The organism is Sulfuricurvum sp. (genome assembly GCF_049277495.1).
Classification (GTDB): Bacteria; Campylobacterota; Campylobacteria; order Campylobacterales; family Sulfurimonadaceae; genus Sulfuricurvum.
This window is the reverse complement of sequence record NZ_JBASYM010000072.1, coordinates 1-51,398: the sequence shown is the minus strand read 5'-3', so window position 1 is coordinate 51,398 and position 51,398 is coordinate 1. Positions and strand designations below refer to the sequence as shown.

Below are 51,398 nucleotides of genomic sequence, written 5' to 3'. Positions count from 1 at the left end.
AAACACGACTCGATCGTCTCATATCCGAGGGTATCTGTACCGCGCAGCAATGCTTCCACGCCAAAAGTGACGCCGGAATGGATATCGACTATCGGCTGAAATGCAACATCCAAGATTTCGAGAAAATGGTGATAAAGGGGGTGTAGAGGTTCCATACCCAGGAGTATAGAACGCTCTCGTCACAAAAAGGTTACAAGACGATTTTTCGCAATGCCAAGGAACACATCGCCAGCCCGAATGCGCCCGTCACGGCGACGAAGCTCCCTTTCTCTTTGATAATCGGGTGTTCGGAACTGCAAATACAGCTAAAATCGCCCTTGAATTTACGTTTGCGCAATTCATTGCGAAGTTTGGAAGCGAAGGGATCTCCTTCGGTTTTCCAAAAGGAGCGCACTTCGACTTTGGTAGGATCAAGGCGTTTGGCAGAACCCACCGCAGAGATAAGCTTGGGGTAGCATTTCTGGATAAGAGCCAGTTTTGCACGCGTATCGTCGATCGCATCGAGCACCAAATCGTACGGTTCAAAATCAAAGGTATCGACCCATTCGGGGGTAATTTTTTCCGCCATAGCAATCACTTCGGGATAGTGGGTCTTGAGCGCTTCGACTTTCAGTTCCCCCTCGTGAAGCTCAGAGTGCATTTGGCGATTCTGGTTGGTGACATCGTAGCGGTCAAAATCGACGATCGTAATATCACGGACACCGGATCGGTAGAGGCAGTCCAGACAAAAACTCCCGACACCCCCTACGCCAAGAAGGAGAATCTTGGCATTTTGGAGTCTCGCATGCGCTTCTTCTCCGAATACCAGACGGGTACGGGTATGTCTCACAGCCACTCCTGCAGTTTTTTCATCGATTGGTAGGCACTCATGTCCAGATGAACCGGAGTGATGGAAACCATCCCCTGTTCAATCGCTTCAAAATCGCACAATCCTCTCCCATGTTCTCTTGCTTTGAATTCCAGGGGGTGAAGGCCGAGCCAATAATATTCCATCCCTCTCGGATTGCGATGCAGATGGGCATCATTGGCGTAATAGCGGTATCCGGCATAGGTGACGCACCATTGTAATTCTTCCACTCCGTAAGGGATATTGACATTTAAAAATTCCCGATGGTTGAGGGGAAATTTTCCCTCCAATATCTTCGTTACCAGCGTACGAATCGCATTTTTAGCCAAAGCAAAATCGCCCATCGGTTCGGTAAAATCCATCACTTGGGATATCGCGATCGAAGGAACGCCTTGCAATACCCCTTCCATAGCCGCCGCTGCCGTACCCGAATAGGTGATATCCTCACCCATGTTTGAGCCTTTGTTGATTCCGCTGATGACGAGGTCTGGTTTTTGATCCTCAAAAAGCGAATGGAGCGCGAGATAGATACAATCGCTCGGGGTGCCGTCATCGAGTTTGTAAAAGTCATCCCCTACACTGATAAAACTCAGCGGTCGTGTCAGCGTCAGCGAATGGCCGCATGCCGATTTTTCGGTCGAGGGGGCAACGACGGTAATATGGGCGAGCCCTTGCAAGGCTTCGATCAAGGCCAGCAAACCGGGGGATTCGTATCCATCGTCGTTGCTGATGAGGATCTTTTTCATTTATGGTTCCTTTTGGAGGGTTTTACGGGGACAAAAATAAAACAGTTTCGATCATCCCGGCGTTCATAGGCCAGGACATAACCATGTTCTTTTAAGATCGCGTCAACGATGTAAAGACCTAATCCGAAGCTGTCTTTGGTGGGGTGATCTTTGGTAAAGGGTTCGATGTAATAGCTAAGCGGTTTTTTGAGCGGTTCGCCGGAATTGAGAAAAAGAATTTCTCCCCCCTCGACAGTGATCTCCATCTTCTTATCCGGAGAGTATTTGATGGCATTATCGATCAAGTTTTTCACGGCCGTTACAAAAAGACGGTAATCAACTTCCAGTTTGATCGAGGTATCAATATCGCAGATCACCGATTCATAATCGACCATTGCCAAATCTACGGCTCCATCGATAATATCCACCAGACGGTACTCTTTTTTCTCTAAATACTGATTTCCGGAACTGATCTCTTCAATCAGGGCAAATTCTCCGATGAGCGACTCCAGCCGTTCAAAAATCCCCTCAAATCGGGCTTTTTGTTTTTCATCGCTGATCATCGTCGAGACAATCCGTCCCTTTGCGATCGGGGTCTTCAGTTCGTGCATGATATTCCGTAAAAAGAGGGTTCGTGATTCGATCAGGGAGCGGATTTTATTTTGGGTCGTATCCAGTTCATTGGCGATCAATGCGATCTCATCCGATCCTTTGATATGAAAGCGAACCCCCATATCCCCTTCTCCGAAGCGGGCGATTTGACGACGGAGGCGGCGCAGCGGGGTCAGCCGATAAATGATAAGGGTGAACGAAATAATCAAAATAGTCATGATCGTCCCATACGCCGAGAGGAGATTAACCGCACTATATGCTTGAATACTGCGGTCTTCCAACAATACCGTGTGACGCGATGATTCAACCCAAAAATACATTTTTCCCCGATGCTCGATCATAGAGGTAATGATCGGATGGGAGTCTAAAGGGATAAGGGGGAATTCCGAAAAAGTGGAGGCTTCACTCCGAGGATCGGTCGTTCCGTCCGTTTTAAGGATTTTCCCGTCACGGATGATCTTCTCATACTCTTCTTTCTTCGTAATTTCATTCAAATCATACAATGCCAAATTGGCTTCAAACATCGGTGGAGAGATTTGTTTAATCAAATAGGTGTGGTAGATTTGACTGATAAGGGAGTGTTTGGAAAAAACGCTGTCGATATGCTTGGCACGATTGGTTTGATAGAGCTGATAAAATGTATAGCTAATACTCGTGACCGTCACGATCAGCGCGAATAAGACGGTCGCAATAACGGCGTTGTTTTTAACCATTATTTGAGAAGTTTATAACCGATACCGCGAATCGATTCGATAAGAGCTTTGTCTCCGAGTTTGTTACGGATACGTCCCATCATCACATCGATGCTTTTGTTCGACGAGTCTTCATTAATCGCCGCAACATTATGGATCAAATCCTCGCGTGATACGACCATCCCATGTTTTTTAATCATATGGGCCAATATCCCGTATTCGGCATTCGTCAGTTCAAGCGGCCGCCCTTTATAACTGATCTGCATTGCCGACTCGTTCAGTTTGAAATCAGAGACATTTTCAGAAGCCAGTTCCGAAGCCGCATCATAACGGCGCAGCACCGAGTGGATACGCGCTTCAAGCTCTCTCGGATCATACGGTTTGGGGAGGTAATCGTCCGCACCCAGTTCGAGCGCATTGATTTTATCGGTCACATCCGAACGGGCTGAAGAGATAATAATCGGGATATTCTGGCGCGCACGAATCGCTTCGCACACTTCCAACCCGTCCATCCCCGGCAATGTCAGATCCAAAATGACCGCATCAAATTTTTCGAGCTTGAGAATGCTCAATGCTTTGAACGGATCATCTTCCGTCGTTACCTGAAAATCGTATTGTTCTAAAAATTCGGTCAGAATCTCGGCAAGCTCGAGATCGTCTTCTATCATTAATATTTTACTCATGGACGAATTGTAACCCACTAACAGTTAATAGTTTCCTAACTCAGCCACAATGTTAAATGATAGGCAATGAACGCCAGAGAATAGGCCACAATGGTTGTGAAAAGAAACAAATAGCCGAAATATTTAATCCCTCCCGCTTCACGGGTAAAGACGACCGATGCCGCCAAACACGGCAGATAGGTCATGATCACCACGATAAACGCCACGGCTGAAGCCAATGGTATATGGGAACTGATCGCATGCATCAGAGAGTTATCCGCTTCGGTAGCATCACTGCCGAGGGAATATAAAACGCCCAGCGTCGATACGACGACCTCTTTTGCGGCCAATCCTGTCTGCAACGCCACCGCCATTTTCCAATCAAAGCCAAGAGGGGCGAATACAGGCTCGATCGTATGACCGATAGTCCCTAAAAAGCTTTGTTCCAACTGTGCTTCGGCAAGCTGATTTTCTAAACTCTTGACCTCTTCTTCCGATGTTGCTACTTCGATTTTTGCAGCATAGACGGTATTTAGAGAACTGTCTTTGGGATAGGTGCTTAAAAACCATACCAACAGCGATGCGGCGGCAATAAAGGTTCCCGCTTTTTTGAGGTACATCATCGTTTTGGTCACCACGGTATGCCAGATCAATTTGACCGACGGAAGCCGATATTTCGGCATCTCCATAACAAACGGCTCATCTATCCCTTTAAACGCGGTCATTTTTAGCAGTTTTGCGGCCACAAGACCGATCATCGCTCCAAGGATGTAAATACCGAAAAGTACATTACCTGCCATTTGCGGACCGAAAAATGCCCCCGTAAAAAGGACATAAACCGGCAAGCGGGCACCGCAGCTCATAAATCCGATGACAAACAGGGTCAATAACCGGTCCCGATCGTTTTTTAGAATCCGTGCCGACATGTAGGCCGGAATAGAACATCCGAACCCTGTGACAAGGGGAATAAATGACTGTCCGTGCAATCCGAATTTATGGAAAAAACCGTCCAATAAAAAAGCAACCCGAGACATATATCCCGTCGCTTCGAGCAAGGCTATCCCGACAAATAAAATCACAATATTAGGGACAAAAAGAACCACTGCCCCGACCCCGGAGATCACTCCGTCGACAACCAGCGAACGGATTTCATCATTGCCGATCGTCGCACCGACCACATTTCCGAACCAACCGAAAAAGGCATCGATCCAATCCATCGGAATAGACCCGAGTTCAAACGTAAGCTGAAACAGTCCCCACATGAAAAAAAGAAAAATCGGTATTCCGAGTATCGGATGGATCAATATGGCATCAATCTTTTCCGTTGCACTTTTTTTCTCTTCCGCTTTAGCCTTTACTTTGACTGCTTCGGCGATTATCCCCCGGTTATAGGCAAAATATTCTTCAGCAAAAATTTCTTTGATATCATCACTGTCATGATGAAGGGCGATATGGTGATCCGCTTCGATCAGCATCGGCTGAAGCTCCATCCATATAGGGTTGTCATGGAGTGTCCGATAGGTTTTTTTTTCTTTTTGAAGCAAATTGATCGCTATATTGCGATTTGAAATAGACGCCTTGAACTTATGACGGTTCAGATAGTCCGTAATCAGGGTAATTTCCCCTTCAACCGCTTCGCTGAAAATCAGTTTTTGCTCTTGAAATGCAGTTTCATAGACTTCGATCACCGCTTTCATCAACTCATCCAGCCCTGTTTTGGCCGCAGCGGATACACGTATACACGGGATCCCCAGTAACTGAGTAAGATAAGGAGCATTGATCTCCAACCCCTCTTTTTCCGCTTCGTCACTCATATTCAGAGCAATGACCATTTTTTTGCTCATGGTCATCAGTTCCGCGGTTAGCTGAAGATTTTTTTCCATATTGGTCGAGTCAAGGACATTGATGATCAGATCATATTTTTCGTTTGTCAAAAAATCGTGCGTTACCCTCTCTTCGATCGAATAATCGGTAAATGCGTACGTTCCGGGGAGGTCGACGACATTAAAGTGATACCCGTTATATTCAAATACCACTTCGGTTTTTTCAACCGTTACCCCTGTAAAGTTCCCGACCTGAAGACGTGCGTTGCTGATCGAATTGATCAGCATACTTTTACCGACATTAGGCTGCCCGACCAGGGCAACTTTGATTTGTTTATCGTACATTACACACCTCGATCAGCTCGGCTTCTTCGCGTCGAAGCGCTAAAGAGACATTCCCCACTTTGATTTCAAACGTACTCTTGGTAATTCCGCATTCAAGCATTTTGACTTCGGACCCTTTCATCAGTCCGAAAGAGATCAAACGCTGTTTTAAAGGGCCGGTTGCTTTAATTCTCACGACGGTCGCCATACCTCCCTTGCTGCAGGCACTCAACAGTGTCATGGTTGGCTCATTCATCTCAATATCCCTTTAAAAGTTATAGTTGATACGTGCCAGGAAACGGCTGTAACCTGCATCGTTCCCCGCATCAAAGTTGTTCTTTCGATCATCGACTTGAGCATAGCTCACGTCGCACGAAACGGTTTCACTGATATCATAGGCCGCAACCATATCCCATTCTCTCACATCCGCATCCATCAAAGAGCTTTTAAAAATGCCCTCCATAACACCGATACTTAGTCCCTCTGCTCCGAGGGAAGCTAAATCCAAGGTTGCACCCCCAGCATAAGCGACGGCATCACTCATTCCATCGATGGTCATTTCTTCCATCGACGTATAGTACGGACCTCCGCCAAGTCCGTTGGTGATAAATTTTCCATTCGTATTCGACGTATGGTTATAGGCTGCATTCAACGTCACCATCCCCATATTGACATTGATTCCGGCACCGTAGACCTGTCCGTCAATCCCCGTATTATTTCCTTGGTTATCTTTATCCTCGTCGAAATAGGCATATTGTCCGCATAGCTCCGTTGATGCCGTTTCACTCAAGTTTATCGTATACACAGCATCGGCATAGGCTATGTCGGAATATTGATCGATCACATAAATCCATCCCTGTACTGCCAGATTTTCCAAACTCTCATTGGTCGCACCGAGCAGATACAGCCCGTTACTGTCATGATGTTCACCGAATTTTTTAAACTCGTTCAAACTGTCATTATGTCCGGTCGGAGAATCATATCCCGCCCAGCGTCTGGCATATCCGGCGACAACGGTCGTATTCTCGAAACCGCGGTAAGTGGCAATCGCTGCTTCAAAACTGTTCGGAAGCATCCGAACGTCATCCGTTTCCATAAACGGAGTCTCAATTTGTTGACGGCCGATACGCAATGTTATGTCATCGGCAGTGTAATCCATATACGCCTCGCCCAAATAGACGAAGGATTTCCCGTCTGTGTCGAAAAAATCGGGGTTCAATCGATCTCCGCTTCCGCTGGCGAACGGTAGTTTTCCGCTGACATAAGCCGCAACACCCAGTTTGAGATTATTCCAGCTCCCGGTTTCGTATTTCAGCTGCCCTCCGAGAGAGGTTGCATAGGTATCAGTACCTGCATCATTGTTTTGATCTATATATGCCAAACGCAACTGCCCGCTTACATTGCCTGCGGCAATAACATCAGCAATATTGGACGCATTGACTCCGGCGGTTAATGCTAAACCCAGTGCTATAACTTTTTTCATCTCAATCCTTTTAGTTATTTCCCTAAAGTAGCCATTTGGAAATGATAATGACTATCGACTTATATACAGCTTAATAATGATAACCTTTTTCAATTAGGTCTATTTTGCCTACTTTAGCTATAATTCTCGTGAAATAATACACCAATAGGACTTTCATGCAATTTTTATGGCGCTCAACGAGTCATTTCAATCTCGCCAATTTGGTAACAATGGCAAATATTACCTGCGGTCTTCTCGCAACCTACTTCATTACCCAAAACCATTTTATATTAGCTGTCATCCTTGCATGGATGGGCGGAGCCTTTGATATCATTGACGGAAAAATCGCCCGTAAATTCGGTCTTTCGAATGAATTCGGCATTCAGCTTGATTCGTTCGCCGATTTTCTGAGCTTCGTTTTGGTTCCGACCTTTTTTATCTTCCAGTCCGTCTATACCCATCTTTCCGGGCTTCCGCTCATCATCACTTCCATCGCTTCGATCTATTATGTCATCAGCGGTCTGCGCCGTCTGATCCAGTTTAATATCAATGCCGATGCGGGAGAAGTAGCCAAACATTTTACGGGTGTTCCGACACCGCTGGGAGCGATTTTACTGTGGTTGGTATGGCTAGGCTCGGGATTTATCGGATGGATTGGGGTACTCGCGCTGATGATACTCATCGGAGCGCTTCTCAATTCGAAGGTTAAAATTCCTCATCCGTAATAGACTCAATCAGCGACTCGGGAAGACCTTTTTTCGGTTTTAGTCCGAGTTTTCGCATCACCTCAGCACGGCGGATCAAATTTCCCCGTCCGGTTGAGAGCTTGTTCATCGCCCCTTCATAGCTTTTTTGCGTTTTATTCAGCTGCTCTCCGATCTTTTCCATATCCTCTACAAACGCCACCAGTTTTTCATACAGCGCTTCGGCAGATTCGGCAATCGCTTTGGCATTGCGCTCTTGATACTCGCTTCGCCAGATATGCTCGATAGTACGAAGCGTCACCAGTAAGGTAGAGGGAGAGACAACGACGATATTTTGTTCATACGCTGTTTTGAAAAAGGTATTATCCTGCTCCAATGCAAGTAAAAAGGCCCCCTCGATCGGCATGAACAACAAAACAAAGTCCAATGTCCGAACACCGTTAAGCTGTTCGTAACGTTTGCCGCTGAGACCTTTGATATGGGCATGAATCGACAAAAGATGCTGTTTCAGCGCATGCGAACGTTCCTCATCATTTTCGGCACGTATAAAAGCATCATAGGCGACGAGAGAGACTTTCGAGTCGATAATAATGTCTTTATTCTGAGGCAGATGGACAATCACGTCGGGACGGAATTTTTTCCCCTCTTCATCGCTTAACGTCGTTTGAATATCGTATTCATGCCCTTCGCGGAGGCCGGATTCTTTCAATACCCGTTCCAATACGATCTCACCCCAATTACCCTGGGTTTTGTTCTCGCCCTTGAGAGCCTGCGTCAGATTGATGGCATCCTGGCTGAGCCGTTCATTCAATGTTTTGAGGCGGAGGATTTCATCTTTAATGCTTTGACGCTCTTTGGCATCATGGATAAACTGCTCCTTGCTCTGAGCCGCAAAATTGGTGATCTGCTCACGGAACGGTTTGAGCAGAAGATCGATCCCTTTCGTATGGGCCTCATCGAATGTTTTGGATTTTTGCTCGAATATCTGTGCGGCAAGCTGCTCAAACTGCGTTTTCATCTGCAGTTTGGCTTCGTCGAGAAGGCGTATTTTTTCCTCAAAAGCACGTGCCGATTCCTCATGACGAGTATGAAGGACGGCATAGTCGCGTTCGAGTGTATAATAGTCGTTTTGACGCTGTTCCAGTTTGCTTTGGGTTTCGAGCCGTAAGGTGTGTTCTTGCGCGGCGATAGCCTGAATCTGTTCTGCTTGGGAATGGAGAAGGGAGAGTTCCTGACGTGAACGTATCCATCCCCATCCCAAAATTCCGATGGTTACGAGAGCAATAAGGGTTACTATTTGGTACATCATAGAGCGATTATAGCCAATCTGCTCTAAGAGCTAAAAATGATGGCAATCTGCCCTATTTTTTCTCCCCCAAGGCTGTCCCCAAATACCCCAATGATCCTACGGCACCGGCAAGACTTTGCTGCCAATCCGCCGGCATGAAGACGACTTTGGAGTTTGCCGATTCACTCAGGTTTTTAACGCTGTCGATATAGCGCTGAGCCAATAAATAATGAGGTGACGCTTCTCCCCCTGCAAACCCTTGCGCTACAACAATCATGGACTTGCGATCCCCTTCGGCCAGTTCCACTTTTGCCTGCGCTTCGAGTCTTGCCGCTTCGAGTCTCCCCTCCGCCTGCAGAATCACCGACTGTTTTTGCCCTTCAGCCTGTGCGATGGCAGCCCGTTTCTGCCCGTCCGCGATCAAGATTGCCGCTTCGCGTTCACGATCCGCCGCCGCTTGGCGCTCCATCGCTTCTTGGAGGTTTTGGCTCGGACGAATATCCTGTACTTCCAAATTACCCAGAGTCAGTCCCCATCCGCTGAGTGAATCGCGGATCTTTCCGGCCACTTCCGCTTTGATCACATCGCGCTGCGACAGAGACTCGTTAAGCGTCATCCCCCCGATCACCGCACGCAAGGTTGTTGTCGTCATATTGGCAACCGCACTCTCGAAATTGCTGATCGAATACGACGCTTTCCCCGGGTCCGTTACGCGGTAAAAAACAACGGCACTGATGATCACGACGGCATTGTCTTTCGTAATGACCTCCTGCTCACGGGTTTGCTGGATCAGCTCTTTCGTCACGATTTTATACGCAACGATATCCACGATGGGAATGAGCAGATGCAATCCCGGCAAAAGCGTCGTATGATATTTTCCCAATCTCTCTACGACCCACTCTTCCCCTTGCGGTACGATACGCACCATTTGAGAAAGGGTATAGACTACCGCGACAACTAATACTAATGAAAAAAGAAGACCTGCATCCATAAAAAATCCTTTTTAAACTTTTTCGACGATCAGCGTATTGCCATCAAGCTTGACGATCCGAACTTCTCGATTGAGGTCGATTGTCCCTTCAAGACTAACCGCCGGCCAATGACGCTCTCCGACTATCGGCTGATACAATTCGACCTCCCCCTCTTCGTGAGGTGAAACTATGGTTAAAGTGACGCCCCGGATTCCGACAAACTCGTTGTGGGTTCCGACCGCATCGCGCGGATCATCACCGATCCCCCGTTTTTTAAATATGATTGCCCCGATGACCATAAATAACGATGCGATGACCAACTGGATAACAAGTGATTCAGGCACGAAAAAAGCGGCTGCCGCGGCACATAAAAATCCGATTCCCGCAAACAGCGCAAAAAAAGTCGGCATCATCATTTCAATAACCAATGCGAGAACGCCCAATATCAACCAGATATAGTACGACATATCATCCCTTTTTTTGATTTCAACAAGAGTACATTTTTAACCCTTATTTCATCCTTATTAACATTTCTAAGGGGGATTGACGTATGATTAGGCTTATGAAACTATCCCAAAATGCACCCTGCCCCTGCCACAGCGGCGAAAAATACAAAAAATGCTGTCTTCCCTATCACCGGGGCATACTCCCCGCTACGGCACTTAAACTGATGCGTTCGCGCTACAGCGCTTTTGCCCTTGGATTGAGTGACTATATAATGGATACGACCCATCCGGACAATTCCGATTACACGACAGACAGAGAACAATGGAAAGAGAGTATTCTCCGGTTTTCGCAGAGCACCCGATTTGTAGGATTAACGATTCATGAATTTATCGACGGAGAGAGTGAAGCTTTTGTTACCTTTGAAGCGCTCTTCGACAAAGGCTCTCTGAAAGAGAAAAGCCGCTTTTTCAAAGTAGACGGAAAATGGCTTTACGAGAGCGGAGAATTTATTTAAGCGTGGTTTACTACGCGTGGGCTTTCCGCCGAGGACATTGTGCCCCTTGCGGGTAAAACTCAGCGTTAGCGTAGTTTCGGGGATTTCATTCCCGAAACGTTTGTAAATATTATTTAAGCGGATCACCGTTGATGACGAGACGGAATCCGATATCGTTTGCCGTTAAATCGGGGCGGGAATAGCCTCTAAACGCACTGCGTAAACATAAGTAGCCCGTTTTATAGCTTCCCCCGCGGCGGACTTTAAACGATTCCCCCTCCGCTCCGCCGATACGCGGACTTCCATCGCTCGGGGCATTGTTATAGTTGGCAAAGAAATCATCTTCGCACCATTCCCATACATTCCCCAGCAGTCCATAGATCCCCAGCCGGTTAGGGGTTTTGGAATCTACCACCGCCGTTCTTCCGTTGGAGCTGTACTCATAAATCGCGTAATCATCGAGCATCGCTTCCGAATCGCCGAACGTAAATCGGGTATTTCCCCCCGCTTTGACAGCATATTCCCACTGTGATTCGGTAGGGAGCGCATAAAAACGGGTTTTCCCCTCATATCGGTTGAGCAGCTCGACAAATGCTTTCGCGTCAAACCAGCTCACCTGTTCCACCGGATGGCGGCGCGAGCTCTCCTCTTCAACCTTGTCATTTTTAAAATACGACGGATTGACGCGGGTCAGTTTAAAATACTGTTCTTGGGTTACAGGGTATTTTGAAATCCAAAATCCGCTCAATTTGACACTGTGTGCCGGAGACTCGACATCTCCCCCCTCGTTATACTGCGGATTACGACCCATCGTAAACTCTCCGCCGTCAATATAGAGAAACTCCATTCCGATCGAATTGGTAAAATCTCGTGGAGTTTCTACCGCCGTCTCGGACAGAGGAGTTTCTTCGGTTTTCTTTTTGAAAAAATCGAGCAAGCTGAACCTTTAAAATATGTTTATTCATACGATTAAAGCTACATAGCAAAAACCGTTCACAACTTCATCAATGGAAAGTCTTTTCCTGTTTTTTAAGATAAAATCATTGTATGAAATCCATTTTTTATCTCTTAGTGCTCTTCTCAACGCTTGCAGGAAAAGAGGTTGATCTCTACGCAACGCTCGGGATAGTGTCCCACCACTTCAGCACCAAAGAAGACGGAACCGATTTTAATGGCAGACATGATGCCTTCGGTGCGGAGATGGTATTCGACGGACGCTATACTCTGGCTTATCTGCATTTTATCAACTCACGGGACAGAACGACCGATATCTACGCCGGAGGATATCGCTACGACCTTTACGGCAATTTCGGCATTTACGGAGTCATCGGTTATCAGCACGGATACTGTTTCGACGGAATACGGTCGGTTGAGTGCACGGAGGGACGAGACAACTCGGGATTTGCATTTTTACCGATGCTCTACTATCGCCATCCTTATTTTATCATTGACCTGATCCCGCAGGGAAACATGATAGCCCTGAAACTCAATCTTAAACTTTTTTAATACAATGTTACGTCTCAAATTACTTTTCTTGACAAGCTGCTCAGTGATAGTTTATAATGTCGGAACAAAACAATGACCTGTCCATGACATCTCACCTAAAACTCGCCGATTAAATCCACACACTTTAAGGCATTCCACGCATGAGCGATACCGCAAAAACTCCTCGAAACAACAACTCGAAAAATCGTACTCACATCCCTGTTGACGGGTTTACGATCGAAGCACTCCGTACTAAAAAGCTTGAAGACCTCTTAGAGATCGCTACGTCATTAAGCATCGAAGACCCTAACGAACTCAAACGTCAAGATTTGATTTTTGAAATCCTTAAAACCCAAGTACAGCAAGGGGGATTCATCCTCTTTACCGGTATTCTGGAAATTATGCAGGACGGTTACGGCTTTTTACGTGCAGTGGATCAAGGGTTCAGCGATTCGCTTCATGACGCCTATGTATCCAGCACCCAAATCCGCCGTTTCGCTCTTCGTAACGGGGATATCGTTACGGGTCAGGTTCGTGCGCCGAAAGACCAGGAGCGCTATTATGCCCTTCTCAAAGTCGAAGCGATCAACTACCTTCCTCCCGAAGAGTCTAAAAAACGACCTCTCTTTGAAAACCTGACTCCGCTTTATGCATTAGAGCAGATCAAACTCGAATACCAGCCGACCAAACTCACCGGCCGTATGATGGATCTGTTTTCTCCGATCGGTAAAGGTCAGCGCGGATTGATCGTCGCTCCTCCGCGTTCGGGAAAAACCGAGCTCATGAAAGAGATCGCCCACGGTATCACGAGCAACCATCCAGAAATTGAGCTGATGGTTCTTCTTGTCGACGAACGTCCCGAAGAGGTCACCGATATGGAACGCTCCGTCAAAGGGGAAGTTTACAGTTCAACCTTTGACGAACCGGCGAAAAACCACGTCAAAGTGGCTGAAATGGTCATCGAACGTGCCAAACGCCGCGTCGAGCTCGGCAAAGACGTCGTTATTTTGCTCGACTCGATCACCCGTCTTGCACGCGCCTACAATACCGTTACTCCGAGTTCGGGAAAAGTCCTCTCGGGCGGGGTGGATGCGAACGCATTGCACAAACCGAAACGTTTCTTCGGTGCGGCACGTAACATCGAAAACGGCGGAAGCTTGACGATCATCGCAACGGCTCTTGTCGATACGGGTAGCCGTATGGACGAAGTCATTTTCGAAGAGTTCAAAGGGACCGGAAACTCGGAGATCGTACTCAGCCGTAAAATCTCTGATCGCCGTATCTTCCCGGCCATCGATATTCTCAAATCGGGAACCCGTAAAGAAGAACTCCTCCTCGGAGCCGACGTACTGCAAAAAGTATTTGTTCTCCGTTCGATGCTTCATAAACAAGAAGATGAAGTCGAAGCGCTCCGCTTCCTCTACAGTACGATGCTCAAAAGCAAGTCCAATACCGAATTCCTCGACAGTATGAACGAGTCGACCAAATAAGATGAGAGTCGGAGTCTTTGATAGCGGTGTCGGGGGCTTGAGTGTTGTCAAGTCCCTATTAGAACACAAACTTTTTGAAGAGATCATCTACTTCGGCGATACCGCCCGCGTCCCCTACGGGGTCAAAGATCAAAACACCATCATCCGCTACTCCCTCGAAGCCCTCGAATTTTTCAAAAACTTTGAAATCGACCTGCTCATCACCGCCTGTAACACCGTAAGCGCCTATGCGCTGGATGAGATGAGAGAACACAGCGATTATGACGTTATCGGGGTTGTCGATCCGGGAGTGTTAGCCCTTAAAAATGCCATTCCGCATACCGGGTCCAATATCCTGATTCTCGGAACCAAAGCAACCGTCAAATCGGGGGCCTATGAAAAAAAACTCCATGAACTGGGATACACAAACCTCAGTGCGATCGCGACCTCGCTTCTGGTTCCGATTGTGGAAGAGGGTCTGTATGAGGGGGAAGTACTCCAAAGCGCCTTGCATCACTATTTTGCCACCCTTAGCGAAAAACCTGATGCGATCATCCTCGGATGCACGCACTTTCCCTTGGTGGCAGGGGCGATTGACAGCTATTTTGACGGAAAAAGCACCCTTATCCATTCAGGGGAAGCCATCGTCGAATATCTGGAAAGCCATTACGATTTCACCAAACGGTTTGAACATACCTCACTGAAGTTTTTTGCCTCTGAAAATCCGGAAGGGCTTCGACGCGTCGCCAAAGAGTGGTTGAATTTAGCTTAACCGTGCTAAACTCTTAGCACTTAATTTGAAGGGAATCCATGAGCACACCATCTGAAGTCTTAGCGTTAAAATATCGTCCCCGACGCTTCGAAGAGCTCATCGGACAAGAGAGTATTTCGCAAACTCTCTCGCTCGCATTGGATTCCAAACGCCTTTCCCATGCCTATCTTTTCTCAGGACTTCGCGGTTCGGGGAAAACCTCTACCGCACGGATTTTTGCCAAATCGCTGATTTGTGAAAACGGCCCTACTTCCAGCCCCTGCGATGTCTGTTCCCACTGTGTCATGGCCAACGAAGGGCGCCATATCGACATTATCGAGATGGATGCGGCGTCAAGCCGGAAAATCGATGATATCCGGGACCTGATCGAACACACCAAATACCGACCGGCCAGCGGCAAAGTCAAAATCTTCATCATCGATGAAGTACACATGCTCACCAAAGAGGCGCATAACGCCCTTCTTAAAACCCTCGAAGAACCGCCGGAGTATGTTAAGTTTATCCTCGCGACGACCGATCCGCTGAAACTTCCTCCGACAATTTTGAGCCGTACCCAGCATTTTCGTTTTAAACGGATCAGCCACCCCAATATCGTCCACCATCTCAGTCATATTCTCCATCTCGAAAAAATCGACTACCAGCCCGAGGCACTCGATATTTTGGCCCGCAGCGGATCGGGGAGTCTTCGAGACACTCTGACCCTGATGGATCAGGCGATCATCTACTCCAAAGGGTTCGTGGACGTTAAAACGGTCGCTGATATGCTGGGTCTGCTCGATCCTGATTATATCAGCCGCCTTTTTGACGCCATTTTTGCCAAAGACCGGGGGAGCCTTATCTCTATGCTCCAAGAGCTCGAAGCGTATGAATCGGAGATGGTTGTCGACGAACTGATCGCGTATCTCAAAGAACGCCTTTATGAGGGAGATCACCGTTTCAGCCCGCTGGTGATCGAACGCTTTTTCCGAATCCTCAGCGACGCTAAGACCCTTTTTGCGATCAATGCCGACGGCGGATTCGTCGTCAGCCTCGTCCTCTTTAAAATGATCGAAGCGCTGAAGATCAAAGAGATCGATGAGATGATCGAGTCCCTCGAATCACGGGTCTCTCATGCTCCGACAAAAGCCCCTGCAGCCGTGGTTGAAAACCCGACGATCCATGTCACCCCCGTTGCAGCGCCGCAAAAATCCCCGTTTGAACAACTGTGTGAGCGGATCAGCGACCGCAGCGTAGAGCTGGGATCATGTTTTAAAAACAACGTCACGTTTCTCTCGTATGAAAACAATACCCTGACCTGGGAGAGCTGTGCGGAAGACGGGGATAAAGAACTCCTCAAAAACAGCTTCGGCATTATCCGCCAGTTTGTCCGGGAGATTTACGGTATCGAGACCCAGATAAAATCCCAGGGATGTACCAAAACTCCCGAAGAAATCACCCCTCCTTCGGTGAGTGAACCGGAGGAACCTGCAGCAGCCGAACCGGAAACCTTGAGTGAGCCCTCCTCCATGGTCGAAGAGGCGGAAATCGGTGTCGGAAGCTGTGTGAGTGAATGCGATGAAAGCAGTGTGAAAGAGTTTGACGGCTCCGATGTCCTGAAAGAACCGATGATCGCAAAAGCCGCCGAGCTGTTTGAAGCGACTAAAATAACGGTGCAATCAAAAGTCTAGAAATTATCGCTGTTTCCGTTTCCAAACGGACATCTGTGAAAGTGTGTATTGATATTTTCGCGGAGTCTCACGGATGACGAACGGAACATCTTCGACCTCTACCAAATCAAAATACTCGTTTAAAATTGCTTTGAGCCCCTCTAGCGTGCTCACTTCATTCCCTTTGGCATCGTAATAGCCCCCTATCCAAAACTCTTTTGCCGTATACTCTTCCATCCAGGTATAAGGCGAGGTCAAGACCAGATACCCCTCATCCTTGATACGGGTATGGATATTGTTGACAAAAAGCTGCGGTTCGTACAAACGGTCGATGAGATTGGTGGCCATAACCAGATCATACTCGCCGATGTCCGGCATCAGATTGCAGGCATCTCCCTGAACGAACTCGATCTTCTCCTCTAAGCCGCTAAGTCCAAGCGATTCCAGACAGACCTCTTTACGCTGCTTAATGGCACCCTCACCGTTTTGGGTATAGGCTATGCACCCGTCCCGTTGGATCTTCTGCGCGACGTCTATAAATGCTTGCGAATAATCAATCCCGGTAACGTGCTCAAACACTTTGGCCAGTTCAAACGAAGCCCGTCCCGTTGCACACCCCAGATCTAGAGCGCGTCGTTGCGGCGTCATTGCTGAATAAGCACTCGCTTTTCGGGCACAGACTTTTGCAAAATTTTCAATACCTAAATATTCATTGCCGTATTGAAACTCACAATATTGGGAAACCAATGCATCCGTTTCATAGATATTTTCTTTACTGTTTTCCATATAGGCTCCTTGGTTGCGGTTATTTAACTTTTGAGTAACGGAAGTTTATTGAGCAGGTTTTCGCAATATTCCCACTGATCGAGGGTCTCTTTCCACTCACGGGGAATCGCATCCACCCCTTTATACGCACCGAGCACCATTCCGATCGCAATACTCCGTGAAGCATTATCGCCGCCGACCATCGCATTCGCCTGCAGCGCCTTTTTCAGCCCCTCTTCCTGATCGGCATATTTTAAAATAAAATAGACCGCTCCCGGAAGCGTCCCCTCCGTCGGGCTGGCTTTGCCTACTTTGATCGGTTCGGAGCGTCCGATATCCCATAACCGGGCCATACTCGTCAATGCCAGATCATCGGCAAACGGCTCTTTCGAAAGTGCGCTATCCGGATCCGTCGCTTCGCGGAACTTTGCGATGGCCTGAGCGACTTTCGTCTCAAAGAAGCCCCCCATTTGTACCGCTACCGCTTCGATGGCATCGGCAGGCTTGGCCCCTTGGATCACGCGGTGGGTCACCCGGGCAAAAAACTCCCCTCCGCCGAGGGCATGGAGATCTTTATGGGTGAACATCGCTTTGCGCGCAACATCGGAGAGTTCCTCTTCGCTTTCGTAATACCCATGCGCGGCAACATGACGAATCGCCATCGCATTGGAGATACCGCCGAGCTGTTCGACACTCATCCCCCGTCTCACTTGCCCATAGGTCTCTTTGGTCATGGTGCATATCCATGAGCCCCATCCGTTTTCGAGCCGATTCATCCAATGGGGAATCATCGCCGCTACGTCAAACGCTCTCGGTGGGGAGGAGATCGCCGCCAGATGCTCCAGTACCAGAATATTATAATCGCCGTAATCCGTGGTTCCTCCGGCGCTCTTGCCGGGATGATAGTTGCGTTCACCCCACCCGATTCCGTGAGTCTGTCCCCCCATCATCTCGCCGGGAGACATATACTTTTCGATCGGTTTTTTGCCGTAGGCTTCATATATTTTATGAGCATCATACTCGTAATGGCTTCCGAGGCACAGTGCATCCCCGACGATGGCACCGAAAAATGCCCCTTTAATCGCTTCTTGTTTGGATATCGTATTCATAATTTACAGCCTAATTTTTGATTGATTGTAGCCACCAAAATTTTAATTTCGCCTAGTTTTTTTGCATCTGTTTTTCTTCTTTGACTTCTTTAAGGCTAAAATGAAGAGAATGAGCCCCCTATTTGACGTACTATGCTGGAAACTATGTGATTTCCTTGTTTTATTTATACTTTTCAGCTATACTTCAGGTATTGAAAGATGATTTAGAGTTTCATCTTTGGTTTGTTTTTTATTGAAGACCTTTTAGTTAACAGTACGATCTACCTTAGAATACTCCACTTTATATTTTCGACCACTTCGGCAACGGAGTGTATTTTTAAAACAAAGGGTTTATTATGGCAGAAGTACTAAACGGAACTGTAAAATGGTTCAACAGCGAAAAAGGTTTTGGATTTATCCAACAAGATAACGGCGGGAAAGATGTATTCGTACACTTCCGTCAAATCAACAGCACTGGTTATGGCCGTGTTTCTCTTGACGAAGGTCAAAAAGTGACTTACACAGTAGGTCAAGGTGACAAAGGTCCACAAGCAGAAAACGTTACAGCACTGTAACTCTCCCTTCGGGCAGATTCTTCTGCCCATCCTCCAAATCATTTTACTAAGACACTGTCAGGTGTTTTTCCGAGCCGATTTAAAAGGACCACTATGGAAAGCAAAGAAGCTGTTTTAGAAGCACTCAAAGAAGGTAAGAAACTTACCAGCAATGTAACGGGTTTACAATATACCCTTATCGGCGGTCAATTACACGCCCGAAGCGGTGAAAAAACCGACTGGCACGAAAGCGAACTCAGTTTCGACAATCCTCCGTCATGGTTAAATCTTCGCGCATAAGCGCGAAGATTTCCGATGCCCGCCATACGATTCCGCTACCAAACCTTCGAATTTCCAGACTCCGACATCCATGTTCGAACACTCCGTGATACGCAGCAATATTATGATACTGACAATATGGCAGAAAAACTGGGGATATCCTCCGCTTCATGGCCCATGTTTGGGGTTATCTGGGATTCTAGCAAGATTCTCGCCCATCTCATGAGCGATTTTGATATTGCAGGCAAACGGATTTTAGAGGTAGGATGCGGGATAGGACTGGCAAGTCTCGTCCTCAATCACCGATCCGCCGATATCACCGCTACTGATTACCATCCTGAAGCGGAACGTTTCATGAATGAAAATGTCCGAATCAACAATGATCAACTCATCCCTTTTACTCGTGCAGGATGGGGGGACTTAGACGACACTCTGGGTGAATTCGATCTTATCATCGGAAGCGACCTTTTGTATGAGAGAGACCATGTAGAGCTTTTAGCGGGATTTATCGATCGCCATACGTCTAAATCTTCTGAAGTGATTATTGTCGATCCGGGCCGAGGCAACCACTCTACCTTCAGCAAAAAAATGGTGAGTCTCAATTTTTCCCATACTCAAAGCAAACCGATCCATACCGATTATCTCTCCCTCCCCTTTAAAGGACAGCTTTTATACTATAGACGTTAAAAAAATTTAACGCCTGTAAAACGTTTCTGTGCTACCCTTTCGTCATTAACACTTTATGAGGTAACCATGTTCCTGCACAAACAACTTGACACGATCGAAGCCGCTCCCCAAAAAGCCGGAAAAGGGGTGAGCATGAAGATGCTCCTCTCCCCGGATGAGTCCCCCAACTTTGCAATGCGCAATTTCACCATCGATGCCGGCGGACACATGCCGCTGCATACCAATACGGTAGAGCATGAACAATACGTTCTCGGCGGCCGTGCAAAAGTCATTATCGGAGATCAAACGATAGAGGCGAAAGCGGGAGATATTTTGCTGATCCCTGCAGGGGTACCGCATAGCTATGAGACCCTCGGAGAGGAAGCATACAGCTTTCTCTGCCTCGTCCCTAAAGGTGAAGATTGTATCGAAGTATTGGCGTGCTAAACGCCAATCAGTAGTTAGTTGTTCGTTCCGCGGATGACGCGTGTCACTCCGTCGGTAGCATCATTCACACCACTGTTAAACTCTTTGGCGGTACACCCGCCCAACATTAAAACTGCCAAGATAGCGATCACTGCAAAACGGATCATTTATTCCCCTGAAATGTAAAATTATAAATGAAATTATAACCTTTTCACCATTCACATTCCGTTGCCAAAACAGAATTTATCGATTAACTTTTCCGGAATCCGAACAACTCCAGTGAACTTTTCGTCGCACGGGCGATAATACTTTGTTCCGGACGGAACATCGCATCCGAAATCACTTTGACCGCATCCGTCATCTCTTCAAAACCGCGGCTCGGATAACTGCTTTGGAGTACGATCCGATCCATACTCAGCGTACTGAGCGTCTTTGTATCGAACGCTCCGATGTTCTCCGCACCCAATGCGAGGTGAAAACGCTCCAATGCCTCGTGTTCCTGTGTCGCATTGAGGATGATTCCCCGACATCCGCCCAAAGCCGATACCAGTGCCTCATCCAAATACGATTCATCAATCACGATCGGTTTGCCCGATACGGGAAGAAGATTACGGTCTTGTTCATCTTTGATCGAAAACGCGACACAATTTTCATCCGCTTCGTTATGCAGATGCAAAGGGAGAGAGTAAAAAACACTCCCATTCTCCCCCGCAACCGTTTTGGCATGGGCGAGTTCACTCTCCGTCGATGGATGGAGAATAAACATCTGTACCATCGTATCTTCCATAATCTCATCCAGATTATCAAAAAAGTCCTCATTTGTCTGATGCAGGTTGACGTCAATCGTCATAGTTCCCCTTTTGCGGTTATATGATGAAAGATATGCAAATGCAGTTCTATCGTCTATTTCGATATGATTGCACTTTAATAATGCAAGGAACAGAGTATGGATGGCAAAGAGCGAAAAAATATCATGTCGGGCAAACGTGTCACGATCGTTTTAAAAGAGGACCAATCGACCGGAAAACTGACCGACGGCATCGTCCGTGACATCCTCACCAAATCCCCCAATCACCCGCATGGAATCAAAGTGCGTCTGATGAGCGGAGAAGTGGGACGGGTCAAAGAGGTCTTTTAACCCTATGAAAAAACAGATTTTATTTGACAACGACGGCGTCCTCGTCGAAACCGAGCACTGGTACTATACCGCCAGCGCCGAAGTGCTCGATTCGATGGGGTTCACCCTCACCCTGGAGCGCTACCGAGATATCATGATCCACGGGCAAAGCGCCTTTCTCATCGCCGAAGAAGCGGGGGTGCCGATCTCTGAGACCGATAAATGGCGCTCACGCCGCAACGAACTCTATCAGCACTACCTCCGCACCGAGGATATCGCTATCCCCGGAGTACGGGAGGTACTAGAGCAACTTTCACAACGTTACCGCATGGGGATCGTCACCTCGGCTCTGCGATGCGATTTCGACCTCATCCATGCTTCTCGCGGGATTACCGACTATATGGATTTCGTCCTCTGCAGCGGCGAATATCCCCGCGCCAAACCCTACCCCGATCCGTATCTGATGGGATTGGAACGTCTGGGCGGAGAAAAACATGAGACGATCATCGTCGAGGACTCCGAGAGGGGATTACGCTCTGCCGTAGCGGCGGGAATCGACTGCGTCATCGTCTATAACGATTTTACGACAACGCATGATTTTTCGAAGGCGACGCATCGAATTGATACGCTGGGGGAATTGGAGAAGTTGTTGAGATAAAAGTGCGGTTGATAAGCGAGAAAGAGGTATTTAAAACAATCATCTATGTGAATAAATATAAAACATTATTGCATAGAACAACAAAGTCGCGCAAAAAATTAAAAATATAAACAATGCCATTTTCGGTAAGACACAGCTAATACATTTGTCTCGTGTTTTAAGAATAAAACATTTTTTAGATAGCATCGCAATAATATAAATCTGAAAAAATATTCCAAACGCTAATCCAAATAGATAAATATTTCCACTCCCAAATAAATAAACAAATCCCTTACTTACAATCCAAGCACCTGGTAAAAATGGAAAAGTAACCAGATTTCCGATTGTGGCGATCATACCACCAACTAAATAGGTCACAGGAAATAAAAAAGAATAAACTAATGCCAACAAAACTATTTTTTTAGGCAATTCTATCCACTTAATGTTGTCTTGTATGAACATCTTCAACTCTTTCTGAACTATCCAAATGAATTATAAGACTATTATAATCAGCCATACTACAGAACCCCAAAGAATAATCCATCTCATATTTCATATCTTTTTGACCGATTCGTTCTGGCTCACCCAAAAGATTGATTACTTCTTGTTTCGTCATATCTTGAGTAATCAAACGATTACTCAAATCATTTGCCAATGCACCTCTATAACAGGTAGAATCTAGATCATTCGTTACATTTACAAACCAAATATCAGGATCAAACCGCTCTATCCCTTGATATCCAATAATCATAAAATGATTCAATATCGAAAGAAAAAAAATCAAAACTACATAACCAAACTTCAAATCAAAGCCTAAAAATATTATTTGACAAATAATAGCATTTTTTACTAATCATATAGATAATTGTGCAATGTTTACCGCTTTCCCCTTACTATTCCCCTTCACATACTCCACAATCATCCCATGAAATCGTGCAAACGCGGCTGGAAGCTGAACGGTGTCGAAATAGCCTCGGATTCCCGCTTCGCACCACTCCTGAAGCTCGTCATAACTCTCAAACTCGTATCCGAACGCGTTTAACAGCCGCGCGGTATAAGCATCGACGACCATAGCGGGACGGGCGCAGGCGTAGCAGAGGATGGAGTCGGCTGTTTCGGGGCCGATCCCTTTTTGGGCTAACAGCCAGTCACGGTCTACGCTAAGAGAGAACTCCTCGAAACTGCCGTAATCTGCGAGGATTGCCTGAGACAAACGGATGAGGGTTGAGGCTTTGGCTTTGAACAGTCCGCTGGGACGGATCAATTCCATCAAATCCTCTGCATCGCAATGGGCCAGCGTGTGAAGGGATAGTAGTTCGTTGATACGGAGATTTTCGAGGGAGATCTCGACGCGTGTCCATTGGGTATTTTGAGTGAGGATGGCACCGACGACGACCTCAAAAGTCCCATACGACGGCCACCATAACGGCGGAGAGTTTTCGAGAAGGCGGAGTCGCTCTAATGCGCTGAAAAGGTCAAAAGAGTCTTGAAGCTCCACTTATTCCTCGATCCACGCATCGGTGCGAATCACTCTGCCGTCATCGAAGATCTTGAGTTTGAACGCTTCGGTACATTTCCCCTCTTCGAGGGTCATAATGGCGATTTGGAGAATCTTTCGGCATTTTTCGGGGACTTCGAACCGTCCCGCCATTCCGGTGAGAAACCGCTCCAGCGGAACATTCGGATCCATCCCGATGACGTTGTCGCGACAGCCGCTGAGACCGATATCGGTGAGATACGCCGTCCCCTGAGAAATCTGGAGATCATCGCTTCCGACATGGGTGTGGGTTCCGATGATGCCGCTGACCTGCCCTTGCAGTAGCATCAGCATCGCACGCTTTTCGCTGGAGGCTTCGGCATGAAAATCGAGGAAGATATGGTCAATCCCCTCATTTCTGAGGTGTGCGACGGTATCACGGGCGCATCGGAAGGCATTGTCGACATAGGGCATTCCGTAGTGCCCCATGATGTTCAAAACGGCAATTTTCTCTCCCCCAACCTCGAGTATACGGCATCCGCTCCCCGGTACCCCTTCGGGATAGTTGTGCGGGCGCAGGAGGGGAAGTGAATCGAGCAGAGGGAGGATGTCTTTTTTGTCCCACGTATGGTTCCCTCCGGTCATGACATCGATTCCCGAATCCAGAAGTTCCTGGGCATTTTTGAGGGTGAGCCCGAAGCCGTGGGAGGCATTCTCATAGTTGGCGATGACGAGATCAATGCCGTACTCTCGGCGGAGTCTCTTTAGATGTTCTTTGATCATTACCCGTCCCGGGCGGCCGACGATATCTCCGATAAACGCTATTTTCACTCTTTTTCCTCTCTGAGATCCTCTCGGAGTTCTGCAATTCTCTGACGATAGTTGTCACTGTCTCCGTAATCGAAGAATTTTTTATAATTGTTATGCATAAATTTGACCCGCGTGGCGTGGCGTATCGGGCACCAGTATTGTTCGGTGCGGCCGGCGATCTCGGTGATGTACCCCATCAGACCGTTAAAATAGCTGCAATAAAGGCAGTTGAGCTTTTCGATAATATTGAGGTATTCCAAGCGGTGACGGTCAATAATGAGGTAGTCGCTCCGTTTGACCTTGGTGACCTTATAAATCGGAAAACAGATCCACTGATAAAAGCTCACAAAAGCGTCCAAAATCAACGCGGGGATCAGAACCGACCAGATAATCGGGGAACTCAGCAGATGCAAAATCGGAGCGCTCACCAGATACCGCAATGCTCCCTGACGCTCTTTCTGATAGGAGGCGAGGATCTCTTCGCGTTTTTTCGTAATTTCGCAGGTGAACCGCTCATACTCCTGATGAAGTTCGACTTCCAGTTCCGATTCGAGTGCTTTGATCTTGGCGACGAGTTCGTCGATCTTTTGGTGGTCCATCCCTCGTTACCTTTAGACGATAATTTTCTGCTTTGCAAAAGCAAGCTTCAGTGCCATCTCGGCAGCTGCAGGCGAAAGGATTTTATTCCTGAGCCGTTTGATTATATGAAACTATACTATAATTTCAAATGCACACCCTTAAATACCTAGCCCATTACCCCCAAGAGATCCGCAATCAGGTACAAAACCTCATCGAGGCACAGAGTCTGGGAGAACATCTTTTAAGCAAATATCCCGATACCCACCTCTGCTCGACAGACAAAACCCTCTATGACTATGTGATGGAACTCAAAAATGCCCATTTGCGCAGTTCGGCACCGATTTCGAAAGTGCTTTATGATACCAAGATCCGTGATCTGCAATCCGCTCTCGGAACCCACACCTTTATTTCACGGGTGCAGGGGGGGAAACTCAAGGCCAAAAATGAGATCCGCATTTCGCATCTATTCAAAAAAGTCCCGGAACCGTTCTTGCGGATGATCGTCACCCACGAGCTCGCCCATCTCAAAGAGAAAGAGCACAACAAGGCGTTTTATAAACTCTGTACCCACATCGAGCCCTCCTACCATCAGCTCGAATTTGACGTGCGGCTGTATCTCACCTATTTAGACGCCTTCGGCAAGCTCTATACGGCTGAATATTAATTCTACTGCCCTATAATCCAACTGACACTAAAACCTCGGATTGCTGTCGCAGTACGAACCATTTCCAATCTCTATAATGTATATAATCGCCAACTTAAGGATTAGCCCTGAAAAGAGCTCTTCCTAAATCTTTCTCAAAAAAACCAGTACTTCATAATGTTCCGTATGGGGAAACATATCAAACAGCTGTACTTTTGTACACTCATACGAACTCAGACGCTCCATATCTTTGGCTAATGTCACCGCATTGCAGCTCGAATAGATGATGTTCTCGGGAGATACTCTTTCCAGCCATTTGCACAGCTGTTCACCCAGCCCCCGACGCGGAGGATTGACGATGACGACATCCGGTTTTGCTCCCGAACTTGCCCCGAAGCTTGCCGCATCGAGAGATTCAAAGCGGATATTCTTCATCTCCAGCTGTGCAGCGGAATCACGCGCACAGGCAATCGCCTCGGGTTCGATCTCGATCCCTATAATCTCCCGTTCAGGAGTGGCGCAATGCAGCGCAAATCCCCCTGCTCCGCAGAACAGATCCCATAATCGTGCCGGTTTCGCCTCGTTGACCCACTCGGCAGCCGTACGATAGAGCTTTTCCGCCACTTCGGCATTGGTTTGAAAAAAACTTTTCGGACGGATATAGAGGGGAATGCCGTTTAACCGCTCTTCCAATCGCGTCTGTTCGGTCAAAAAGATCTCTTCGTCCCCTTCTAAAATCGCCATGTGTACCGGCTGGATATTGACCGTCACTACTTTGAGCTCCGGTGCGCGCAGAAGCAAATCGCTCAGACCCTTCTCCAACCGTCCGAGTATTCCGTGCGAACGGAGGATGAAACGGAGCATCATCGAGCCGTTGGAGGTGCTCCGGGTCAGGAGAACGTATTTCAGTTCCCCTTTTTTCTTTTTAACATCATACCCTTTGACCCCTAACTCACGGAGCCACTGCTGTACGGTATGCAGCACTTTTTGCATACTGACATCATACAGGGGGCACTCGATCAGGCTCACCTCTTCGGAAAGCCCTAACACTACCCCATCAGCGGCAGGCGTTGCAACCATTTTGGCCTTGTTTCGGAACCCTTTTATAGGCGAAGTAGCGGGCTTCAGCCACTCCTGCGGCTCAAACGGCTTCAAAAGCGTATGCAAACGATCTGTTTTGAGTTTCAGCTGTTCGGCATAATGGTAATCGATCCAACTGCATGAACGGCATTGATAGGTATCGTAATAGGAACAAAAACTCATTAAATACTCTTTGGCTTCGCCGTGCGAAGGTAGTGCAATACGGTGGCGATCAGATCGTCATCGTCTTTGCTTTTACTCTGCAGCGTCTCTTTGACACCGCTTTGATATTCGATCGTGATGTTTTGGGCATAGTTACTGACCATTTTGATCTTCTTTTCGATACAGAGCAGTTTGATCACCATGATTTCGAAAAACTGTTTGGTCGGATTGTCCGGCTTGCCGAAACGGTCACCGACCTCCTCTTCGATCTCATAAATCTCACTCGGAGTTTCACAATGGCTGAGGCGGCGGTAGAGTTCGAGACGTAGGCGGTCTTCGCTGACGACCTCGTCGCTGATAAACGCGCTGACGGTCAGTTTGATATCCACCTTTGCCCGCACTGCGGTCGTTTGGTTGGTGAGAATTTTGATCGCGTCTTCGAGCATCCGCAAATAAAGGGCATATCCGATATTTTTGATATGGCCGCTTTGGGCATCGCCGACGAGATTTCCTCCGCCGCGAATTTCGAGGTCATGATAGGCCAGCATCGATCCGCTTCCGAGGAATGAGTTCGATTCGAGGGCGACAAGCCGTTTTTTCGCCTCTTCGGTGAGATGGTCTTTATCATCAACGATGAAATAGGCATACCCCTCGGTATGCCCCCGTCCGACCCGTCCGCGCAGCTGGTGCAGATCGGCCATCCCGAAACGGTCCGCTCCGTCGATGATCATCGTATTGACCGTCGGCATATGGATACCCGATTCGATGATCGAGGTGGCGAGAAGTACGTCGTATTGGCGGTCTGCGAACTTGGCAAGCTCGTCTTCGGTTTGGGTCGCACTGATCTGCGAATGGAGGATCAGGATACGCAAATCGGGAAGGATCGCTTTGAGCTCACCCGATTTGATCACCATCGAGTCGATCGAGTTGTGGACGTAGAACACCTGACCGCCGCGGCGGAGTTCGCGCAATATCACCTCTTTGATCAGTTTCTCATCATAGTTTTTGACAAAGGTACGTACCCCTAAACGCTCGCTCGGCGGGGTGAGCAGTTCGGACATGGTCTTGATCGAGCTCATGGCCTGATTCAAACTGCGGGGGATCGGTGTCGCACTCATACTGAGGAGGTGAACGTTTTCATAAAGGGATTTGAGCTTCTCTTTTTGTTTTACCCCGAATTTGTGTTCTTCATCGATAATAACGATTCCGAGTTTGTCACATCGGACACCGAAAAGGGCATGGGTTCCGACGACACAATCGAGCTCTCCCGCCTCTAACGCGCGAAGCGTTGCATTTTTCTCTTTGGTGCTGACAAAGCGGTCAAGTTTCGCGACCCGAAGCCCAAACGGGGCCAAACGGGCTTTGAGCGACTGAAAGTGCTGAGAACTGAGCAATGTCGTCGGAACGACCAAAAGGGATTGGTACCCCCCTCGTGCCGCGGCGAAGATGGCATTCATCGCCACCTCGGTCTTCCCGAATCCGACATCTCCGCTGAGGAGCCGATCCATGATCTGTCCCGAAGAGAGATCCCGTATGATCGAAGCGATCGCACTCGCTTGATCCGGTGTATAGTCAAATCCGGCAGCGGCTTGGAAACGGCGCAGTTCTCCGGCATCGACATTGATGACCGAGGCCTTGATCAGCGCACGGCTTGCGGCGATTCCCACAATTTCCGAGGCGATTTCGAACAATCGGGCTTTGACAGACTCTTTGAGTTTGCCGAAGCTTCCTTTGCCCAGACGATCCAGCACAGGCAGGGATCCCGAAGCGATATAGCGGTCGATCGTGTCGAGGTTCTCGACCGGGAGGAGAAGTTTGTCATCCCCCATATATTTGATGACGACGAGATCTTTGATCCCCCCGAGAATCTCCGCCTGCTCAATCCCGACGAATATCCCTACCCCATACTCTTCATGGACGACGTAATCGCCCACTTTCAGATCATCGAGGAGAATGGAGGTTCGGCGGCGGCGTCGTTTTTTCTCATGTCGGTTGAGAGAGAATATCACCTCATCCGGGCCGATCAGATTGAGGACGATCCCCGATGTTTTAACACTGATTCCTTTGAGTTCAAAAATACCCGCCGCTTTGAGCTGCGTATCGCTTGCGGCGATCAGGGTGAATTTTTTGTTTTTATGGACGCTTCGAAGGGTCTCGAAATTACCACCGCCCAGAGGGGTGTAGCGTTCCGATTCGGGAAGGATATCGACCTCTAGCCGCTCGCGCGGCAATACAGGCTGATTCAGACCGTATGCTTCATCCAAAGCGGACTTCATCTCCCGAATACGGAGAACTTTTTTCCCCTCGCACAAATCGACACCCTCGCTGCCCAGAACCCAAAATCCGAGGGAAGCAATGTCTTTGACAAAACTGTCGCTTGGTGCGGAGGCAATCGCTTTTTCAAAATGCTTATACTGAACCGCATCGAGGGAGAAAAAAGCACTGGTCACTTCGATAGAGGCAAGCTCCTCTTTATCGGTGCGCTGGGTTTCGACATCGAACGCTTTGATCTCTTCAACTTCATCGTCAAAAAGACTGATCCGATAAGGATTGCTCTGGTTGGGGACATAGATGTCGAGGATATCACCCCGATGGGAGACTTCCCCCTCCATTTCGACCATGTCTACAAAGGTGTAGCCCCAATGGAGCAGTTTCTCTTTGAATACTCCCAAATCGATACGGGAGGCAAACTCGATCGTTTCGCTTTGAAGCAGTGAAGCATTCGGCAGGGGAAATAACAAGGTTTTTACCGGCGAAATCACCAGCGGTTTTTTCGAAGCGCTGTAGTAGGTACGCAAAGCGGCAAACAGGGCGAAAAGCTCTTCGGAAAACGGGCGGAGATCGTCCATGTAAATGGCACGAAAATCGGGTAAAACGATATGCGGTATCTCCAAAAAGGTCGAAACATCGCTCAGTTCGGAGGCCTCTTTCGCATCTTCGCAGAGAAGGATATCGGGACGATTCTTCGGGTTGTTCTTACAATATTCATACCATCGTGCTTGTGACATATTTGTTAATTATCCTCTTCTAATAGCGCACCGGTGCGCGGGCTCTCTGCCGAAGAGAACCCAGTGTTAACGTAGCGTATTGGGACTCGTTCCAATCGCGTGTAAAATTTAATGAACGTCTCGGCTACGCTGAACGAGCCGAAGACTAAATATTCTTGGTTGCTGTTAATTTTTTCAAATGATTGATAGACAATATCCAAATCGTTCAATGCATTTTCCAATGCACTGCGTTCTACGATCCGTCCCTCATGAACATCAATAATTTCCACCGACTCGATAACAGGTTTTAAAAGGGTCAAAATTTCACGATACTCTTTATCCGCATACGTATTGTAGATTAGGGTCACCTTTCGTCCGGCATAGGCTTTGGCGATAGACTCCGCGGCCAAAGCGTTATGCCCTACGTCAAGGGTTACATTCGAAGAAACTTTGCTTAATCGGCCGAACAGGGCATCTTGGTCAAACAGCGACTCGGTCGGTTCAAATCCCAATAATGCGAATGCAGCCATCGCCAATATGAGATTATCGCGTAAATAATCGCTGAGGCCGTTTTTCCGGGCAAGATGCAATGCGATCTCTTCCATCTGCGGGGTGAGGCACTCGGACAAGATGTAGAGTTTTGTGTTTCGCTCCCGGGCAATCATTCTCGCAATACGTTCCACCTCTGAATGTTTTTGCTTTCCCAAAAGGGCGATGTGCTGCATGCTGCGCAGTTTCGTCGCGGCAATAGAATCGATGGTCGTCCCCAAAAAAGCCGCATGGTCAAAATCGATCGGGGTAAAGATGCTCAACTCTTTCTCAAATACGTTCGTAGCATCAAACTCACCGCCGAGCCCCGCTTCGCATACGACATATTCGCAATGCTCGTAGACAACCATTGCCAGCAGAGTCGTATACTCAAAATAGCTGAGCGCCTCCGCAACGCTCAAAGGTAAAAGAGCAAGGAGCTTTTGATGGGCCTCTTCGAGAGTATCATCGCTTATTTCAGAACCGTTCATCCATATCCGCTCATTAAATCGGAGGATGTGGGGAGAGGTGTAGTGCCCCACTTTTTTTCCGGCACGATGCAGGGCCGTGGCTAAAAAGCGTCCAGTCGAGCCTTTGCCGTTTGTCCCGACAAGATGGATGATTTTCGGTTTAGGGAGAAGATGTTCAATGGTTTTAAACGCTTTAGGGAAGCGTTCAATATCGATCACATCGTAAAAAAGTGGTTTTTGGGCTAAAAAAGGCTCTAATGTCATGCAGGCTCGACGCGGTTTCGTCCTTTGCGTTTGGCGTCATACAACCGCTCATCCGCACCGTTCACCGTCCCTTTGAGCGAAGGATAATCACTTCTCTGTCCAATGCCGACACTGACACTGACATTGATCCTCTCACCCTGATACATGAAATGGGCAGCTTCGACATGAGCCCGTACCTTTTCACAGAATACTTTGGCTCCCGCTAAATCCGTATCCCCCAAAATGGCTAAAAATTCCTCTCCGCCGTAACGTCCGATAATATCGCTCGTCCGTGCTTCCTCTTTGAGTATTTTTGAAAATGCGAGGAGAACGGCATCTCCGGCATCATGGCCGTAGGTGTCATTCACCGCTTTAAAATGGTCCAAATCAAGCATTGCGACACAAAAATTCCGCTCATGACGCACAAACTCCGCCTCTTTGATACTGAGATACTCTTCGATCGCCCGTTTGTTAAAAAGCTTGGTCAAAAAATCTTCCCGAGAAGCTTGATTAGCTTGCGCCAGTTCTGATTCCAGCGAAGCGATCTTTTTCCCCATCTGTGTCACTTTTTCATTGTGTACTTTCAAATCTTTGCTGAGCACTTCGACTTTCTCTTCCAAAGTACTCGCAATCGCATAAAGACGTTTGTGCGCCGTTTTAAAATCGGTCGGTTTGTTGCTTTCAAGCGCTTCAAGGTCACGTTTGACTTCTCGGATCTCTGTCGTTGAGTTTTCACTCCGTTCTATCAATTCGATCAATTGTGCCGATAGTTTTTCGAGGAGAGTATCGAGGGATCTCACCATATCTTCAACGCTTTGTTTATCTAAAGATACACGCATGGCAATCGCTAACTTTAGCTCTTTTTCACACTCATCCGAAGCAACATAAGCCGGATTGTCCCGCAGTTTTTGAGAAAGCTGAATGGTTCCATCATCCATTGTCGGAGCGATGGAGGGGACGAGCGAAGAGACCAGAAGACGGACGATTTTAGGATAATCTGTCCCTCCTTTGGAATCTGCTTCAAAATTCAATCCCTCAATTGTTTTGCGCAGATTGGTTGTGTCTACTGTCCCGAATTGGGCTAATTTCATCAAAAACGAGTCATCGTAGAGGGAGAGAAAATTCGTCCATGCCTGCTTCAGTAAATCGATCTGGGTCGATCCACCCTGAGTTTCCAAAATCGCAATCGTTTTTTTAGCGAGGGCGGATGCTTCGTGATTATGGAGCACATCCATACATTGCGCCATTTTTTTGGCCAGAGAGCTTAAAAGTTCCACCAGTACGGAGGCTTCACTCGGATTGAGCCGGCTCATTTTGGAGATTAGAAACCGGATCAGTTCCGCCGTTGTCCGGACACGGTACTGCTTGATTTCCTCTGCCGTTTTTTTATCCAAAAGGGTAACAAAACGCTCAATTCCGGTGCAATCCTCGACCGCGAAGCCCGCTTTTTTGGCTTCGCTGCAAAAGATTTCCGCATAGGTATCGGGAGTCCACACTTTCCCTTCGGCTTTAAGACGATCGACAGTATTTCGGACGATTTGGTTGATGGTCATCTTGGCCCCTTATTGCGAGTTCGCACCCTGCGCCGCTACTTGCGCGATAAATGCGTCGATCCCTTTTTGTGCCCCTTGGCTGATTGCTACAAATCGTGCCTGATCGGTAATAATCGCATTCGGCTCAATCGCAAAGTCATACATCCCCTGCGTTGTATACCCTTTCGTTTTCTCGCCAAAAATACGGTCGATGTGCATAACGACCGTGGTTCGATATGTAATGATATACCCGTTTGTATCATAGCGCAATGGGGTAAAAGAAACCGATAAAATCGCGATTTTCAAATGCGTCTTCGCACTGTTTTTGGGAAGCAATGCCGTTCTGAATTTGGTAATGACCGCCGTATCCACGGCATCTTTGATGATCACCGTATTTTGAGGATCTTCCATAGAAATAATGACTTCGGTACTGACACTATCGCCTAAAACGTTCTTAGCATAATAGCTTGCAGGCTGATAGCCGCATCCGGAGAAAAGGGCCAGGGCGATAAGGTTCAGCATCCAATATTTCATAAGTTTATCCCTTGATGACGAGATTGACGAGTTTGCCCGGAATGAGGATCTCTTTAATGATCTCTTTCCCTTCAATCCATTTTTCAACTGCGGCTTTGGCTGTTTCAATGATCGTTTCTTGGCTCTCGTTCACCCCGACTTCGATCGTGGCACGGTTTTTGCCGTTGATAGAAACACCGAGAGTCAATGCTTCGACTTCAAATACCTCTTCGCAAACCACCTGAATACCGAAGTTTTTCAGACCAAAAAGCTCATTGGAGAGTTCCCAGCATAGATGCGGAGCGATCGGTTCGAGGATAGAGGTCAAAATCCAATACCCTTCCGTCCACACTTCCGTATTATTCTGCTCATTCAGGGCATTCATCGCTTCCATGACACCGGCAATCATCGTATTAAAGGTATGTCGCTCTCCATAAACCTCTTGGGCACGTTTGAGCGCTTCATAAACTTTTTTCCGGGCCGCTTTTTCCTCTTTGGTGAGGGACGCCGGATCAATCGCCGGTATCGTTTTTGTTTTGCGGACGTACTGGGATCGATCGGCAAACCGTTTTAAAAACCGGAATGCCCCTTCGACCGCACTGTCATTCCACTCCAGCTCTTGCGTCGGCGGGGCGGCAAAAAGGATAAAAAGACGCGCCGTATCCGCGCCGTATTTCTCCACCAAAGCGCCCGGATCGACCGTGTTGCCTTTGGATTTCGACATTTTGGCACCGTCTTTAAGAACCATCCCCTGCGTCAGGAGATGTTCAAACGGCTCATCGCTGTTTACATAGCCCAAATCGCGGAGCATTTTGGTAAAGAAACGGGCATACAGCAAATGCAAGATCGCGTGTTCGATTCCACCGATATAGTGATCGACACCCATCCAGTAATCCAAAGCTTTCGGATCAAAGGCCTCTTTGAAATCATTCTTGACCGTATAGCGCAGGAAATACCACGACGACTGAATAAAGGTGTCCATCGTATCGGTCTCGCGCGTTGCAGGTTTGCCGCATTTCGGGCACGGACAATGTTTCCATGTCGGATGGTGTTCGAGAGGATTGCCCTCCCCGTTGATGATGACGTCTTCAGGCAACGCGACCGGAAGCTTGGATTTCTCTTCGGGAACGATTCCGCAGCTCTCACAGTGGATGAACGGAATCGGAGCTCCCCAGTAGCGCTGACGGCTGATGCCCCAGTCTTTAAGACGGAAATTAATCACTTTTTTACCGATTTTTTCGGATTCAAAATGATCCATCACCGCTTCTTTGGCCGCTGTATTGTCCATTCCGCTAAAACTTCCGCTCTCTTTCAAGATGCCGCTGTCCGTGAAGGCAGAGCCGCTTGGAAGGTCTCCCTCACTCGGGAAAATGACCGCTTTGATCGGAAGTGCGTATTTGGTGGCAAACTCATAGTCACGGTCATCATGCGCCGGAACGGCCATCACCGCACCCGAGCCGTAATCGGTAAGGACGAAATTCGCAACCCATACCGGAACTTTTTCTCCCGTGAGAGGATGGATGACGTTGATTCCCAGTGCCACCCCCTCTTTCGGACTGGTTGCGCGGTCACGGGCGCTGACACGCTGCATCGCTTTGATCGCATCGGCCGTTGCCTCATCCAGCAGACCGAATGAGAGCATATGACGGACAATCTCATGTTCTGGGGCCAATGCCGCGTAGCTTACCCCGTAAATCGTATCCGGTCGAGTGGTAAATACATCGAAGCTTTGATAGACGGCTCCAAGTTTTGCCTCACTCTCCTCATCCAGTTTAAACGGAAATTCCAAACCGTACGATTTTCCGATCCAGTTTTCCTGCATCGTCAAAACCTGCTTCGGCCATTTCCCCTCCAGCGTTTTCAGCGATTCGAGAAGTTCCTCGGCATAATCGCTGATTTTAAGATAATACTGGAACATCTCTTTTTGTTCGATCGGCGTTCCGCATCTCCAGCATCCGCCGTCAACCACTTGTTCGTTCGCCAAAACCGTCAAATCATGCGGACACCAGTTCAAAAACCCCTGTTTACGATACAAGAGTCCTTTGTTGAACATATCGATGATAAAACCCTGTTCGAACGCCGTGTATTCAGGATTCGATGTTGCGAATTCTCTCTCTTCGGAAAAAGAAAGACCTAATCCTGCCAGTTCTCCGCGCATCGTTGCGATGTTCTCATAGGTCCATTTTTTCGGATGGACACCGTGTTTGATTGCCGCATTCTCCGCCGGCATACCGAAACTGTCCCATCCGATCGGATGCAGGACGTTAAATCCCTGCTGACGGTAATATCTGGCAAATGCATCCCCGATGGTATAGTTACGGACATGTCCCATATGGATACGTCCGGAAGGATAAGGGAACATGCTCAACACATATTTTTTAGGTTTGGAAAAATCCGATGAGGGCTCATACGCCTTCGTTGCACTCCAAGTATTTTGCCACTTGGCCTCAATCGATGCGGGGGTATAATTCAAACAAAACTCCTAAATGATAGTAAACGCTTTCTCTGCGAAGCAGCAGACTTCGGTGAGGGAAGCCTACTCGTAATTCTCTTTGGCTTTAGCACTTTCGATAAACACCATGATGATGGAAAAGACATTCGCGATCAATGCACCGATCGCCAATGCTGTCGCCCACACTACATGCCCGATCACTTCCATGTAAATGAATGCGGGAATCAGGTGCAAATCCGCAACCAATGATCCGGCCAGCAGCTCTGCCGCCAAAAGATTACGGACACCCAATTTTAAAATTGTCGATATAAGGTTTAAACTTGCCGCTACAAATAGCATCACGGAAGTATGATCGAACAGAAATGCCGCTGTCGAGGTTAAACTCATCAGCGTAAAAAAAACATAAACTACCTTACCCCAATCCATTCTTTGCTCCTTACACTATACCTTGTTCAAACTGTGCGCGAAGACGTTCTTTTTCCGCTTCGCGTGCTGCCTTTTGAGAGAGTTTAGCACGATATCCCTTTACATTAAAACCAAACCATTTTAATATCGGAGATGCTACGAAAATCGAACTGTAGGTACCGACACCGATACCTACCAGCAGTGTGAACGCAAACGCATGGATAATTTCTCCGCCGAAGAGGAAAAGAACGACAACAACCAACAATGTCGTCAAAGATGTCAATGTCGTTCGAGAAAGCGTTTTCGTAATTGCCTCATCGATAATGGCACTCAAACTCCCCTCTTTCGACTCGGTAATCCCTTCACGGATACGGTCAAATACGATAATCGTATCATTAATCGAATATCCTAAAACCGTCAGCAATGCAGCCAAAACATCCAAATTGACATCCAGCCCGACCAAAGATATGGCCCCCATTGCAATGGAGACGTCATGCACAAGCGCGATGATCGATGCAACAGCAAAACGCCATTCAAAGCGGAAAGAGACATAAATCAGAATACCGATGATCGCCAAAGTAAGGGACATGATCCCTTTTTCACGAAGTTCATTTCCTACTTTTGCACCGACAATATCAACACGGCGAATTTCAAAATTTCCGGTTCCCGCTAATTTTTCACGGACAACGTCGCCGATATCTTTGGTAACGCTGTCAGAACTGTTTTTGAGACGAATAACCACTTCATCCGGCGAACCGAATTCATTGATGGAGGAGCCCTCAAACAGTGCATTGCCCGTAAGACGCTGACGCATCTCATCGATCGGTGCCGTTGTGTCGTATTTGACTTGCACGATCGTACCGCCGACGAAATCGATTCCGAAATTCATCCCTTTGGTAAAGAGAAGCGCGTAAGATCCCAATACCATCATGATCGAGATAATAATTGCCAGCTTCGATTTCCCCATAAACGGAACCGAGCGGGTAGCTTTAAAAAGTTCCATCGTTTACCCCTTGATCCCGAAATATTTAAACGGATTTTTCGATTTGGACATACGCTCTTCCAATAACTGATAAATACCGTGGGTTCCCAAGATTGCTGTCAGCATCGACGCTAAAATACCGATACTGATCGTAATAGCAAACCCTTTGATCGCTCCGGTTCCATAAACATAGAGGACAACCGCCGCGATTAAAGTCGTAATGTTGGCATCCAAAATGGCGCGCATCGCATTATCGTATCCCGATTCTATCGCTTTTCGAACCGATAGCCCCTGGCGTAAAAGCTCACGTATCCGTTCGGTGATAATGACGTTGGCATCTACCGCCATACCGACGGTGAGGACGATCCCCGCCATCCCCGGCAATGTCAGCGTAGCACCGAAAAGTGCCATGACCGCGAGAATAAGGAGTAGATTGACGATGAGAGCGACATTTGCGACAACCCCTGCTACCCCATAATAGACGATCATAAACAACGATACGAGGACAAACCCGCCGATGAGAGCGATCATACTCGCTTTAATACTGTCTGCCCCAAGACTTGGCCCGACGGAACGTTTTTCCATCATATAAATCGGTGCCAGCAATGCCCCTGAACGCAGTGCTATCGCCAAATCATTGGCTTCAGCAACACTGTAGTTACCGCTGATCTGTCCGCTTCCGCCGCCGATACGTTCATTGATCACCGGTGCGGAATAAACTTTTCCGTCCAGCACGATCGCGAGCCGTTTACCGACACTTTTACCGGTAAAATCACCGAAAATCTGCGCTCCGGCAGAGTTAAGGGAAAAATTAATGACCGGACGGTTGTTCTGATCGTATCCGACTTGCGCATTGGTCAGCATCGTCCCATCCAAAATAGGGATCTCGTTGACCAAGTGTTTCAGGTTCGGCTGAAGCGCGTCTTCGAGAATAATGTCTCCATAGCTCGAAGCTTCTGCGCCGCTAAGGTCATTAACACGCATAGAACGCTCTTCGTCCACTGCCATCAATTCCAACTTCGCCGCACGTGAAATAAGCTCACGCGCACGTTGTTCTTCTTGCGGGGTTTTGATCCCCGGAAGCTCAACCAAAATTTTATCAATTCCCTGTTTGGCAACCGTCGGTTCGGCAAGACCGAACTGATCAAGACGGTTTCGGATCGTCTCGATCGCCTGATCGACCGATTGAACTTTCAACTTTTCAACAGCGTCAGGCGTAATCGAAACAGCGTATTTGTTCTCCGATGCGTGGACCACGGTCCCTTCGATCGTTTTAAGCTGTTCATCCATTACGGTTGCATCATCGCCATCTAAAAGCTCGAACACAACCTTATCGTCTTGAACACCGAGCCCTTCGATCAAAATATCATTATGCTCGGCAAAATGTTTGATCCCTGAAGCAATCGATTTGATTTGAGAGTTGACAGCTTCATCGGTTTTAACCCCTAAAAGCATATGCAATCCGCCTTGCAAATCAAGTCCTAAGGTAATCTTTTTCCCTTCACTGCTTTGTGTGAATGAAGGGATCGAGAATACCAGACCGAATACGGTGGCAATAATCAGTAAAACGACGCGGTAATTAAGCTTCATCCCCATACTTTCTGGCTACTGCATCTTTAACGAGCTGCCCTTCAGTGTCATTGTTCATTTTAATCACGAAAAATTGATCTTCGACTTTTTTAATCTCAACAATCAAACCGCCGGTGGTGATAATTTTATCCCCTTTGGTAAGAGCTTCAATCATCTCTTTGTGTTTTTTAGCTTGCTGATTTTGGGGACGAATGATCACAAAATACATAATAGCGATCAAAAATACGAACGGGAGGATTTGGGTAAGAATTTCCATGGGTTTCCTTGGCATGTGTAAAGTTGGGGCATTATACTGAAATGTGGCTAACAACGGTATAATTCCCCCATGAAATATCGATTCAACCCCATTATTGAGCTCCTTCTTCTGCCGTTGGTTATTGCCTTTTTTTTCTCAGCCTTCATCTATTGGGAACATTTCGGTCTTACCTCTGCCGCTCTTAACACCCTTTCGGCTTTAATCGCACTGTACGGACTTTTGCATGCTCCGAAAAAGACCGTCCTCATCAGCGGATTCTGGATCGGATTGCTCTGGTGTTATTGGATCGGATTCAGTTTTCAGTACTATGGCCTCGGGTGGGCCGTCGGGCTTGTAGCGCTGGGATTCGGGATCGTCTATAGCCTCTATTACGGAACGATGGCTCTCTCATCAAACCCGTTTGTACGTGCCGTTATCCTCTTCGGGCTCACCTTTTTTTGGCCGATGGACTTCAACTGGATGCAGCCGGAACTTATCTTTGTCGAGAGTTATCTGGGCTTTGCCAAATGGCAGTTTGCCCTCATCCTCTTTGCCCTTGCGGCAACCGCTTCGTTTAGCGGATTCAAAAAAGGGCTTCCCTTGCTGCTGCTTTTCGGTGCCGTGCAAACGCTCCCTCCCGCACCTCCGCTGCCGGATGTGAAAATCAAACTGATCTCCACGGATATCTCGCAGGATTTTAAATGGCAAGGGGAACGGTTAGGCCAAACGATCCAAGAAAATTTCAATGCCATTGATGATGCAATTGCCCAAGGATATGACCTCGTTGTCCTCCCTGAAGCGGCATTTCCGCTCTATATGAACCATCATGACAATATTGCCGAAGCACTTACGGAACGTTCCCGGTACATCACGATTCTCACCGGAACGCTTCATGAAGAAAACGGCTTGAACTACAATGTTTCGTATCTCTTCCAAGAGGGAAAAATCACCGTCGCCAAGAAAACAATTCTTGTCCCTTTCGGAGAGTATATCCCTCTGCCAAAGTTTTTACGCGGATGGGTGAATCGTGCAATTTTCGGGGGGGGAAGCGATTTTGTGACCGCCGAAAATCCGACCGATTTTAGGATAGACGGCGTTAAATTTCGTAATGCCATCTGTTATGAAGGGACGCGAAAAGAGCTTTACACGCCGGAGGTACGCTATATGATCGCGATCAGCAATAACGGCTGGTTTAAACCCTCGATCGAGCCAACATTGCAAAAATTGCTGATCCGCTTTTACGCACGGCAAAATAATACGGTTGTTTTTCATGCGGCAAACGGAGGGGGAAGCGGAGTCATCTATTAATTTGAAAAGTACAAGGAAACAAAATTCCTCGTACTCTGATTAAGGCTATAACACTGAAACCTGCCCTGGGGCAGCAGTTTTTAACTTAGTGGCGAACCGTTAGGTTATGCGCATTGATCGCTTTGATAATTCCCTCGATCTCTTTCATTTTAGCCTCTTCGTCATCCATATTATGGATCGCGTCAAGATTAAATGTACTGAGCTTGGTATCCAGATATCCCGTATCAAGTTTTCCGTCGATAAAGTCCTGATCCCGGACGATTTGGCGATGAAGCGGAATATTGGTCGGCACACCTTCGATGAGAAATTCATCCAAAGCCCGCTGCGCTTTACGCACCGCACCTTCCCAATCCAGTGCCCATACGATCAGTTTCCCGATCATCGAATCGTAGTTGGCAGGGATTTTGTAGTTGGTATAGGCACAGCTGTCCATACGTACTCCCGGACCGCCGGGTGCCATATAGTTGGTGATCAGACCCGGTGAGGGTGCGAAGTTTAGTTTCGGGTTTTCTGCATTGATACGAAACTCGATGGCGTATCCGCGCAGCTTGATCTCCTCTTGCATGAATTTAAGAGAATCCCCCTCCGCGATCTCGATCATCCGCTGGATAATGTCAATCCCGGAAATGATCTCCGTAACCGGGTGTTCCACTTGAACACGGGTGTTCATCTCGATAAAGTAGAAGTTGTCGTCCTGATCGACCAGATACTCGATCGTACCGACACTTTCGTAGCCGAGCTTGAACATCGCTTTGGTCGATACACGGTAGAGTTCACGGCGCACGGCTTCGTTCAACAACGGAGAAGGGGCGATCTCGATCACTTTTTGGTGACGGCGCTGAATCGAGCAGTCACGGTCTCCGAGGTGGACGACATTGCCGTATTTGTCCGCAACGATTTGGATTTCGATATGGCGCGGATTTTTAAGATATTTTTCGATGAAGACCTCGCCGCGCCCGAAGAACCGGATCGATTCATTGGTCGCCGATTCGTACATCTCTTTGAAATCTTTCGCCTTTTCCACGATACGCATACCGCGTCCGCCGCCCCCGAATGCCGCTTTGATAATGATCGGGAACCCGATCCCCTCGGCGATCTTCTCCGCATCATTAATATTATCGATTGGTTCATCGGTCCCCGGAAGCATCGGGACACCCACTTCGCGCATCGCGACCTTGGAAGCCATTTTATCCCCGAAGAGGGCTACGTGTTCCGGCTTCGGCCCGATGAAAATAATCCCGTTATCGATACATGCCTGAGCAAACTCGGCACTCTCGGATAAAAACCCGTATCCCGGATGGATCGCATCACAATCGGCTTTTTTAGCCAATGAAATAATACGCTCATAGTCCAGATACGCGGCAATCGGATCGCCCATAATCGGGTAACACTCATCCGCTTTACGGACCCATACCCCATTAACGTCCACTTCAGAAAAAACGACGACACTTTTGATACCCAGCTCTTTACAGGCTCGGATAATACGAAGTGCGATTTCACCGCGGTTAGCAATCAGGATTTTATTGATTTTATGAGTTTTCACGGGTTCCCTTTTTAAAGAATGTGAAATGGTAGGACAATTGGAATCAAAATGGCATCAAAAAAATTGTTCCCTCTCCATCTTTGGCTCTATTTCACACGATCTCGTATACAATTCTTTTATGCAAAAGTTTTATCCCTATCGGCATTACATCATCACTTTAATCCTTTTTGGTGCCGTAACCATTGTCGCACAAGCATTCAAACACCATTTGGAAATGACTAATATTATTTTGATCCACCTTCTCCCCGTTATTGTGATTGCCTTGCGCGGAAATTTTCTCGCAACGACGGTTGTCACGACACTGTCCATCGGAGTTCTCGCCCTCATCTATATTCCGCCGACGCTCAGTTTTATCGTTCATGAAGTGGTCTACATCTGGAGTTTTATTATTTTCTTCATTGTCGGATACACGATTACCCTTCAGGCCAAAAAAATCCATGCCGGCGGTATCAAAGAGACCCTTCTTAATACCCTCTCCCACGATCTTAAAACCCCTCTTGCTTCGATTATGGGAAATGCATCTTTTCTGGTTGAGACCTACCCTCTGGATTTGGCACTGCGGTATAAAGCTCTCTTGCAGATCATTGAGTCCAGCCGGCAAATGAACCGTCTGATCAGTACCCTGCTCGACAGCGCCCGGCTTCAAAATTCTCAAACGCCCCTGAAAAAAGAGTGGTGCGACATGGAAGACCTCATCAGCATCGCGCTGCGGGAATTTCGCAGTGACGTTCTGCATGAGAGGGTTGAATGCCGTTTTAGCAGAGATCTTCCGCTGTTTTACGGTGATTGCACCCTGCTAACGCGCCTTTTTGTCAATCTGATCGATAATGCGCTCAAATATTCCATAGATGAAAAACCTGTGGAAATTGATATTAAGACATCCTCCTCGCAGTGGATCATCACCTTCTCAAACCAATGCCCGACCCTTACTTCTTCGGAGCTGAAGAACCTTTTTGAAAAGTTTTACCGTATCGACAATACGGCAGATATCTCCGGCAGCGGGATCGGACTATCGATTTGCAAAGAGATCGCGCAAGCCCACAACGGCAGTATACGAGCCTACAATCATGATAACGGTATCCGTGTCGAAGTGACCCTCCCGATTCTAAAGCACCCCGTATCTTTGCCAATGGAGGATGAATGAAACCTCATCAACAGATTTTGATCGTCGAAGACGATGAAGCAATCAGTCAGCTTCTGCAGCTTACCTTCAAGCAGCTCGGGCACAAAGTCCTTCTGGCAAAAGATCGCCAAAGCGCGCTAAGAGAACTCCAGACCCGCAGTCCGGATATCATTTTACTCGACCTTGGGCTACCCGATGGGGACGGGAAAGAGTTGATCAAAACGATCCGTTCGATGGTACAAACCCCGATCATTGTCGTCTCCGCCCGCCACGAAGAAAAAGAGATCATTGCCTCGCTTGATTTGGGAGCCGATGATTACGTCACCAAACCTTTTTCCACCCATGAGCTTTTGGCCCGTGTCCGTTCCGCCCAAAGACGTTTTTTGGGACCCCAAACGACCAGTACTGTTATCACCTGTAACGACCTTAAAATCGATATTGAACAATTCACGGTTTTCAAAGGGGACGAGAGCCTTAAACTCACCCCGACCGAATTCAACCTGCTCAAATATTTTATGCTCCATCGCAACGAAGTACTCACCCATGTCAAAATTTTAAAAGAGGTATGGGGGATCGGCTATCAGCATGAAATGCAATATCTGCGCACCTATATCAACGCTTTGCGAAAAAAAATCGAAACCAGTACCACATCTCCCCAATACATCCAAACCGAGCTGGGAATCGGCTACCGCTTTGTCTGCATCAGCCACGATAAAATCGTCAATTAATCCTTAGCAAACTGGTTGTAATTATTTGCTTTTACCCATTATGGTATTATAATGGCTAAAAAACAGGGGCATCAACATGAACATTGCAGCCAATATCACCGAACTTATCGGCAATACTCCTTTGGTACGGCTCAATGCCGTTTCCAACGCAAGCGGAGCTACGATTTTAGGAAAATGTGAGTTTATGAACCCTACCAGTTCGGTCAAAGACCGGATCGGATTCAATATGATCAAAACGGCGATGGATGAGGGCCGGATTAATTCGGATACGCTGATTATCGAACCTACCAGCGGCAATACCGGTATCGCTCTCGCTTCTATCTGCGCCGCATTAGGATTAAAACTCACCCTCACGATGCCCGAATCCATGTCCATTGAACGACGCAATCTTCTCAAAGCTCTCGGTGCCAATCTTGTCCTGACACCTGCCGCCTCGGGAATGAAAGGGGCGATCGATGAGGCCGATGCACTCGTCGCAGCTACCGACAACGCTATCGTACTGCAGCAATTTGCCAATCCCGCAAATCCGGCCATCCATCGCATTACTACCGCACAAGAGATTCTCAAAGACACCGATGGCACCGTCGATATCTTTATTGCCGCTGTCGGAACAGGGGGAACACTCACCGGAACCGGTGAAGCGTTGAGAGCCGCTATACCGAATGTGCAGATCATCGCCGTGGAGCCCAAAGATTCTCCTGTTCTCTCTGGAGGGAAGCCGGGGCCTCATAAAATTCAGGGAATCGGAGCCGGTTTTGTCCCCGATATCCTCAATACTTCCCTCTATCATGAAGTTATTACGGTCAGTAACGAAGATGCTATCGCCGCATCCAAAGCACTCGCATTGTCCGAAGGACTGCTGGTCGGAATCTCTGCAGGGGCTAATGTTCATGCGGCGGCACTGGTCGCTTCGCGCCCCGAGAACAAAGGAAAAACCATTGTGACCATCTTGTGTGATACGGCAGAGCGCTATCTCAGCACCCCTCTTTTTGAAGCGTAAATGCTCTTAGAGACACTCCGCTGCGAAAACGCTCGCCTCTTGCATTGCTCTTATCATCAAGAGCGCTTGGAAAAATCCCTTCAATCCCTCTCTATTAAAACGCATTACGATTTGCAGTCTCTGATCATCCCTCCCAGCAGCGGAATATACCGGTGCCGCTTTCTCTACGATGCGGATGGATATACGGTCGAATTTATCCCCTATATCCCAAAAACCATTGCTTCTCTCAAACTCGTTAGGGCCGATACCCTTGAATATCCCTTGAAAGACTCTAATCGAGAAGCGCTGGATGCTTTGTTTGATCAGCGTGAGGGCTGCGATGACGTAGTGATTGTTAAAAACGGCCTTCTTACCGATACTACCATCGCCAATATTGCCTTGCAGATACAGGGACAATGGCTTACGCCGGATACTCCACTGCTGAGGGGGACTACCCGAGCACGTTTAATCGAGGAGGGTTTTCTGACACCGCATCCTCTTACGATAGAGGATATAGCCAAAGCGTCCAAGATTGCTGTCATGAATGCGATGGTTGGCTTCATTGAAGTCGAAAATGGTATAATTACTTAAAAAAACAGGTCCGGCGTTATGTTATTTGATATTATTAAAAGCTCGTCATTCGCTCGATTGATGGAGAACCATGTTCGTGACATGCTCATTTATCTGTTTGAAAATGATCAGAATTTCGGCATTTTATGCAAAATTGAACATGTTACGTTTGATCCTCCCCTCCCCCAGCATTTAAATGAAGAGTTTCGGGCAATGACCCTCTTTTTTCTGGCGGGCTATACTTTTGAGAGTGCCCGGATCGATAATGATGTTTTGATTTTTGAAGCGGGATTCGGACAAGAGAATGTCGGCAGTTTCGTTTCGGTACCGCTGCTTTCGATTGTGCAGATCATCATCGACGATACTCCGGCATTCGTAAACTTGGCACTTCCGCAGGAAAAACACCCTGCCGCCGCTATTGAAAAACAAGAAGGGGTTCAAAACTCCATGAGTGCCCTGCTCGCAAATCCTGAAAATCAAAAGTTTTTGAAGAAAAAATAGTACGCAGGAAATGCACTCCCTTTTCAGGGGAATGCTGTGAGGTCTTAGAGTTTCAACCCTAAGAGGTAAGTGACAACGTTATCGATGAATGCATCGTGTTTGCGTTCTTTGCTGTAAACGATATAAAACTTACGTTTGATTTTATAATTTTTAATCCGCGCTTCAAACAATTTTCCCTCTTCCACTTCATCACTGATAACATGACGAGAGATAACGGAAACCACTGGACGGGCGGCATCTTTCGGCGAACGCATCAAGGTCTCTTTAATCGCGGTAGAACTTGCTACGACACCGATAACGCTAAAGCCTGAACACTCAACGCCGATCTCTTCAAATACTTCAGAGGTGAGTTTGCGCGTATGCGAATTTTCATCACGGCAGATCCAGTCAAACTTATACATATCTTCTTTGCGAAGCTGCTTCGGAATCGGCTGATTAGAGAAAATGACCAATTCGTCTTCTTCCCATTCGCGGTAAATCAGCCCTTCTTTCATGACCGGTGATTCGATCAGGGCGATATCGATTTTTTTATCGATTAACTGATCGATGATCTCTTCGGAAAATGCCACACGGATGTGTACTTCGTTATTGATCTTCTCTTTGAGCTGCCCGATGTACGAAGGGAGAACATAGTTTCCGATCGCATACGAAGCGCCGACGATAAAGGTGAACTCTTTATTGATGATTTTTAAAAGCTCTTTTTCGCTCGATTGAATCGCTTTTTCCAGTTTCGTTGCGATGCGGAAAAGGTCCTCTCCCTCTTTGGTCAGTTTGATCCCGTTTTTTTTGCGTTCAACGACTCGGGTATCGAGATAATCCTCGATGAATTTGATCTGCTGGGTTACCGCAGGCTGAGAAATTCCGAGTTTTGCCGATGCTTTGGAAAAACTTTTCTCTCTGACGACCGTCAGAAATGTCATGAGTTTGGCAAAATCTTTTAACATAATAATTCCTATAAGCTTAATGAATAGCAGTATTATAACTCACAATTATAACTAATGCAAGTATTTAGCCTGAAATTTTATACGCATTTAGCAAAGGAATTTAAAAAATAGAAAACTTGGGCTATAATAAATTAACTATTAACATGTGCAAGGCAATAACAGTATGGACAAAATTCTCTCCGATCTTAATGAGGCTCAGCGCAGTGCAGTCGAACGGATTGACGGCCCTTTGCTCATTTTAGCAGGGGCTGGAAGCGGAAAAACCAAAACGATAACGACTCGGCTCGCCTATCTCCTTGATCAAGTGGGAATACCGGCAGGGAATACATTGACCCTTACCTTTACCAATAAAGCGGCGAAAGAGATGCGCGAACGGGCGATGGGGCTTATTTCACAAAATTCCTATCCCCCGCTACTGTGTACCTTTCATAAATTCGGACTGCTGTTTTTAAAATTTCATATCCATTTGCTCGGACGTGCCAATAATTTCGTCGTTATTGATACCGATGATAAAAAAAAGATCATCAAAAAAATCAACGCCGACCTTCCGACAGCCCTTATCGCCAGTGAAATTTCCCGCTACAAGAATTCTCTGATTGACCCGAGTGAAGCATATGCCCAGGCCGAGCTTACCAACTATAAACATATCGCCAAAATCTATGAAGAATACGAAGCCTACCTTCTCAAAAACAACCTCGTCGATTTTGACGATCTGCTCTGCCTCACTTATAAACTCCTTGATGAAAATCCGGAGCTGTGCACCCAAACGTCTGAAAAATACCGCTACATCATGATCGATGAGTACCAAGACACCAATGAACTGCAGCTGAGACTCCTGCAAAAACTCTGTTCAACCCACAACAACCTTTGTGTCGTCGGAGACGATGATCAGAGTATTTACGGATGGCGCGGTGCCCATGTCCGCAACATCCTCGAATTTGATCAGGATTTTGCCGATGCGATGGTGGTCAAACTCGAACATAACTACCGTTCTACTCAGCCCATCCTTACGGTAGCCAATGCCCTGATCGAGCATAACCGTTCCCGTCTTGGCAAAACACTCATCGCCACAAAAACCGGCGGAGAAGATGTTCAGACCATTACGTCTAACGACGAAAGCGAAGAGTCTCAAAAGATCGCCAAGACGATCAAAACCCTTATTTCTCAAGGAGTCCGTCCCAACGAAATCGCCGTACTCTATCGGATCAACGCCCTGAGCCGTTCACTCGAAGAGGGGCTGAACCGTGCCGGAGTCGCCTACAAACTCGTCGGAGGCCTGCGCTTTTATGACCGTGCCGAGATTAAAGATTTGATCAGTTATCTGCGGGTCATCACCAATGTCCATGACAACTTCTCCCTCAAACGGATTATCAACAAGCCCAAGCGGGGATTGGGCAAAGCGACGATCGATAAAATCGAACTTTCCTCTATCGAAGCTGAAAAATCGATGTTTGAGTTTATCTCAACCCTCAGTGATAGCGAATTAGAAGGGATTGTACGGAAAAAAAGTGCCGGAGAGCTACGTGATTTTGTCGCCGAGATTCTCGAACTGAGACGTATTTCCGAAGAAACGATTTACCGTTTTATCGATGTACTGGAAGAGCGTTTTAAACTCAAAGAGACGATCAAAGGGCTTCCCGACGAAGCCGATAAAATATCCAATATCGATGAATTCTACGGACTGTTTCGCGATTATGTCAAACAAAACCCTGAGGCTTCTTTGGCTGAATTTCTCAACGACATTACCTTGCAGAGCGAACAAGACCAGGTCGAGGGGGAGAGCATCTACATTATGAGTATCCATGCCTCCAAAGGGCTTGAATTCGAGCACCTGTTCGTCATCGGAATGGAAGAGGGATTTTTGCCTCTGATCGGAGACGGGAGCGATCTCGAAGAAGAGCGCCGATTAGGCTATGTCGCCATCACCCGCGCGAAAAGCAATCTCACCCTCTCCAATGTCAACAGCCGCTTCTATAAAGGACGCCGCACCGATCTGCAAAAAAGCCGTTTTATCAACGAAGCGGGACTGTGCGAAGGTTCTTTGATCTTGGAAAAAAACACTTCTTACAAAAAAGGTGATCTGGTGCGCCATAAAATTTTCGGAGCCGGACGGGTCGAAGGGGTGAGCAAAGCCGGACGCGAATTTAAACTCAGCATCAATTTCGGCGGCAATAAACGGGATATTCTCGCCTCTTTTGTGGAGAAACTTTAATTGAATCGTCTTTTTGTCGCCTATAAGCCTACAGGGCTCAGTTCGAACCAGCTTCTCGGACAGCTCAAACGCAAGTATAAAATAAAAAAAGCAGGCTATTCCGGCACCTTGGACCCGTTCGCCAAAGGTGTTTTGATTATCGCATTCGGTAATCACGGAAGACTGTTTCGCTTTTTGAACAAAACCCCCAAACGTTATCGTGCAACACTCTGGCTGGGGGCCTATTCTCCGACTCTGGATATCGAGAAGATTGAAACGATCAAGGAAACCGAGAGCGTAAGCGAAACGCTGATCCAAGAGATATTTCAATCCCTTACGGGCGAACTTACCTATCTTCCGCCCAAATACAGTGCCAAGCGAATCGAAGGGCGCAGAGCCTATGAATTTGCCCGAGAAGGGAAAGAGGTTGACCTGCGCGCAATCACCTCTACGATCTATGATCTCTCTTTGATCCACTATCGCCATCCGTTTCTTACCTTTGAGGCAACCGTATCGGAGGGAACCTATATCCGGTCCTTGGGAGAGATGATTGCAGCACGTCTCGGTACCGATGGTGCCCTTAGTGCTTTGGAACGTCTCAATGAGGGGCAATTCACTTATGAAAACGAAATTCCGCTTGACGTCAAAACCTCACTTGGAATCACCAAAAACCGCTATAATGGTACTACTCAAACGATTTTATTAGGACAACCCCTCAACCGTGAAGATTTCGATCTGCAGGAAAACGGAACCTACTGGATCGACAACGGCGACACGATCTCTATCCTTGAGATTACCGATGAAGGCGTCCGTTACCTACTCAATAAGGTTGAAGCATGCTGATTCTCTCCCGCAGACCCGCAGAATCGATCATTATCGCCGATACGATTACGGTCAAAGTGGTCTCCATCGAAAAGGGGGTAGTGAAGCTCGGGATTGATGCCCCGCACAATATCCGTGTACTGCGCAGCGAACTGGTTCGCGCCGTCGAAGATTCCAATAAAGAGGCTTCCTCTGAGCATGATGAATCGCTCCTCCAGCAGCTGGTTCAAAAATTAAAATTATGATCCGATACAAAGCCTACGCCAAAGTCAACATTTTTCTCAAAATCACCGGGATTCGAGAAAATTATCATACCCTCAGTTCACGCTTTGTACGTGTGGACAATCTATTTGACACCTTGTGGTTCGAACCGAAATCGACGCCGGAATTTGAGATTCGGGGAGACTTTGACTGCGAAGTAGGTTCCAATACCATCTACAAAGCGTATAAGTACCTTTTTGCCGCAACCCATTCCAAAACGCTCTCGGAATTTATGGAATCGAACGCCATTTGCGTCGATAAGCAGATCCCCTCTTTTGCCGGCCTCGGGGGCGGAAGCTCTGATGCCGCAACGTTTTTGCTGATGTGCAATAAAACCTTGAATTTAGGGCTTAGTATCCATGAACTGGCCGAAATCGGTGCCAATGTCGGCGCGGATGTTCCCTTCTTCGTCTATGGCTATGCGAGTGCCAATGTACGCGGCATCGGAGAGATCGTGGAGCCGTTCGATGAGCCGCCTCTGGATTTGGAGGTGACAACGCCTGAACTTCAGATCAGTACCCCTGCCGTGTACCGCTATTACCGGGAGCACCTGTTTGCACCTATCAACAGCGATGAGGCCGCCCTCCTTGAAGCAACACCTTCACGTGAGATATTAGCCTCCGTTAACTCTAAAGAAGCAAATGACCTTTATAATGCGGCTTTGGGATGCTATCCCGAGCTTTCCGAAAAAGAGGGATGGTTTTTCTCCGGCAGCGGAAGCAGTTTTTTTAGAATTAAGGAATAAAGAAATGGGCGAAAATATAGCCACCAATAAAAAAGCCTTTTTTGATTACTACATCGAAGAGAAATTTGAAGCGGGACTCGTTCTTAAGGGCTCAGAAGTCAAAGCCTTGCGCGCGGCGCGTGTCAACCTCAAAGACGGTTTTATCAAAATCGTCCGTGGTGAAGCATTTGTCTTTAATGTCCACATCGGAGTGCTTGATACGACCCACCATTTTTATAGCCATGAAGAGCGCGGAAGCCGTAAGCTGCTGCTCCATAAAAAGCAGATCGATAAAATGTTTAAAGCGGTCGAAAAGGAGGGATTTACCCTCGTCCCGCTGAGTATCTACTTCAATGACAAAAACCTCGCCAAAATGCAGGTTGCTATCGTTAAAGGGAAAAAGCTCTACGACAAACGCGATGACCTCAAAGAAAAAAGCCTCAAACGGGATATGGAACGCGCCTTAAAAGGGGAATAATATCCTCGCGGCTGTCAATGACGCAACGGCAGATAAAATGTAAACAAATTGACGATTTGAAAAAAATGGGGATTGATAGAGTTGAAGAGAAGCTGCCGCACAGTGTGCGGCAATGGAGAATTATTTGCGGCGGATTTCTTTAATACGCGCTGCTTTACCAGCAAGATCGCGAAGATAGAACAATTTCGCACGACGTACACGTCCACGGCGAAGAACTTCGATTTTCTCGAGGCTGTCGCTGTAGATTGGGAATACACGCTCGATACCGACAGCGTTAGCTCCGATTTTACGAACAGTAATAGTACGGCCTGTACCTTCACCACGAATAGAGATACATACGCCCTCATAATTTTGAACACGTGATTTGTCACCCTCTTTAATCGTTACTGCTAAACGAAGAGTATCACCTGCACGGAACTCAGGGATGTTTTTACCGGCGATTTGTGCTTGTTCGAAGCTTGCAATGTACTTATTTTTCATAAGATGTCCTTATTTTATGCTTTTGAAGCTGCTCCGGTCTGAAGTATTTTGTTTTGCATTCAGACAGAGACGATTTTAGTGCACGAATTTTACTGTGATTTCCC

The 51,398-nt window shown here is 47.4% G+C and carries 57 protein-coding genes; 24 read left to right on the top strand and 33 right to left on the bottom strand.

The features are described from left to right. Positions 1-190: 190 nt before the first annotated feature. Genes WAO38_RS12870 through WAO38_RS12840 form a run of 7 tightly spaced genes read right to left on the bottom strand, consistent with a single transcriptional unit; the run spans position 191 to position 7,168 of the window. Positions 191-829 carry a tRNA threonylcarbamoyladenosine dehydratase gene (locus WAO38_RS12870; RefSeq protein WP_422237687.1) on the bottom strand — a complete coding sequence of 213 codons (639 nt, stop codon included), beginning with the start codon at positions 827-829 and terminating at the stop codon, positions 191-193. Continuing rightward, positions 826-1,593 (bottom strand): 5'/3'-nucleotidase SurE, encoded by a 768-nt coding sequence (surE, locus tag WAO38_RS12865; RefSeq protein WP_422237686.1) that lies wholly within the window; start codon positions 1,591-1,593, stop codon positions 826-828. Before surE ends, WAO38_RS12870 begins: the two co-directional genes overlap by 4 nt. Next, positions 1,590-2,897, bottom strand: a complete 1,308-nt coding sequence (locus WAO38_RS12860; protein WP_422237684.1) for an ArsS family sensor histidine kinase — start codon at positions 2,895-2,897, stop codon at positions 1,590-1,592. The genes surE and WAO38_RS12860 overlap by 4 nt, the downstream gene beginning before the upstream one ends. Further along, positions 2,897-3,559: a response regulator transcription factor gene (locus WAO38_RS12855; protein WP_422237682.1), complete on the bottom strand. Its 663-nt coding sequence runs from the start codon at positions 3,557-3,559 to the stop codon at positions 2,897-2,899. The genes WAO38_RS12860 and WAO38_RS12855 overlap by 1 nt, the downstream gene beginning before the upstream one ends. Positions 3,560-3,594: 35 nt before the next feature. Further along, the gene (gene feoB / locus WAO38_RS12850; protein WP_422237680.1) at positions 3,595-5,706 is read right to left on the bottom strand and encodes a ferrous iron transport protein B; all 2,112 of its coding nucleotides are present in this window, start codon (positions 5,704-5,706) and stop codon (positions 3,595-3,597) included. After that, entirely contained in the window at positions 5,696-5,941 is a 246-nt protein-coding gene (locus tag WAO38_RS12845) for a FeoA family protein (protein WP_422237678.1), read from the bottom strand. Before WAO38_RS12845 ends, feoB begins: the two co-directional genes overlap by 11 nt. A gap of 12 nt (positions 5,942-5,953) precedes the next feature. Continuing rightward, the gene (locus WAO38_RS12840) at positions 5,954-7,168 is read right to left on the bottom strand and encodes an OprD family outer membrane porin (protein ID WP_422237676.1); all 1,215 of its coding nucleotides are present in this window, start codon (positions 7,166-7,168) and stop codon (positions 5,954-5,956) included. Positions 7,169-7,323: 155 nt separating this feature from the next. Here WAO38_RS12840 and WAO38_RS12835 point away from each other — a divergent pair, with 155 nt between their 5' ends. Then, positions 7,324-7,872 carry a CDP-alcohol phosphatidyltransferase family protein gene (locus WAO38_RS12835; protein WP_422237674.1) on the top strand — a complete coding sequence of 183 codons (549 nt, stop codon included), beginning with the start codon at positions 7,324-7,326 and terminating at the stop codon, positions 7,870-7,872. On the opposite strand, the gene rmuC is transcribed toward WAO38_RS12835, so the two are convergent. Genes rmuC through WAO38_RS12820 form a run of 3 tightly spaced genes read right to left on the bottom strand, consistent with a single transcriptional unit; the run spans position 7,853 to position 10,577 of the window. Then, positions 7,853-9,160, bottom strand: coding sequence for a DNA recombination protein RmuC (rmuC, locus tag WAO38_RS12830; RefSeq protein WP_422237672.1), 1,308 nt, complete (start codon positions 9,158-9,160; stop codon positions 7,853-7,855). The genes WAO38_RS12835 and rmuC overlap by 20 nt on opposite strands. 52 nt (positions 9,161-9,212) lie before the next feature. Next, positions 9,213-10,130 (bottom strand): SPFH domain-containing protein, encoded by a 918-nt coding sequence (locus WAO38_RS12825; protein ID WP_422237670.1) that lies wholly within the window; start codon positions 10,128-10,130, stop codon positions 9,213-9,215. A 12-nt stretch (positions 10,131-10,142) separates the two neighbouring features. Further along, positions 10,143-10,577 carry an NfeD family protein gene (locus WAO38_RS12820; RefSeq protein ID WP_422237668.1) on the bottom strand — a complete coding sequence of 145 codons (435 nt, stop codon included), beginning with the start codon at positions 10,575-10,577 and terminating at the stop codon, positions 10,143-10,145. A gap of 95 nt (positions 10,578-10,672) precedes the next feature. Here WAO38_RS12820 and WAO38_RS12815 point away from each other — a divergent pair, with 95 nt between their 5' ends. After that, positions 10,673-11,071 carry a YchJ family protein gene (locus WAO38_RS12815; protein ID WP_422237666.1) on the top strand — a complete coding sequence of 133 codons (399 nt, stop codon included), beginning with the start codon at positions 10,673-10,675 and terminating at the stop codon, positions 11,069-11,071. Between the two features lie 109 nt (positions 11,072-11,180). Here WAO38_RS12815 and WAO38_RS12810 read toward each other — a convergent pair whose 3' ends face one another. Beyond that, a complete protein-coding gene (locus WAO38_RS12810) occupies positions 11,181-11,987 on the bottom strand; it encodes a formylglycine-generating enzyme family protein (RefSeq protein WP_422237664.1) in 807 nt (268 codons plus the stop codon). Between the two features lie 110 nt (positions 11,988-12,097). On the opposite strand from WAO38_RS12810, the gene WAO38_RS12805 reads away from it, so the two are divergent. The 4 genes from WAO38_RS12805 (at position 12,098) to WAO38_RS12790 (ending at position 16,443) form a co-directional block, all read left to right on the top strand. After that, positions 12,098-12,556 (top strand): hypothetical protein, encoded by a 459-nt coding sequence (locus WAO38_RS12805; protein WP_422237662.1) that lies wholly within the window; start codon positions 12,098-12,100, stop codon positions 12,554-12,556. Positions 12,557-12,696: 140 nt separating this feature from the next. Further along, positions 12,697-14,025 (top strand): transcription termination factor Rho, encoded by a 1,329-nt coding sequence (gene rho, locus WAO38_RS12800; protein ID WP_422237660.1) that lies wholly within the window; start codon positions 12,697-12,699, stop codon positions 14,023-14,025. Between the two features lies 1 nt (position 14,026). Next, complete coding sequence (gene murI, locus WAO38_RS12795; protein WP_422237659.1) at positions 14,027-14,776, top strand: glutamate racemase; 750 nt, start codon at positions 14,027-14,029, stop codon at positions 14,774-14,776. Between the two features lie 38 nt (positions 14,777-14,814). Then, complete coding sequence (locus WAO38_RS12790) at positions 14,815-16,443, top strand: DNA polymerase III subunit gamma/tau (protein WP_422237657.1); 1,629 nt, start codon at positions 14,815-14,817, stop codon at positions 16,441-16,443. A 3-nt stretch (positions 16,444-16,446) separates the two neighbouring features. Here the strand turns inward: WAO38_RS12790 and WAO38_RS12785 are convergent, their stop codons facing one another. Both WAO38_RS12785 and WAO38_RS12780 read right to left on the bottom strand, forming a co-directional pair. Further along, positions 16,447-17,208: a putative 4-mercaptohistidine N1-methyltransferase gene (locus tag WAO38_RS12785; RefSeq protein WP_422237655.1), complete on the bottom strand. Its 762-nt coding sequence runs from the start codon at positions 17,206-17,208 to the stop codon at positions 16,447-16,449. Between the two features lie 23 nt (positions 17,209-17,231). Next, positions 17,232-18,296: an ADP-ribosylglycohydrolase family protein gene (locus WAO38_RS12780; RefSeq protein ID WP_422237653.1), complete on the bottom strand. Its 1,065-nt coding sequence runs from the start codon at positions 18,294-18,296 to the stop codon at positions 17,232-17,234. A 335-nt stretch (positions 18,297-18,631) separates the two neighbouring features. Between WAO38_RS12780 and WAO38_RS12775 the strand changes: the two genes are divergently transcribed. From WAO38_RS12775 to WAO38_RS12760, 4 genes are all read left to right on the top strand, one after another. Beyond that, positions 18,632-18,850, top strand: coding sequence for a cold-shock protein (locus WAO38_RS12775; RefSeq protein WP_295051972.1), 219 nt, complete (start codon positions 18,632-18,634; stop codon positions 18,848-18,850). A gap of 93 nt (positions 18,851-18,943) precedes the next feature. Next, entirely contained in the window at positions 18,944-19,129 is a 186-nt protein-coding gene (locus WAO38_RS12770) for a hypothetical protein (RefSeq protein WP_422237651.1), read from the top strand. A 15-nt stretch (positions 19,130-19,144) separates the two neighbouring features. Next, the gene (locus WAO38_RS12765; protein WP_422237650.1) at positions 19,145-19,795 is read left to right on the top strand and encodes a class I SAM-dependent methyltransferase; all 651 of its coding nucleotides are present in this window, start codon (positions 19,145-19,147) and stop codon (positions 19,793-19,795) included. 66 nt (positions 19,796-19,861) lie between these two features. Continuing rightward, positions 19,862-20,221 carry a cupin domain-containing protein gene (locus WAO38_RS12760; protein WP_422237649.1) on the top strand — a complete coding sequence of 120 codons (360 nt, stop codon included), beginning with the start codon at positions 19,862-19,864 and terminating at the stop codon, positions 20,219-20,221. A 14-nt stretch (positions 20,222-20,235) separates the two neighbouring features. Here the strand turns inward: WAO38_RS12760 and WAO38_RS12755 are convergent, their stop codons facing one another. Next, positions 20,236-20,367, bottom strand: coding sequence for a hypothetical protein (locus tag WAO38_RS12755; protein WP_422237648.1), 132 nt, complete (start codon positions 20,365-20,367; stop codon positions 20,236-20,238). Between the two features lie 83 nt (positions 20,368-20,450). Further along, a complete protein-coding gene (locus WAO38_RS12750; protein WP_422237646.1) occupies positions 20,451-21,050 on the bottom strand; it encodes a hypothetical protein in 600 nt (199 codons plus the stop codon). A 96-nt stretch (positions 21,051-21,146) separates the two neighbouring features. Here WAO38_RS12750 and WAO38_RS12745 point away from each other — a divergent pair, with 96 nt between their 5' ends. Continuing rightward, positions 21,147-21,338, top strand: coding sequence for a YwbE family protein (locus WAO38_RS12745; protein ID WP_422237644.1), 192 nt, complete (start codon positions 21,147-21,149; stop codon positions 21,336-21,338). A 4-nt stretch (positions 21,339-21,342) separates the two neighbouring features. Beyond that, on the top strand, positions 21,343-21,975 hold the full coding sequence (locus tag WAO38_RS12740) for an HAD family hydrolase (protein WP_422237642.1): 633 nt from the start codon (positions 21,343-21,345) through the stop codon (positions 21,973-21,975). A 39-nt stretch (positions 21,976-22,014) separates the two neighbouring features. On the opposite strand, the gene WAO38_RS12735 is transcribed toward WAO38_RS12740, so the two are convergent. The 5 genes from WAO38_RS12735 to WAO38_RS12715 are packed head-to-tail and all read right to left on the bottom strand — an operon-like array spanning position 22,015 to position 24,840. Further along, a complete protein-coding gene (locus WAO38_RS12735) occupies positions 22,015-22,416 on the bottom strand; it encodes a hypothetical protein (RefSeq protein ID WP_422237640.1) in 402 nt (133 codons plus the stop codon). Continuing rightward, positions 22,394-22,759 (bottom strand): hypothetical protein, encoded by a 366-nt coding sequence (locus WAO38_RS12730; protein WP_422237638.1) that lies wholly within the window; start codon positions 22,757-22,759, stop codon positions 22,394-22,396. The genes WAO38_RS12735 and WAO38_RS12730 overlap by 23 nt, the downstream gene beginning before the upstream one ends. Positions 22,760-22,807: 48 nt before the next feature. Next, positions 22,808-23,452, bottom strand: a complete 645-nt coding sequence (locus tag WAO38_RS12725; RefSeq protein WP_422237636.1) for a 3-methyladenine DNA glycosylase — start codon at positions 23,450-23,452, stop codon at positions 22,808-22,810. Continuing rightward, entirely contained in the window at positions 23,453-24,262 is an 810-nt protein-coding gene (locus WAO38_RS12720) for a TIGR00282 family metallophosphoesterase (protein ID WP_422237635.1), read from the bottom strand. It lies immediately after the preceding gene. Next, positions 24,259-24,840 carry a hypothetical protein gene (locus WAO38_RS12715; protein ID WP_422237633.1) on the bottom strand — a complete coding sequence of 194 codons (582 nt, stop codon included), beginning with the start codon at positions 24,838-24,840 and terminating at the stop codon, positions 24,259-24,261. Before WAO38_RS12715 ends, WAO38_RS12720 begins: the two co-directional genes overlap by 4 nt. A gap of 128 nt (positions 24,841-24,968) precedes the next feature. On the opposite strand from WAO38_RS12715, the gene WAO38_RS12710 reads away from it, so the two are divergent. Beyond that, a complete protein-coding gene (locus WAO38_RS12710) occupies positions 24,969-25,484 on the top strand; it encodes a YgjP-like metallopeptidase domain-containing protein (protein ID WP_422237631.1) in 516 nt (171 codons plus the stop codon). 123 nt (positions 25,485-25,607) lie between these two features. Here WAO38_RS12710 and rlmC read toward each other — a convergent pair whose 3' ends face one another. The 10 genes from rlmC to yajC form a co-directional block, all read right to left on the bottom strand. Beyond that, entirely contained in the window at positions 25,608-26,726 is a 1,119-nt protein-coding gene (gene rlmC, locus WAO38_RS12705; protein ID WP_422237629.1) for a 23S rRNA (uracil(747)-C(5))-methyltransferase RlmC, read from the bottom strand. Then, positions 26,726-29,713 carry a DEAD/DEAH box helicase gene (locus WAO38_RS12700; protein ID WP_422237627.1) on the bottom strand — a complete coding sequence of 996 codons (2,988 nt, stop codon included), beginning with the start codon at positions 29,711-29,713 and terminating at the stop codon, positions 26,726-26,728. Before WAO38_RS12700 ends, rlmC begins: the two co-directional genes overlap by 1 nt. Positions 29,714-29,718: 5 nt before the next feature. After that, on the bottom strand, positions 29,719-30,954 hold the full coding sequence (locus WAO38_RS12695; RefSeq protein WP_422237625.1) for a bifunctional folylpolyglutamate synthase/dihydrofolate synthase: 1,236 nt from the start codon (positions 30,952-30,954) through the stop codon (positions 29,719-29,721). Next, positions 30,951-32,486, bottom strand: coding sequence for a diguanylate cyclase (locus tag WAO38_RS12690; protein WP_422237623.1), 1,536 nt, complete (start codon positions 32,484-32,486; stop codon positions 30,951-30,953). The genes WAO38_RS12695 and WAO38_RS12690 overlap by 4 nt, the downstream gene beginning before the upstream one ends. 9 nt (positions 32,487-32,495) lie before the next feature. After that, entirely contained in the window at positions 32,496-32,999 is a 504-nt protein-coding gene (locus tag WAO38_RS12685) for a hypothetical protein (RefSeq protein ID WP_422237621.1), read from the bottom strand. Between the two features lie 4 nt (positions 33,000-33,003). Beyond that, on the bottom strand, positions 33,004-35,451 hold the full coding sequence (gene leuS / locus WAO38_RS12680) for a leucine--tRNA ligase (RefSeq protein WP_422237619.1): 2,448 nt from the start codon (positions 35,449-35,451) through the stop codon (positions 33,004-33,006). A 63-nt stretch (positions 35,452-35,514) separates the two neighbouring features. Beyond that, positions 35,515-35,856, bottom strand: coding sequence for a DUF6394 family protein (locus WAO38_RS12675; protein ID WP_422237617.1), 342 nt, complete (start codon positions 35,854-35,856; stop codon positions 35,515-35,517). Positions 35,857-35,866: 10 nt separating this feature from the next. Beyond that, complete coding sequence (secF, locus tag WAO38_RS12670; RefSeq protein ID WP_422237615.1) at positions 35,867-36,838, bottom strand: protein translocase subunit SecF; 972 nt, start codon at positions 36,836-36,838, stop codon at positions 35,867-35,869. Between the two features lie 3 nt (positions 36,839-36,841). Then, positions 36,842-38,407, bottom strand: coding sequence for a protein translocase subunit SecD (gene secD, locus WAO38_RS12665; protein ID WP_422237613.1), 1,566 nt, complete (start codon positions 38,405-38,407; stop codon positions 36,842-36,844). Beyond that, entirely contained in the window at positions 38,397-38,663 is a 267-nt protein-coding gene (gene yajC, locus WAO38_RS12660) for a preprotein translocase subunit YajC (protein WP_422237611.1), read from the bottom strand. The genes secD and yajC overlap by 11 nt, the downstream gene beginning before the upstream one ends. Before the next feature lie 69 nt (positions 38,664-38,732). Here yajC and WAO38_RS12655 point away from each other — a divergent pair, with 69 nt between their 5' ends. Next, a complete protein-coding gene (locus WAO38_RS12655) occupies positions 38,733-39,950 on the top strand; it encodes an apolipoprotein N-acyltransferase (RefSeq protein ID WP_422237609.1) in 1,218 nt (405 codons plus the stop codon). Positions 39,951-40,035: 85 nt separating this feature from the next. On the opposite strand, the gene WAO38_RS12650 is transcribed toward WAO38_RS12655, so the two are convergent. Further along, positions 40,036-41,493, bottom strand: coding sequence for an acetyl-CoA carboxylase biotin carboxylase subunit (locus WAO38_RS12650; protein WP_422237607.1), 1,458 nt, complete (start codon positions 41,491-41,493; stop codon positions 40,036-40,038). Between the two features lie 118 nt (positions 41,494-41,611). On the opposite strand from WAO38_RS12650, the gene WAO38_RS12645 reads away from it, so the two are divergent. From WAO38_RS12645 to WAO38_RS12625, 5 genes are all read left to right on the top strand, one after another. Further along, the gene (locus WAO38_RS12645; protein ID WP_422237605.1) at positions 41,612-42,637 is read left to right on the top strand and encodes a sensor histidine kinase; all 1,026 of its coding nucleotides are present in this window, start codon (positions 41,612-41,614) and stop codon (positions 42,635-42,637) included. Further along, positions 42,634-43,344, top strand: coding sequence for a response regulator transcription factor (locus WAO38_RS12640; protein ID WP_422237603.1), 711 nt, complete (start codon positions 42,634-42,636; stop codon positions 43,342-43,344). Before WAO38_RS12645 ends, WAO38_RS12640 begins: the two co-directional genes overlap by 4 nt. 76 nt (positions 43,345-43,420) lie before the next feature. Next, positions 43,421-44,344: a cysteine synthase A gene (gene cysK / locus WAO38_RS12635; RefSeq protein WP_422237601.1), complete on the top strand. Its 924-nt coding sequence runs from the start codon at positions 43,421-43,423 to the stop codon at positions 44,342-44,344. A 66-nt stretch (positions 44,345-44,410) separates the two neighbouring features. Further along, positions 44,411-44,914: an aminotransferase class IV gene (locus WAO38_RS12630; RefSeq protein WP_422237599.1), complete on the top strand. Its 504-nt coding sequence runs from the start codon at positions 44,411-44,413 to the stop codon at positions 44,912-44,914. Between the two features lie 18 nt (positions 44,915-44,932). After that, on the top strand, positions 44,933-45,394 hold the full coding sequence (locus tag WAO38_RS12625; protein WP_422237597.1) for a hypothetical protein: 462 nt from the start codon (positions 44,933-44,935) through the stop codon (positions 45,392-45,394). 44 nt (positions 45,395-45,438) lie between these two features. Here the strand turns inward: WAO38_RS12625 and WAO38_RS12620 are convergent, their stop codons facing one another. Further along, positions 45,439-46,338 (bottom strand): LysR substrate-binding domain-containing protein, encoded by a 900-nt coding sequence (locus WAO38_RS12620; RefSeq protein ID WP_422237595.1) that lies wholly within the window; start codon positions 46,336-46,338, stop codon positions 45,439-45,441. A gap of 163 nt (positions 46,339-46,501) precedes the next feature. Here WAO38_RS12620 and WAO38_RS12615 point away from each other — a divergent pair, with 163 nt between their 5' ends. From WAO38_RS12615 to smpB, 5 genes are read left to right on the top strand one after another with little or no spacing between them, the layout of a single operon-like run. Further along, positions 46,502-48,550, top strand: a complete 2,049-nt coding sequence (locus WAO38_RS12615) for an ATP-dependent helicase (protein WP_422237593.1) — start codon at positions 46,502-46,504, stop codon at positions 48,548-48,550. Then, the gene (truB, locus tag WAO38_RS12610; RefSeq protein WP_422237591.1) at positions 48,551-49,372 is read left to right on the top strand and encodes a tRNA pseudouridine(55) synthase TruB; all 822 of its coding nucleotides are present in this window, start codon (positions 48,551-48,553) and stop codon (positions 49,370-49,372) included. Next, positions 49,366-49,596, top strand: coding sequence for a carbon storage regulator CsrA (gene csrA, locus WAO38_RS12605; RefSeq protein ID WP_422237589.1), 231 nt, complete (start codon positions 49,366-49,368; stop codon positions 49,594-49,596). The genes truB and csrA overlap by 7 nt, the downstream gene beginning before the upstream one ends. After that, positions 49,593-50,357 (top strand): 4-(cytidine 5'-diphospho)-2-C-methyl-D-erythritol kinase, encoded by a 765-nt coding sequence (locus WAO38_RS12600; protein WP_422237587.1) that lies wholly within the window; start codon positions 49,593-49,595, stop codon positions 50,355-50,357. Before csrA ends, WAO38_RS12600 begins: the two co-directional genes overlap by 4 nt. Before the next feature lie 4 nt (positions 50,358-50,361). Beyond that, a complete protein-coding gene (gene smpB, locus WAO38_RS12595) occupies positions 50,362-50,814 on the top strand; it encodes an SsrA-binding protein SmpB (RefSeq protein WP_422237585.1) in 453 nt (150 codons plus the stop codon). Between the two features lie 120 nt (positions 50,815-50,934). On the opposite strand, the gene rplS is transcribed toward smpB, so the two are convergent. Further along, positions 50,935-51,294, bottom strand: coding sequence for a 50S ribosomal protein L19 (gene rplS / locus WAO38_RS12590; RefSeq protein WP_422237583.1), 360 nt, complete (start codon positions 51,292-51,294; stop codon positions 50,935-50,937). Between the last annotated feature and the right edge of the window lie 104 nt (positions 51,295-51,398).

Excerpts from the sequence above, each read along its gene's own strand:
- rmuC (WP_422237672.1), bottom strand. The coding sequence starts at position 9,160 with ATGATGTACCAAATAGTAACCCTTATTGCTCTCGTAACCATCGGAATT.
- rho (WP_422237660.1), top strand. The coding sequence starts at position 12,697 with ATGAGCGATACCGCAAAAACTCCTCGAAACAACAACTCGAAAAATCGT.
- murI (WP_422237659.1), top strand. The coding sequence starts at position 14,027 with ATGAGAGTCGGAGTCTTTGATAGCGGTGTCGGGGGCTTGAGTGTTGTC.
- WAO38_RS12675 (WP_422237617.1), bottom strand. The coding sequence starts at position 35,856 with ATGGATTGGGGTAAGGTAGTTTATGTTTTTTTTACGCTGATGAGTTTA.
- WAO38_RS12750 (WP_422237646.1), bottom strand. The coding sequence starts at position 21,050 with ATGACGATTGACGTCAACCTGCATCAGACAAATGAGGACTTTTTTGAT.
- WAO38_RS12840 (WP_422237676.1), bottom strand. The coding sequence starts at position 7,168 with ATGAAAAAAGTTATAGCACTGGGTTTAGCATTAACCGCCGGAGTCAAT.
- rlmC (WP_422237629.1), bottom strand. The coding sequence starts at position 26,726 with ATGAGTTTTTGTTCCTATTACGATACCTATCAATGCCGTTCATGCAGT.
- smpB (WP_422237585.1), top strand. The coding sequence starts at position 50,362 with ATGGGCGAAAATATAGCCACCAATAAAAAAGCCTTTTTTGATTACTAC.
- csrA (WP_422237589.1), top strand. The coding sequence starts at position 49,366 with ATGCTGATTCTCTCCCGCAGACCCGCAGAATCGATCATTATCGCCGAT.
- secF (WP_422237615.1), bottom strand. The coding sequence starts at position 36,838 with ATGGAACTTTTTAAAGCTACCCGCTCGGTTCCGTTTATGGGGAAATCG.
- rplS (WP_422237583.1), bottom strand. The coding sequence starts at position 51,294 with ATGAAAAATAAGTACATTGCAAGCTTCGAACAAGCACAAATCGCCGGT.
- WAO38_RS12740 (WP_422237642.1), top strand. The coding sequence starts at position 21,343 with ATGAAAAAACAGATTTTATTTGACAACGACGGCGTCCTCGTCGAAACC.
- WAO38_RS12815 (WP_422237666.1), top strand. The coding sequence starts at position 10,673 with ATGAAACTATCCCAAAATGCACCCTGCCCCTGCCACAGCGGCGAAAAA.
- WAO38_RS12735 (WP_422237640.1), bottom strand. The coding sequence starts at position 22,416 with ATGTTCATACAAGACAACATTAAGTGGATAGAATTGCCTAAAAAAATA.
- WAO38_RS12770 (WP_422237651.1), top strand. The coding sequence starts at position 18,944 with ATGGAAAGCAAAGAAGCTGTTTTAGAAGCACTCAAAGAAGGTAAGAAA.
- WAO38_RS12600 (WP_422237587.1), top strand. The coding sequence starts at position 49,593 with ATGATCCGATACAAAGCCTACGCCAAAGTCAACATTTTTCTCAAAATC.
- cysK (WP_422237601.1), top strand. The coding sequence starts at position 43,421 with ATGAACATTGCAGCCAATATCACCGAACTTATCGGCAATACTCCTTTG.
- WAO38_RS12765 (WP_422237650.1), top strand. The coding sequence starts at position 19,145 with ATGCCCGCCATACGATTCCGCTACCAAACCTTCGAATTTCCAGACTCC.
- WAO38_RS12860 (WP_422237684.1), bottom strand. The coding sequence starts at position 2,897 with ATGGTTAAAAACAACGCCGTTATTGCGACCGTCTTATTCGCGCTGATC.
- WAO38_RS12645 (WP_422237605.1), top strand. The coding sequence starts at position 41,612 with ATGCAAAAGTTTTATCCCTATCGGCATTACATCATCACTTTAATCCTT.
- WAO38_RS12790 (WP_422237657.1), top strand. The coding sequence starts at position 14,815 with ATGAGCACACCATCTGAAGTCTTAGCGTTAAAATATCGTCCCCGACGC.
- WAO38_RS12695 (WP_422237625.1), bottom strand. The coding sequence starts at position 30,954 with ATGACATTAGAGCCTTTTTTAGCCCAAAAACCACTTTTTTACGATGTG.
- WAO38_RS12700 (WP_422237627.1), bottom strand. The coding sequence starts at position 29,713 with ATGTCACAAGCACGATGGTATGAATATTGTAAGAACAACCCGAAGAAT.
- WAO38_RS12805 (WP_422237662.1), top strand. The coding sequence starts at position 12,098 with ATGAAATCCATTTTTTATCTCTTAGTGCTCTTCTCAACGCTTGCAGGA.
- WAO38_RS12615 (WP_422237593.1), top strand. The coding sequence starts at position 46,502 with ATGGACAAAATTCTCTCCGATCTTAATGAGGCTCAGCGCAGTGCAGTC.
- WAO38_RS12655 (WP_422237609.1), top strand. The coding sequence starts at position 38,733 with ATGAAATATCGATTCAACCCCATTATTGAGCTCCTTCTTCTGCCGTTG.
- WAO38_RS12685 (WP_422237621.1), bottom strand. The coding sequence starts at position 32,999 with ATGAAATATTGGATGCTGAACCTTATCGCCCTGGCCCTTTTCTCCGGA.
- secD (WP_422237613.1), bottom strand. The coding sequence starts at position 38,407 with ATGAAGCTTAATTACCGCGTCGTTTTACTGATTATTGCCACCGTATTC.
- WAO38_RS12825 (WP_422237670.1), bottom strand. The coding sequence starts at position 10,130 with ATGGATGCAGGTCTTCTTTTTTCATTAGTATTAGTTGTCGCGGTAGTC.
- WAO38_RS12845 (WP_422237678.1), bottom strand. The coding sequence starts at position 5,941 with ATGAATGAGCCAACCATGACACTGTTGAGTGCCTGCAGCAAGGGAGGT.
- WAO38_RS12820 (WP_422237668.1), bottom strand. The coding sequence starts at position 10,577 with ATGTCGTACTATATCTGGTTGATATTGGGCGTTCTCGCATTGGTTATT.
- WAO38_RS12625 (WP_422237597.1), top strand. The coding sequence starts at position 44,933 with ATGTTATTTGATATTATTAAAAGCTCGTCATTCGCTCGATTGATGGAG.
- WAO38_RS12745 (WP_422237644.1), top strand. The coding sequence starts at position 21,147 with ATGGATGGCAAAGAGCGAAAAAATATCATGTCGGGCAAACGTGTCACG.
- surE (WP_422237686.1), bottom strand. The coding sequence starts at position 1,593 with ATGAAAAAGATCCTCATCAGCAACGACGATGGATACGAATCCCCCGGT.
- WAO38_RS12620 (WP_422237595.1), bottom strand. The coding sequence starts at position 46,338 with ATGTTAAAAGATTTTGCCAAACTCATGACATTTCTGACGGTCGTCAGA.
- WAO38_RS12640 (WP_422237603.1), top strand. The coding sequence starts at position 42,634 with ATGAAACCTCATCAACAGATTTTGATCGTCGAAGACGATGAAGCAATC.
- WAO38_RS12710 (WP_422237631.1), top strand. The coding sequence starts at position 24,969 with ATGCACACCCTTAAATACCTAGCCCATTACCCCCAAGAGATCCGCAAT.
- WAO38_RS12690 (WP_422237623.1), bottom strand. The coding sequence starts at position 32,486 with ATGACCATCAACCAAATCGTCCGAAATACTGTCGATCGTCTTAAAGCC.
- WAO38_RS12785 (WP_422237655.1), bottom strand. The coding sequence starts at position 17,208 with ATGGAAAACAGTAAAGAAAATATCTATGAAACGGATGCATTGGTTTCC.
- WAO38_RS12775 (WP_295051972.1), top strand. The coding sequence starts at position 18,632 with ATGGCAGAAGTACTAAACGGAACTGTAAAATGGTTCAACAGCGAAAAA.
- WAO38_RS12715 (WP_422237633.1), bottom strand. The coding sequence starts at position 24,840 with ATGGACCACCAAAAGATCGACGAACTCGTCGCCAAGATCAAAGCACTC.
- WAO38_RS12755 (WP_422237648.1), bottom strand. The coding sequence starts at position 20,367 with ATGATCCGTTTTGCAGTGATCGCTATCTTGGCAGTTTTAATGTTGGGC.
- yajC (WP_422237611.1), bottom strand. The coding sequence starts at position 38,663 with ATGGAAATTCTTACCCAAATCCTCCCGTTCGTATTTTTGATCGCTATT.
- WAO38_RS12835 (WP_422237674.1), top strand. The coding sequence starts at position 7,324 with ATGCAATTTTTATGGCGCTCAACGAGTCATTTCAATCTCGCCAATTTG.
- WAO38_RS12855 (WP_422237682.1), bottom strand. The coding sequence starts at position 3,559 with ATGAGTAAAATATTAATGATAGAAGACGATCTCGAGCTTGCCGAGATT.
- feoB (WP_422237680.1), bottom strand. The coding sequence starts at position 5,706 with ATGTACGATAAACAAATCAAAGTTGCCCTGGTCGGGCAGCCTAATGTC.
- WAO38_RS12760 (WP_422237649.1), top strand. The coding sequence starts at position 19,862 with ATGTTCCTGCACAAACAACTTGACACGATCGAAGCCGCTCCCCAAAAA.
- WAO38_RS12780 (WP_422237653.1), bottom strand. The coding sequence starts at position 18,296 with ATGAATACGATATCCAAACAAGAAGCGATTAAAGGGGCATTTTTCGGT.